53 protein-coding genes (2 of these 53 running past the window's edge) are annotated in these 56,279 nt (G+C 67.2%); 42 read left to right on the plus strand and 11 right to left on the minus strand.

Annotated features, from left to right (window positions below):
• The 7 genes from VQ067_RS06600 to VQ067_RS06630 form a co-directional block, all read left to right on the plus strand.
• Positions 1-175, plus strand: the final stretch of a protein-coding gene (locus VQ067_RS06600; protein ID WP_033991066.1) for a DNA repair ATPase. Its footprint begins 5,066 nt before the window's first position; 175 of the gene's 5,241 nt are visible here — the last part of the coding sequence; its start codon lies beyond the left edge, outside the window; its stop codon occupies positions 173-175.
• Positions 176-193: 18 nt separating this feature from the next.
• Entirely contained in the window at positions 194-886 is a 693-nt protein-coding gene (locus VQ067_RS06605) for a phospholipase D-like domain-containing protein (RefSeq protein WP_003092598.1), read from the plus strand.
• Between the two features lie 106 nt (positions 887-992).
• On the plus strand, positions 993-1,532 hold the full coding sequence (locus tag VQ067_RS06610) for a YaeQ family protein (protein ID WP_003092594.1): 540 nt from the start codon (positions 993-995) through the stop codon (positions 1,530-1,532).
• Positions 1,533-1,575: 43 nt separating this feature from the next.
• Positions 1,576-3,291 carry a single-stranded-DNA-specific exonuclease RecJ gene (gene recJ, locus VQ067_RS06615; RefSeq protein WP_033991067.1) on the plus strand — a complete coding sequence of 572 codons (1,716 nt, stop codon included), beginning with the start codon at positions 1,576-1,578 and terminating at the stop codon, positions 3,289-3,291.
• Positions 3,292-3,577: 286 nt separating this feature from the next.
• Entirely contained in the window at positions 3,578-5,074 is a 1,497-nt protein-coding gene (gene lasB / locus VQ067_RS06620; RefSeq protein ID WP_003092588.1) for a M4 family elastase LasB, read from the plus strand.
• 169 nt (positions 5,075-5,243) lie between these two features.
• On the plus strand, positions 5,244-6,350 hold the full coding sequence (locus VQ067_RS06625) for an NADH:flavin oxidoreductase/NADH oxidase (RefSeq protein WP_023111441.1): 1,107 nt from the start codon (positions 5,244-5,246) through the stop codon (positions 6,348-6,350).
• 188 nt (positions 6,351-6,538) lie between these two features.
• On the plus strand, positions 6,539-6,889 hold the full coding sequence (locus VQ067_RS06630; RefSeq protein ID WP_003137947.1) for a hypothetical protein: 351 nt from the start codon (positions 6,539-6,541) through the stop codon (positions 6,887-6,889).
• A gap of 12 nt (positions 6,890-6,901) precedes the next feature.
• On the opposite strand, the gene nalC is transcribed toward VQ067_RS06630, so the two are convergent.
• Positions 6,902-7,543, minus strand: coding sequence for an efflux system transcriptional repressor NalC (nalC, locus tag VQ067_RS06635; RefSeq protein WP_003109635.1), 642 nt, complete (start codon positions 7,541-7,543; stop codon positions 6,902-6,904).
• A gap of 203 nt (positions 7,544-7,746) precedes the next feature.
• On the opposite strand from nalC, the gene VQ067_RS06640 reads away from it, so the two are divergent.
• The 3 genes from VQ067_RS06640 (at position 7,747) to VQ067_RS06650 (ending at position 9,730) form a co-directional block, all read left to right on the plus strand.
• Complete coding sequence (locus tag VQ067_RS06640; protein WP_003092574.1) at positions 7,747-8,172, plus strand: hypothetical protein; 426 nt, start codon at positions 7,747-7,749, stop codon at positions 8,170-8,172.
• A 7-nt stretch (positions 8,173-8,179) separates the two neighbouring features.
• Positions 8,180-8,341, plus strand: coding sequence for a MexR antirepressor ArmR (gene armR, locus VQ067_RS06645; RefSeq protein WP_019485705.1), 162 nt, complete (start codon positions 8,180-8,182; stop codon positions 8,339-8,341).
• 147 nt (positions 8,342-8,488) lie between these two features.
• A complete protein-coding gene (locus tag VQ067_RS06650; RefSeq protein WP_033954625.1) occupies positions 8,489-9,730 on the plus strand; it encodes an MFS transporter in 1,242 nt (413 codons plus the stop codon).
• A gap of 86 nt (positions 9,731-9,816) precedes the next feature.
• Here the strand turns inward: VQ067_RS06650 and VQ067_RS06655 are convergent, their stop codons facing one another.
• A complete protein-coding gene (locus VQ067_RS06655) occupies positions 9,817-10,158 on the minus strand; it encodes an FKBP-type peptidyl-prolyl cis-trans isomerase (protein ID WP_003092567.1) in 342 nt (113 codons plus the stop codon).
• Between the two features lie 210 nt (positions 10,159-10,368).
• Here VQ067_RS06655 and VQ067_RS06660 point away from each other — a divergent pair, with 210 nt between their 5' ends.
• Positions 10,369-12,075, plus strand: coding sequence for a WG repeat-containing protein (locus VQ067_RS06660; RefSeq protein WP_003137954.1), 1,707 nt, complete (start codon positions 10,369-10,371; stop codon positions 12,073-12,075).
• A 78-nt stretch (positions 12,076-12,153) separates the two neighbouring features.
• Here the strand turns inward: VQ067_RS06660 and VQ067_RS06665 are convergent, their stop codons facing one another.
• From VQ067_RS06665 to VQ067_RS06675, 3 genes are all read right to left on the minus strand, one after another.
• Entirely contained in the window at positions 12,154-12,957 is an 804-nt protein-coding gene (locus tag VQ067_RS06665; RefSeq protein ID WP_016253060.1) for a hypothetical protein, read from the minus strand.
• A gap of 120 nt (positions 12,958-13,077) precedes the next feature.
• On the minus strand, positions 13,078-13,719 hold the full coding sequence (ttsR, locus tag VQ067_RS06670; protein WP_009313512.1) for a two-component system response regulator TtsR: 642 nt from the start codon (positions 13,717-13,719) through the stop codon (positions 13,078-13,080).
• Between the two features lie 323 nt (positions 13,720-14,042).
• Entirely contained in the window at positions 14,043-15,905 is a 1,863-nt protein-coding gene (locus VQ067_RS06675) for a flavin monoamine oxidase family protein (RefSeq protein ID WP_033973643.1), read from the minus strand.
• A gap of 321 nt (positions 15,906-16,226) precedes the next feature.
• Between VQ067_RS06675 and VQ067_RS06680 the strand changes: the two genes are divergently transcribed.
• Complete coding sequence (locus tag VQ067_RS06680) at positions 16,227-16,922, plus strand: tellurite resistance TerB family protein (RefSeq protein ID WP_003137961.1); 696 nt, start codon at positions 16,227-16,229, stop codon at positions 16,920-16,922.
• A gap of 36 nt (positions 16,923-16,958) precedes the next feature.
• On the opposite strand, the gene VQ067_RS06685 is transcribed toward VQ067_RS06680, so the two are convergent.
• Positions 16,959-17,864: a LysR family transcriptional regulator gene (locus VQ067_RS06685; protein ID WP_003092552.1), complete on the minus strand. Its 906-nt coding sequence runs from the start codon at positions 17,862-17,864 to the stop codon at positions 16,959-16,961.
• Between the two features lie 171 nt (positions 17,865-18,035).
• Between VQ067_RS06685 and VQ067_RS06690 the strand changes: the two genes are divergently transcribed.
• From VQ067_RS06690 to VQ067_RS06775, 18 genes are all read left to right on the plus strand, one after another.
• Positions 18,036-19,709, plus strand: a complete 1,674-nt coding sequence (locus tag VQ067_RS06690) for a GMC family oxidoreductase (protein WP_003109627.1) — start codon at positions 18,036-18,038, stop codon at positions 19,707-19,709.
• A 108-nt stretch (positions 19,710-19,817) separates the two neighbouring features.
• A complete protein-coding gene (locus VQ067_RS06695; protein WP_003092547.1) occupies positions 19,818-21,437 on the plus strand; it encodes an MFS transporter in 1,620 nt (539 codons plus the stop codon).
• Between the two features lie 266 nt (positions 21,438-21,703).
• Positions 21,704-23,332, plus strand: a complete 1,629-nt coding sequence (wspA, locus tag VQ067_RS06700; protein ID WP_003092544.1) for a Wsp signal transduction system chemoreceptor WspA — start codon at positions 21,704-21,706, stop codon at positions 23,330-23,332.
• A 4-nt stretch (positions 23,333-23,336) separates the two neighbouring features.
• Positions 23,337-23,852, plus strand: coding sequence for a chemotaxis protein CheW (locus tag VQ067_RS06705; protein ID WP_003129892.1), 516 nt, complete (start codon positions 23,337-23,339; stop codon positions 23,850-23,852).
• On the plus strand, positions 23,849-25,117 hold the full coding sequence (locus VQ067_RS06710; RefSeq protein ID WP_003129894.1) for a CheR family methyltransferase: 1,269 nt from the start codon (positions 23,849-23,851) through the stop codon (positions 25,115-25,117). The genes VQ067_RS06705 and VQ067_RS06710 overlap by 4 nt, the downstream gene beginning before the upstream one ends.
• Positions 25,110-25,799 carry a chemotaxis protein CheW gene (locus tag VQ067_RS06715; protein ID WP_003103738.1) on the plus strand — a complete coding sequence of 230 codons (690 nt, stop codon included), beginning with the start codon at positions 25,110-25,112 and terminating at the stop codon, positions 25,797-25,799. The genes VQ067_RS06710 and VQ067_RS06715 overlap by 8 nt, the downstream gene beginning before the upstream one ends.
• Complete coding sequence (gene wspE, locus VQ067_RS06720; protein WP_003129896.1) at positions 25,796-28,105, plus strand: Wsp signal transduction system sensor histidine kinase WspE; 2,310 nt, start codon at positions 25,796-25,798, stop codon at positions 28,103-28,105. The genes VQ067_RS06715 and wspE overlap by 4 nt, the downstream gene beginning before the upstream one ends.
• Entirely contained in the window at positions 28,102-29,109 is a 1,008-nt protein-coding gene (gene wspF, locus VQ067_RS06725; RefSeq protein ID WP_003092534.1) for a Wsp signal transduction system protein-glutamate methylesterase WspF, read from the plus strand. The genes wspE and wspF overlap by 4 nt, the downstream gene beginning before the upstream one ends.
• A gap of 107 nt (positions 29,110-29,216) precedes the next feature.
• Positions 29,217-30,260: a Wsp signal transduction system regulator diguanylate cyclase WspR gene (wspR, locus tag VQ067_RS06730; RefSeq protein ID WP_003092531.1), complete on the plus strand. Its 1,044-nt coding sequence runs from the start codon at positions 29,217-29,219 to the stop codon at positions 30,258-30,260.
• A 122-nt stretch (positions 30,261-30,382) separates the two neighbouring features.
• A protein-coding gene (prfB, locus tag VQ067_RS06735) for a peptide chain release factor 2 (protein WP_010895661.1) occupies positions 30,383-31,478 on the plus strand; the annotation gives its coding sequence in 2 pieces (ribosomal slippage) (positions 30,383-30,454 and positions 30,456-31,478; 1,095 coding nt in all).
• A 178-nt stretch (positions 31,479-31,656) separates the two neighbouring features.
• The gene (lysS, locus tag VQ067_RS06740; RefSeq protein WP_003092523.1) at positions 31,657-33,162 is read left to right on the plus strand and encodes a lysine--tRNA ligase; all 1,506 of its coding nucleotides are present in this window, start codon (positions 31,657-31,659) and stop codon (positions 33,160-33,162) included.
• Between the two features lie 211 nt (positions 33,163-33,373).
• Complete coding sequence (locus tag VQ067_RS06745; protein WP_003092520.1) at positions 33,374-34,087, plus strand: TetR/AcrR family transcriptional regulator; 714 nt, start codon at positions 33,374-33,376, stop codon at positions 34,085-34,087.
• A gap of 96 nt (positions 34,088-34,183) precedes the next feature.
• On the plus strand, positions 34,184-34,735 hold the full coding sequence (locus VQ067_RS06750; protein WP_021265174.1) for a hypothetical protein: 552 nt from the start codon (positions 34,184-34,186) through the stop codon (positions 34,733-34,735).
• Positions 34,736-34,743: 8 nt separating this feature from the next.
• On the plus strand, positions 34,744-36,039 hold the full coding sequence (locus tag VQ067_RS06755) for a flavohemoglobin expression-modulating QEGLA motif protein (protein WP_003092515.1): 1,296 nt from the start codon (positions 34,744-34,746) through the stop codon (positions 36,037-36,039).
• A 68-nt stretch (positions 36,040-36,107) separates the two neighbouring features.
• A complete protein-coding gene (locus VQ067_RS06760) occupies positions 36,108-36,854 on the plus strand; it encodes a TIGR00266 family protein (protein ID WP_003092512.1) in 747 nt (248 codons plus the stop codon).
• The gene (locus VQ067_RS06765) at positions 36,851-37,756 is read left to right on the plus strand and encodes an alpha/beta hydrolase (RefSeq protein WP_023100860.1); all 906 of its coding nucleotides are present in this window, start codon (positions 36,851-36,853) and stop codon (positions 37,754-37,756) included. The genes VQ067_RS06760 and VQ067_RS06765 overlap by 4 nt, the downstream gene beginning before the upstream one ends.
• Positions 37,753-38,076: a hypothetical protein gene (locus VQ067_RS06770; RefSeq protein WP_034019833.1), complete on the plus strand. Its 324-nt coding sequence runs from the start codon at positions 37,753-37,755 to the stop codon at positions 38,074-38,076. Before VQ067_RS06765 ends, VQ067_RS06770 begins: the two co-directional genes overlap by 4 nt.
• Positions 38,073-38,594, plus strand: coding sequence for an O-acetyl-ADP-ribose deacetylase (locus tag VQ067_RS06775; RefSeq protein ID WP_033991068.1), 522 nt, complete (start codon positions 38,073-38,075; stop codon positions 38,592-38,594). The genes VQ067_RS06770 and VQ067_RS06775 overlap by 4 nt, the downstream gene beginning before the upstream one ends.
• Before the next feature lie 74 nt (positions 38,595-38,668).
• Here the strand turns inward: VQ067_RS06775 and VQ067_RS06780 are convergent, their stop codons facing one another.
• From VQ067_RS06780 to VQ067_RS06790, 3 genes are all read right to left on the minus strand, one after another.
• Positions 38,669-39,454, minus strand: coding sequence for an OmpA family protein (locus VQ067_RS06780; RefSeq protein WP_003092499.1), 786 nt, complete (start codon positions 39,452-39,454; stop codon positions 38,669-38,671).
• A gap of 48 nt (positions 39,455-39,502) precedes the next feature.
• Positions 39,503-39,907 carry a DUF4398 domain-containing protein gene (locus tag VQ067_RS06785; RefSeq protein WP_003092495.1) on the minus strand — a complete coding sequence of 135 codons (405 nt, stop codon included), beginning with the start codon at positions 39,905-39,907 and terminating at the stop codon, positions 39,503-39,505.
• A gap of 380 nt (positions 39,908-40,287) precedes the next feature.
• Positions 40,288-42,504 carry a heavy metal translocating P-type ATPase gene (locus VQ067_RS06790; protein WP_003117471.1) on the minus strand — a complete coding sequence of 739 codons (2,217 nt, stop codon included), beginning with the start codon at positions 42,502-42,504 and terminating at the stop codon, positions 40,288-40,290.
• Between the two features lie 113 nt (positions 42,505-42,617).
• On the opposite strand from VQ067_RS06790, the gene cadR reads away from it, so the two are divergent.
• Complete coding sequence (gene cadR / locus VQ067_RS06795; protein ID WP_003092490.1) at positions 42,618-43,088, plus strand: Cd(II)/Pb(II)-responsive transcriptional regulator; 471 nt, start codon at positions 42,618-42,620, stop codon at positions 43,086-43,088.
• Between the two features lie 8 nt (positions 43,089-43,096).
• On the opposite strand, the gene VQ067_RS06800 is transcribed toward cadR, so the two are convergent.
• Positions 43,097-43,441, minus strand: a complete 345-nt coding sequence (locus tag VQ067_RS06800; protein WP_003092488.1) for a hypothetical protein — start codon at positions 43,439-43,441, stop codon at positions 43,097-43,099.
• A gap of 206 nt (positions 43,442-43,647) precedes the next feature.
• Here VQ067_RS06800 and ppc point away from each other — a divergent pair, with 206 nt between their 5' ends.
• The 9 genes from ppc (at position 43,648) to VQ067_RS06845 (ending at position 52,926) form a co-directional block, all read left to right on the plus strand.
• Positions 43,648-46,284, plus strand: a complete 2,637-nt coding sequence (ppc, locus tag VQ067_RS06805; RefSeq protein WP_033991069.1) for a phosphoenolpyruvate carboxylase — start codon at positions 43,648-43,650, stop codon at positions 46,282-46,284.
• Between the two features lie 160 nt (positions 46,285-46,444).
• Positions 46,445-47,092, plus strand: a complete 648-nt coding sequence (adk, locus tag VQ067_RS06810; protein ID WP_003092485.1) for an adenylate kinase — start codon at positions 46,445-46,447, stop codon at positions 47,090-47,092.
• A gap of 103 nt (positions 47,093-47,195) precedes the next feature.
• Entirely contained in the window at positions 47,196-47,876 is a 681-nt protein-coding gene (gene tsaB, locus VQ067_RS06815) for a tRNA (adenosine(37)-N6)-threonylcarbamoyltransferase complex dimerization subunit type 1 TsaB (protein WP_003110619.1), read from the plus strand.
• Between the two features lie 73 nt (positions 47,877-47,949).
• The gene (locus tag VQ067_RS06820; protein WP_003098661.1) at positions 47,950-48,297 is read left to right on the plus strand and encodes a hypothetical protein; all 348 of its coding nucleotides are present in this window, start codon (positions 47,950-47,952) and stop codon (positions 48,295-48,297) included.
• A gap of 18 nt (positions 48,298-48,315) precedes the next feature.
• Entirely contained in the window at positions 48,316-49,182 is an 867-nt protein-coding gene (locus VQ067_RS06825) for a DUF72 domain-containing protein (RefSeq protein WP_023875006.1), read from the plus strand.
• A gap of 72 nt (positions 49,183-49,254) precedes the next feature.
• Positions 49,255-50,079, plus strand: coding sequence for an isocitrate lyase/PEP mutase family protein (locus VQ067_RS06830; RefSeq protein ID WP_003129903.1), 825 nt, complete (start codon positions 49,255-49,257; stop codon positions 50,077-50,079).
• 4 nt (positions 50,080-50,083) lie between these two features.
• A complete protein-coding gene (locus tag VQ067_RS06835; protein WP_033991070.1) occupies positions 50,084-50,779 on the plus strand; it encodes an extensin-like domain-containing protein in 696 nt (231 codons plus the stop codon).
• 55 nt (positions 50,780-50,834) lie between these two features.
• Positions 50,835-51,620, plus strand: coding sequence for a class I SAM-dependent methyltransferase (locus VQ067_RS06840; protein ID WP_003129905.1), 786 nt, complete (start codon positions 50,835-50,837; stop codon positions 51,618-51,620).
• 28 nt (positions 51,621-51,648) lie between these two features.
• On the plus strand, positions 51,649-52,926 hold the full coding sequence (locus tag VQ067_RS06845) for a cytochrome P450 (RefSeq protein WP_033991071.1): 1,278 nt from the start codon (positions 51,649-51,651) through the stop codon (positions 52,924-52,926).
• Positions 52,927-52,932: 6 nt separating this feature from the next.
• On the opposite strand, the gene mexL is transcribed toward VQ067_RS06845, so the two are convergent.
• Positions 52,933-53,571, minus strand: a complete 639-nt coding sequence (mexL, locus tag VQ067_RS06850) for an efflux system transcriptional repressor MexL (RefSeq protein WP_003098648.1) — start codon at positions 53,569-53,571, stop codon at positions 52,933-52,935.
• 95 nt (positions 53,572-53,666) lie between these two features.
• Between mexL and mexJ the strand changes: the two genes are divergently transcribed.
• Complete coding sequence (gene mexJ, locus VQ067_RS06855; protein WP_003129909.1) at positions 53,667-54,770, plus strand: multidrug efflux RND transporter periplasmic adaptor subunit MexJ; 1,104 nt, start codon at positions 53,667-53,669, stop codon at positions 54,768-54,770.
• 4 nt (positions 54,771-54,774) lie between these two features.
• Positions 54,775-56,279, plus strand: the 5' end (the start) of a protein-coding gene (mexK, locus tag VQ067_RS06860) for a multidrug efflux RND transporter permease subunit MexK (RefSeq protein ID WP_003129911.1). 1,573 nt of this gene lie beyond the right edge of the window; 1,505 of the gene's 3,078 nt are visible here — the first part of the coding sequence; the start codon lies at positions 54,775-54,777; its stop codon lies off the right edge, out of view.

The raw sequence follows: 56,279 nt of genomic DNA on the forward strand, positions 1-56,279 counted from the left end.
GAGCCTTGCCGCCTGCCTGCAGGACAGTTTCCTGCCGCTGATCAAGGTGATGGACCGCAAGATCGACGTCGACCTGCGCACGCACAACCGCATCAACGAGATATCCAGCCGCCTCGACGAACTGGGCCGGTTGCTGGGCGGCGAGCAGAGGCCGCTGGAGAACGATCAACCCTGAGGACACGAGGAGCGGGAAATGGACTTCGACGGATTGGACCGCCAACTGCGCGACAGCCTGGCCGACCTGAAGCTGAGCAACGAGGAACGGGACGAACTACGCCAACTGGGCAGCGAGCTGGCGCCCGACCAGGTGCGTTTCCTGCGCAACCGTGCCTTCGACCTGGTGCGTGAGCTGGTCCTCGTGGAGGAGCAGGGCGAACGGATAGCCGCCCTGAAGTGGCTGGAGCAGGTGGTGCGCACCCTGGAGGTTACCGCGGCGGCGCCGCGCAGCCGCGCCAGCGCCTATTTCAGTCCCGGCGAGGAGTGTCGGCGGAAGATCCGCGAGCTGTGCCGGCAGGCCAGGCAGAGCCTGGACATCTGCGTGTTCACCATCTCCGACGACCAGCTCAGTGCGGAAATCCTGGCCTGCCATCGGCGCGGCGTTCCGGTGCGGATCATCAGCGACGATGACAAGCAGTTCGACGAAGGCAGCGACATCCATGCGCTGCGCGAGGCCGGCGTGCCGCTGCGAATCGACGACAGTCCCTTCCACATGCACCACAAGTTCGCCCTGGTGGATGGCGCCTGGCTGCTCAACGGCAGTTTCAACTGGACCCGCAGCGCCAGCGTCAACAACGAAGAGAACCTGCTGGTAACCGACGACGCCGTGCTGATCGGCGCCTATCGGCGCGAATTCGAGGAACTCTGGGGCCGCTACGCCCCGCGCTGAGCGGCAGGGACGCGAGAAAGGCAGGGCAGGCGGTCGGCCGGCGGACCGCACGCGGGCGGGTTTCAGGTTAGACTTGCGCCCTTTCGCTTCCCTCGCCGGTATTCCCATGGCCCTGCAATCCACGCCCTATAAAGCCGATATTTCCCTCACCGACCTGGACCGCGGGGTCTACGAGACGTTGCGCCTGACCGTGGCCCGGCACCCCTCCGAGACCGAGGAGCGCCTGGCCGTGCGCTTGCTGGCCTACGTGCTGTGGTACGGCGAGCAGATCGCCTTCGGGCGTGGCCTGTCGGACGTGGACGAACCGGCGCTCTGGGAAAAGAGCCTGGACGGCCGGGTCCTGCACTGGATCGAAGTCGGCCAGCCGGACGCCGAGCGCATCACCTGGTGCTCGCGTCGCTGCGAGCGCTTCAGCCTGCTCGCCTATGGCAACCTGCGGGTCTGGCAGACCAAGGTGCTGGACAGCGTGCGCAGCCTGAAGAACATCAACGTCGCGGCAGTGCCCCAGGAACCCCTGGAGAGCCTGTCCCGCGACCTGCCGCGTTCGATCAACTGGACCGTGATGATCAGCGAGGGCACCCTGTTCGTCACCGACGAGAACGGCCAGCACGAGTTGCAGCTGGAATGGCTGCAGGGCGAGCGTTGATCGCCGCCGCCGTTTCCTTCCGTCGAGCCGAACGAGTGACCTGATGCGTATCGAACCCCGCCCCCTGCCCGAAACCCTGCCCGATCTCGGCGACCTTCCGCCATTGCTGGCACGCCTGTACGCAGCTCGTGGCGTGCGTTGCGCCGAGGAGCTGGACAAGGGCCTGGCGCGGCTGATTCCCTTCCAGCGGCTGAAAGGCATCGAGGAGGGCGTGGCGCTGCTGGTGGATGCCCTGGAGGGCGGCCAGCGGATTCTCATCGTCGGCGACTTCGACGCCGACGGCGCCACCGCCAGCAGCGTCGGCGTGCTGGCCCTGCGCATGCTCGGCGCGGCCTGGGTCGATTACCTGGTGCCGAACCGCTTCGAGTACGGCTACGGCCTGACCCCGGAGATCGTCGGCGTGGCCCTGGAGAAGCGTCCCGACCTGCTGGTGACGGTGGACAACGGCATCTCCAGCGTGGACGGCGTCCAGGCGGCGAAAGCCGCGGGGCTCAAGGTGCTGGTCACCGACCACCACCTGCCTGGCCCGGAACTGCCGGCGGCGGATGCGATCATCAACCCCAACCAGCCGGGCTGCGAATTCCCCAGCAAGGCCATGGCCGGGGTCGGGGTGATCTTCTATGTGATGCTGGCGTTGCGGGCGCGCCTGCGCGAGCTGGACTGGTTCGCCCGGCGCGGGCTGAAGGAACCGAACCTCGCCGAGCTGCTCGACCTGGTGGCGCTGGGCAGCGTCGCCGATGTGGTGCCGCTCGATGCCAACAACCGCATCCTGGTCCACCAGGGCCTCGCGCGCATCCGCGCCGGCCGCGCCCGGCCGGGCTTGCGCGCGCTGCTGGAGGTGGCCGGGCGGCCTCCGGTACGGATCACCTCCACCGACCTGGGTTTCATCCTCGGTCCGCGCCTGAACGCGGCGGGTCGGCTCGACGACATGTCCCTCGGCATCGAATGCCTGCTCTGCGACGACGAAGCGCTGGCCCGCGACATGGCGGTGCAGCTCGACCAGTTGAACCAGGACCGCAAGGCCATCGAGCAGGGTATGCAGCGCGAGGCGCTGGCGCAGCTCAAGGAGCTGAGCCTGGAGCAACTGCCGTTCGGCTTGTGCCTGTTCGACGCCGACTGGCACCAGGGCGTGATCGGAATCCTCGCCTCGCGCCTGAAGGAGCGTTACCACCGGCCGACCATCGCCTTCGCCGACGCCGGCGACGGCAGCCTGAAAGGCTCGGCACGGTCGATTCCCGGCTTCCACATCCGCGACGCGCTGGACGCGGTAGCCGCCCGTCATCCCGGGCTGATCAGCAAGTTCGGCGGCCACGCGATGGCTGCCGGACTATCGTTGCCGCAGGAAAACTTCGGCGCTTTCTCCGCCGCCTTCGATGCCGAAGTACGCCGCCAACTGGCCGAGGAGGACCTGGCCGGGCGCCTGCTCTCCGATGGCCAGTTGAGCATCCAGGAGTTCCACCTGGAGCTGGCGCGCGCGTTGCGCCAGGCAGGTCCCTGGGGCCAGCACTTTCCCGAGCCGACGTTCCACGGGGTGTTCCAGCTGGTGCAGCAGCGGATCGTCGGCGAGCGTCACCTGAAGCTGGTGCTGAAAAGCGAATGCGGCTCGCTGCAACTGGATGGCATTGCCTTCAACATCGACCGCGAGCAGTGGCCCAACCCTACCGTGCGCTGGGCCGAGCTGGCCTACAAGCTCGACGTCAACGAATTCCGCGGCCAGGAAAGCGTGCAACTGATGATCGTCCACATGGCCCCTCGCTGAGCGCGTCCCGGGGCTGGGGGCAACCTAGCTGCCACCTGCTTTTCTGCTAGCTATTCCAGCGAAAACATACAGATTTCCGGCGAAATCAAGGCTACCTGCCAGTTCTGGCAGGTTTGGCCGCGGGTTCTTTTTGGTACACGAAAGCACCGTCGAAAACGGGACCGAGCCAGGGGAGTGCAGTTCCTTCTACCCGAAGGACTGATACGGCTGTTCCGATCAGCCCACAAGGCGGCGGTAAGCGTCGGCCGAGTACTTCGGCCTGAAAAAACCAGGAGAACTGAACAAGATGAAGAAGGTTTCTACGCTTGACCTGTTGTTCGTTGCGATCATGGGTGTTTCGCCGGCCGCTTTTGCCGCCGACCTGATCGACGTGTCCAAACTCCCCAGCAAGGCTGCCCAGGGCGCGCCCGGCCCGGTCACCTTGCAAGCCGCGGTCGGCGCCGGCGGTGCCGACGAACTGAAAGCGATCCGCAGCACGACCCTGCCCAACGGCAAGCAGGTCACCCGCTACGAGCAATTCCACAACGGCGTACGGGTGGTCGGCGAAGCCATCACCGAAGTCAAGGGTCCCGGCAAGAGCGTGGCGGCGCGGCGCAGCGGCCATTTCGTCGCCAACATCGCCGCCGACCTGCCGGGCAGCACCACCGCGGCGGTATCCGCCGAGCAGGTGCTGGCCCAGGCCAAGAGCCTGAAGGCCCAGGGCCGCAAGACCGAGAATGACAAAGTGGAACTGGTGATCCGCCTGGGCGAGAACAACATCGCCCAACTGGTCTACAACGTCTCCTACCTGATTCCCGGCGAGGGACTGTCGCGGCCGCATTTCGTCATCGACGCCAAGACCGGTGAAGTGCTCGATCAGTGGGAAGGCCTGGCCCACGCCGAGGCGGGCGGCCCCGGTGGCAACCAGAAGATCGGCAAGTACACCTACGGTAGCGACTACGGTCCGCTGATCGTCAACGACCGCTGCGAGATGGACGACGGCAACGTCATCACCGTCGACATGAACGGCAGCACCAACGACAGCAAGACCACGCCGTTCCGCTTCGCCTGCCCGACCAACACCTACAAGCAGGTCAACGGCGCTTATTCGCCACTGAACGACGCGCATTTCTTCGGCGGCGTGGTGTTCAACCTGTACCGGGACTGGTTCGGCACCAGCCCGCTGACCCACAAGCTGTACATGAAGGTGCACTACGGGCGCAGCGTGGAGAACGCCTACTGGGACGGCACGGCGATGCTCTTCGGCGACGGCGCCACCATGTTCTATCCGCTGGTGTCGCTGGACGTGGCGGCCCACGAGGTCAGCCACGGCTTCACCGAGCAGAACTCCGGGCTGATCTACCGCGGGCAATCCGGCGGAATGAACGAGGCGTTCTCCGACATGGCCGGCGAGGCCGCCGAGTTCTACATGCGCGGCAAGAACGACTTCCTGATCGGCTACGACATCAAGAAGGGCAGCGGTGCGTTGCGCTACATGGACCAGCCCAGCCGCGACGGGCGATCCATCGACAACGCCTCGCAGTACTACAACGGTATCGACGTGCACCACTCCAGCGGCGTGTACAACCGTGCGTTCTACCTGCTGGCCAACTCGCCGGGCTGGGATACCCGCAAGGCCTTCGAGGTGTTCGTCGACGCCAACCGCTACTACTGGACCGCCACCAGCAACTACAACAGCGGTGCCTGTGGAGTGATTAGCTCGGCGCAGAACCGCAACTACTCGGCGGCTGACGTCACCCGGGCGTTCAGCACTGTCGGCGTGACCTGCCCGAGCGCGTTGTAAGCTCGGTGGCCCCGGCCGGCACTCCAGGAAGGAATGCCGGCCGGGGCCGCTCAAGCCGTCTTCCGCCAGGAGGACGGCTGCTTTATGTCGCTTGGGCCGCTGGCCTCCGCGAACCCGGTCTAAAGTTCAGGTGTGAGCATTTATTCCAAGACCGACCGGGAGTCCTGCCATGAGTCTGCTGTTCGAGCCTCTTAGCCTGCGTCAAATCACCTTGCCCAACCGCATCGCCGTATCGCCCATGTGCCAGTATTCGGCGCAGGAGGGCCTGGCCAACGACTGGCATCTCGTGCACCTGGGCAGTCGCGCGGTGGGCGGCGCCGGCCTGGTGATCGTCGAAGCCACCGCGGTGTTGCCCGAGGGGCGCATCACCGCCGACGACCTCGGCATCTGGAGCGACGCGCATGTCGAGCCGTTGCATCGCATCACCCGTTTCATCGAGTCCCAGGGCGCGGTCGCCGGGGTCCAGCTGGCCCACGCCGGGCGCAAGGCGAGTACCTGGCGGCCGTGGCTGGGCAAGCACGGCAGCGTGCCGATAGGCGAGGGCGGCTGGATACCGGTGGCGCCGTCGGCGATCCCGTTCGATCCCCAGCACACGACCCCCGAGGCTCTGAGCGAGGCGCAGATCGAGGCGCTGGTGCAGGCCTTCGTACGCGCCACCGAGCGCTCCCTGGCTGCCGGCTTCAAGGTCGCGGAGGTGCATGCGGCCCACGGCTACCTGTTGCATCAGTTCCTCTCGCCGCTGTCGAACCAGCGTCGCGACCAGTACGGCGGCTGCTTCGAGAACCGCATCCGCCTGCTTCTGCAGGTCACCGCCGCGGTGCGCAAGGCCTGGCCGGAAGAGTTGCCGCTATTCGTGCGGCTATCCGCCACCGACTGGGTGGAGGATGGCTGGAACCCCGACGAGACCGTGGAACTGGCCCGGCGCCTGAAGGACCTGGGCGTGGACCTGATCGACGTGTCTTCCGGCGGTACCGCGGCGAATGCGGAAATCCCGGTAGGACCGGGCTACCAGACCGAGTTCGCCGAACGGGTGAAGAAGGAGGCCGGCATCGCCAGCGGAACGGTGGGCATGATCACCGAGCCGGTGCAGGCCGAGCATATTCTGCGCACCGGCCAGGCTGACCTGATCCTGCTTGCCCGTGAACTGCTGCGCGATCCGTACTGGCCGTTGCACGCTGCCGACGAACTGCGCAACGAGCAGATGCCCTGGCCGCCGCAGTACCTGCGAGCCGCTCATCGCAGCACGCCGCCGCGCAAATCCCTGGAAATGCAGTGAGCGGTCGGGGCCGTCGGCGCGGCGAGGCACCGGCGGCCCACCTGATGGAAACCTTTGCCGCCCTTGGCGGTCTGCCTGGCATCAGGAAATCATCCTGAGCGTTTCGCGGGAGATATTGCGTAATGGCAATATGATGCTATTCTCCCGCGACGTTCGCTCCGGACCGCACTTCGAGAAAGGATGCTCGCATGCACGCTACCGCCGGTTCTCCCCACGCCTCCCTGCCTGACAGCGATGTCGCCCTGCTGGCCAATATCCTGGTCCTGGCGACACGCAACATGAACAACATGACCACCATGCTGGCGCACCTTTCGGTGGAACTCAGCCAGAGCGAAGAGCCACGCCTGCAACGGGTCGGTCATCGGGTCCTGAACGAACTCTCGGAGCTGGGGGCCGCCCTGGAGACCCAGTGGGACCTGATCGGCGCGCTGTCGCGTTTCTCGCCCCTGCTCGATCGCACCCTGCCGCGCCAGGAACCCCTGGTCACCGAGATCCACCTCACCGATCTGCCGGGCCAGGCGCTGCCGCCCTCCGCCTGAACGGCGCGTCGCTCAGCCCTGCGCGGGGCGCTGCGACAGGTGTTCCAGGTAGCAGGCGATGATGTCCACCGACAGCTTGAGGCGGGTTTCCAGCAGCGCCATGGTCGGCTGGAAGTCGGCCACGCTGAGGGCCTTGAGGAACAGGTCGGCCTTGAGCATCTCGAGAAACTGGCAGGCCACCGCGTAGAGCGTTTCCTCGTCCATGTGGGGGGCGACCGCTGCCAGTCGCTCGCTGAGCAGCAGGTAGCTCTGCTGCGGCCCCTGCTCGTAGAAGGACTTGCCGATTGCCGGAAACCTCGGAGATTCCGCCACCACCAGGCGATAGAGGCTCTGGCAGCGGGGATCGAGCAGGCTGGTGAGAAAGCGCCGGCCGAAATGCTCGAGGGTGGCGCTCAGCGTGGCGGCGGGGCGCGGCTGATCGGCGCTGTCGTCGAAGATTTCCTCGATCATGTGGGCGATCACCGCGGCGAACAGGCCTTCCTTGCCGCCGAAGGAGCTGTACAGGGTTCCCCGTGAACCACCGGCCCGTTCAATCACCATGTCCAGGGTGGTGCCTTCGAAACCGTGTTCGAGAAAGGCCTGGGTGGCGGCGTCGAGCATGGCGCGGCGGCGTTGCCTGCCGCGTTCGGTCAGACGGGGGGACGCATCGTTCATGGGCGGTATCGGGCCTCGCGGGGTGGCGGTCGGAAGGTGCGCATGGTGGGCCGTCGGGACGGTCCGTTCAAGTCTCCAGGCGGTTTGCTGAGAGCGTTTCTCGTTAGGGTTGACGCTGGTCATTTAAGAACTGTATCGTACAGTACTGTTTTGGCAAGCACTTCCGCTCATTCCTCCGCCTTGCCTCCCCGCAGGAGTCCCCCATGAATGCCCCCGCTAAGAGCCTGTTGGATATCGATGCCTTTCCCCTGGTCCAGGTCCGCGAGATGCCCCGCGAGCTGGCCGATGTCGAGCGCTGGTTGGAGGAGGTCGAAGCGCTGCTGGCCGTCGAGTGCGATTTCGCCCTGGTCTATCCGCCACTCCCGCAGGAAGAAGCTGAAGGCGACCAGCAAGCGCGCAAGCGCCTGGTGTTGTGGCTCAAGGAAAATCGCCAGCGCTTCGCCGAGCATTGCCGGGGCATCCTGCTCAGTGCCAACGGCCAGCCGGACAACCTCGCCGACCTGCAGCAGCTGGCGCCGGTGCTGCAGGCCGTCTACGGCCCGCCGGTGAGCGTGGCGCCGGACCTGGCGTCCGCCCGCGGCATGGCGAAGGCGCTGCTGAGCGGGCCGGCGACGGGGATGAACTGGTGACGCCGCCATGTCCCTGAACACTCCGCGCAACAAACCGTCCCGCACCGAGACCGAAGCTGTCGCTGCCACCTCGGGACGATCCGCCGTCGGTCGGCGGGATTGCACCGAGCAGCTGCGCCGGGCGGCCCGGCGCAATGCCTGGGACCTCTACGGCGAGCACTTCTACTGAGTGGGCGTGCCGGATTGCCATTGGTGCGGGCGATGGAACACATCGTTTGATTCCTGGGCTCTTTACCTCAAGTTAACTTGAGCTATCAGAATCCGCGCAGAGCGTCTGGCGACCTTGCCGGGCGCCACTCCATGCCCGGAGGCAACGATGGATAGCCCGTCCACTCCCGCTCGTCCGCACCCCCAGGCCAGCCCGCGATGGCTGGCAGTTGCCAATGTGATCTTCGCCGGCATCGCCGCCGCCCTGCATGTCGGCAAGGCGACCATCGCCCTGCCGTCGCTGCAACGGAGCTTCGGCGGCGACCTCGCCGCGCTGAGCTGGATCATGTCCGCCTTTCCGTTCGTCGGCGTATTCGGCGGCATCGCCGCTGGCCTCCTGGTGCGTCGCTGGGGAGATCGCCGGCTGCTGACCGGCGGACTGGCGATTCTCGGCGGAGCGAGCCTGCTCGGTGCGTCGATGCAGGACTTCGCCTGGTTGCTCGCCACTCGCTTCGTCGAGGGGCTCGGTTTCCTCATCGTGGTAGTGGCGGCGCCCGCCGTGTTGCACAGGATCACCAGCGAGACGCGGCGCAGCGTGGTGTTCGGTCTGTGGAGCACCTTCATGGCAGGCGGAATCGCCCTCTCGATGCTGTTCGGGCCGCTGCTCGCGGACTGGCGCGCCGACTGGCAACTGAGCGCACTGCTGGTACTGGTCGCGGCGCTGCTGCTGCCGCTCAGCGTCCCTGCCGACGATGGGCGCAGGGCGGCAGGCGTGAGGCCGGCCGGTCTTGGCACGTTGCTCAAGTCTCCGGCGATCACCCTGCTGGCGCTCGGCTTCACCACCTACAACCTGCAGTTCTTCGCCCTGATGACGTTCCTCCCCGTGTTCCTCATGCAGCGCCTGGGTGTCGCCCTGGAGACTGCGGGACTCATCGGCGCGGCCATCGTCGCGGCGAACGCCCTGGGCAATGTCGCGGCGGGCTTCATCCTTTCCCGCGGCATACGTCCCGGCGCCTTGCTGGCGACCACCGCGATCCTGATGGGAGTCACCGGTGCGGCGTTCTTCCATGCCGCGACGCCGGGGCTCCTGGCGATTGCGCTGGGGTTCGTCTTCTCGGCGGTCGCCGGCATGCTTCCCACCACCGTGCTGGCGACCGCGCCGCTGGCCTCGCCCACGCCTTCGCTGACGCCACTGGCCATCGGCTGGGTAATGCAGGGCAACTACCTGGGGCAGGTGATCGGCCCCTTGCTGAACGGCCTGATCGTCAGCCGTTTCGACTGGTCGGGCGCGATCGGCCTGATGCTGGTCGCGGGCGCGGCGGGGGCCGTCCTGGGGTTCTGCCTGCTGCGTGCGCTGGACGGCCTGCCTCGCGCCATTGCCACGGGTTCCGCGGCTCGCCCCGCGGATTAGAAGAGAAACCGGCTTCGTGCAGGGCGGATAGTCGAGCGACTATTCGTCCTGCGCATGGCGGCCAGAGGCCGCCGCCGTCCCTCGGCTCAGTCGTCGCGGGTGAGCACTTCCAGCAGTTCGATCTCGAACAGCAGGTTGGAGTGGGGCTTGATGTGCGCGCCGACCTGCCGTTCGCCGTAGGCCAGGTGGGAAGGGACGAACAGCCGTCGCTTGCCGCCGACCTTCATGCCCATCAGGCCCTGGTCCCAACCCTTGATCACTCGTCCGGTGCCGATCACGCACTGGAATGGCCGGCCGCGCTCGTAGGAGGAGTCGAACAGCGTGCCGTCTTCCAGGGTGCCCTTGTACTGGGTGGTGATCAGCGCACCCTTCACCACCTCCTTGCCGTCGCCCAGGAGGAGGTCTTCGATTTGCAGTCGGTCGTTCATGGGGCGGTACCTGCGCGGTTTGCGGAAAGCCGCGATTCTGCCAGCAAGCGCGCCGCCTGTCGCCGAGCCGGCGGACCAGGGCATTGCCAGGCGGTCCGCGGCACGGGCATCATGCCCGCGCCTTTCCGCCGGGAAGGCTACCGCGTTCCGCGATGTCGCGCGCATCGCGGCTGGACACATATCTCAGGGATCATACGAGAACATATCCGCATGCAAAGACTGTCGCGTATCGGCCGCAACACCCTCGCCGTCTCCGTTTCCACCTTGCTCCTCAGCGCCTGCAACCAGGGCGACGATGCGCCGAAGCCTGCGGCGGTCGCGCCGCAACCGGCCGCACCGAGCATGGCTGCACTGAGCATCCCGCTATGCCTCAACGGGCAGTGCGCGGTGATCGACCAGGACGCCAAGCTGCTCGTGCCGTTCGACAACGACTACGACAATATCGTCGCCAGCGCCTACCAGGGCACCCTGATGGCGGCGCGCGAGGAGCGCTGGAACCTGATCCAGGCGAAGGACGGCAAGGTGTTGCGCGACGATATCGGCGAAGCCCTGTCGCTGCTCACCCCCGACCTCTATGGCTTCGTCCGCGACGGCAAGTACGGCGTGGTCGACGGCCAGGGCAAGGAAGTCCAGGCGCCGCGTTTCGACGACATCTACCCCAACAGTGCCAACGAATTCATCATCTACGAGATCGATGGCAAGCGCGGCATCCTCGATGCCAAGGGCAAGCAGCTCACCGAGGCGCTCTACGACACCACCCTGGTCAACGGCAGCGTCGCCGAACACGGCGGCTTGATCAGCGCCGAGCGTGGCGAGGAGAAGTGGATCATCAACCTCGCCACCGGCGAACAGAAGGCCGTGGCCTACGAGAGCCTGGGCGACCTCCACGACGGCGTGATGAGCGCCAGCGTCATCGGCAAGGGCTCCCAACTGGTGGATGCCAAGGGCGACGTGGTCGGTGACGGCAAGAGCTACGATTACCTGGGCACCCCGGCCAACGGCCTGGTCGCGTTCCGCGAGAAGTACGACAGCCCCTGTGGCTACCTCGACTACCAGGGCAAGGTGGTGATCGCCGCCCAGTTCGCCGGTTGCGGCGCCTTCGGCAAGCAGGGCGGGCTGGCCCAGCAGCGCATGGAAGATGGCTCGTCGGGCAAGTACGGCCTGATCGATCGCAGCGGCGCCTGGAAGGTGCAGCCGCAGTACGATTCGGCCGACAGCGCCGGCCTCACCGCGCTTGGCTACACCGTCGACGTGCCCGGGCTGGCTGCCGTCGGCGTGAGCACCGGCCTGTTCAGCGCCGACTTCGGCATCTTCAACCTCGACGAAGGCAGCGAGTGGGTGAAGCCGGGTTATGCGCAGATCGGCGCGCTGGGCAACGACCTGTTCGTCGTGGCGAAGAAGGGCGGGCCGCAGAAGACCGTCAGCTTCATGGGTTCGGAAAGCCAGGTGCCGGTGGTGGGCCTGATGGACCGCAGCGGCAAGATGCTGCTGGAGCCGGGCGAACTGATCAGCATCCAGTCTGCGTATGACGGTCGTTTCCTGGAAGCTCTCGACGGTATGGACAACGCTGCCCACACCGTGTTGCTCGATCGCCAGGGACGCACGCTGGTTCCGGCGCTCTGGCAGAAGCTGGAGGTGAATCCGCAGCAGGGTTACATCCTGGGCTACGAAGTCAGCGGCACTGGCGACGAGGCGACGGAAACCTTGCGCGCACTGTACGACCTGAACGGCAAGCCGCGCTTCACCGTGGCCACCACCGATTGCGGCGCCGAACAGTTGCTCGACGGCAATGGCAAGGCGATCTGGCCGCAGGACCCGACGCCGTATTGCCAGTCGGACGACGAGCAGGGCGACGAAGGCGAGCCGGAGCAGGAGCCGGCGCCCGCCGAAGAGAGCGAGGAAACCAGCGAGAGCTGAGTTCCCTGCGCGCGTCCGCCCCTTGCGGCGGGCGCGCGGTTCCGCTGTTTCGCCGTGGCTGGTGGCCACGGCCTTCCCTCACTGGCGGTGCCAGAAGTCCGAATACTCCTCGAACGGGTAGCGCTCGCCGTCGTAGCGCAGCGTGCGCTTCACCGTGCGCAAGGGTTTGCCGTTCTCCGTTTCGCCGTCGCTGACCCGCGAGGTGACGACCAGGTCGGCAAAGCCGTTGGAGCGTCCGCGGCCGAGTTCCAGGGTCAGGTGCGAGACTTCCTGTTCGAACCCGGGCTCGGCGGAGCAGACCGAGCCTTTCAGCGTCCTCCACTGGTCCAGGTAGGTGTTGAGCACCGGCCGCAGCTTGCCTTCGCCGGCCGGCACCACCAGGGTCAGCAGGTTGTCGAAGCCGGCTTCCGGACAACTGGCGCCACGCGCCACGCTATGGAATACCACGCCGAAGGCGCGCACCGTCGGGCTCAGGCGATAGCGTGCGGTGTCCAGCCAGAGGCTGTCGCTGCCGACGGCGACGGACGCGTCTTCTTCGAAGTCGCTGTCGTAGCGTTCGAGCAGCCTGCCGCTGCGGCTGTCGGCCTTGGCCAATAGCAGATGCGGGTGGCGTTCGCCTTCCACGGCGGTGTCGCCCGGATCCAGGTAGGCCATGGCGATCACCGTCTGCGCGGGGTCGTCCGGCCAGGGCTTGCAGGCCACGGCGAGGAACGGACCGGAAGATTCGTACGAAGGGGCTATCCAGCCATCGTGGCCGACCTGCCTGGCTACGGCGTCAAGCAGTCGCGACGCGCAGGGCTGCGGTTCGCGGGCTTCGGCCTGGCTGGCGAGTCCCAGCAGCAGGAGGCAGAGTCGGGCGGAGAGGCGGCGGTTACGGTCCATGTGAAAAGAGTCCTTTGGCGGAGGCGGGCACGGATGACGCCCGGCGCTGCGGGACATTCTAGCTGCTGCGCGGACCTTGCGAAGCGGGCTGGCGGGGCGGACATATCGCGGCCGCGCTGCTCAGGCCAGGCCGTTTTCCCGGATGTAGATAAAGAGTCCGGCATTGCTGTCCAGGCCAAGCTTGCGCATGGCGCTGCTCTTTTGCGCGCTGATGGTCTGCTTGCTGCGGCACAGTCGGATGGCGATTTCCCCGACCGCCAGGCCGCTGCCGTACAGGCGCAGCACTTCCACTTCGCGCGGGGTGAGTTGTTCGAGGCTGGCCAGCGGCTTGCCGTGTTCGGCTTCGCCCACTTCCAGCAGGTGTGCGATGGAGCTCGAGATGAATGGTCGACGGCCGGTGTGGCGGATCGCCTTGGGCAGATCGTCGAGCATGCCGCGTTTGCTCACCAGGCCGTGAATGCCCAGCTTGAGCAGGGATGAAACGAGTGCCGGGTTGCCGAGCATGGTGACGACGATGATCGGCAGGTCCGGATAGCGCCGCCGGACCTTCTGCACCAGGCGCAAGCCGTCGGCCTGCCGGCTGCCGGGCATCATCAGGTCGGTGATCAGCAGGTCGCAGGGGTGCGCTTCGAGCTGCGCCAGCAAGCCGTCGGCGTCCTGGGCCTGGGCGACGATCCGCAGGTCGTCGTACGCACTCAGCAGATAGCGCATGCCGATCAGGGTGAGGGCGTGGTCGTCGACGAGGATGACGCGTGTTTTCATGAAATCGAACCCGATCGAGGTGGAGGTTTCCGCGGCGGCTACCGGCAACGCCGGCAGGCGGATAATCCGCCAGGAGGCAGCTCCGGACGGGCTCGAATTCTAGCGATGGTGTCTGTCGGTTTAATCAGGACTTTTCTGAATGCTAGTAGGAAATTTCCTATGTGTTTTCCCTAGGTTATTTCGAGGGGAGGCCGAGAAACATAGGGTCTTTGAACGGCTTTCGTGGAGTAGGGGTTGAAATCTCTGTCAGTACATTTCTGTCAGTCTTGCTGGACATCGGAAGGGCGCGACGGCAGCGCGGGTTCCGCTGCCGTCGCCGTCCTTCAACCCAGTTCGCGGACTGCCCGCACCGCCTGGTCGATGGCGGCATGGGCGTAGGCATCCCAGGCCGCATCCGAGTTGGCGATGGCGACATTGCCGACCTTGCTTCGCGCCAGTTCCATCAGCGCTTCGCTTTCCGCCTCGTCGTCGTAGAGGGTATTCATGAAGTAGGAGTAGCCGTGCGACCAGCGGTTCACGGTGATGCCGGTGATGTCGCGGCGGTGGTCGAAGCCCGCCGGGCCGAGCATGGCCTGGAGCTGGTCGCGGATGTCCTTTTCCAGTTGCTCGAAGCTCATCGCGTAGAGCTTGCTGCGGCCTACGCGAGCCTGGGTGCGGGCGTCCATGCCGGCGTTCGGGGTGGTCGGCACGTAGACCATGTGCACGCCGATCGGCTGCCGCGGGTCGCGTGGATGCCGGTAGCTGCCGAGGTCGACCGGGAAGTCCAGCTTGATCCGCGAGTAGGGCAGGGTCGGCGCGTAGATCTCGTGGATGCCGAGGGTCTTCCAGGCCTGCCAGTTGCGCAGCAATACCTTGGTGTACACCAGCGGGAACTTGACGTTCTGGCTCAGCGCGTGGGCCTGCTCCTCGGAGAGGTCGCGCAGCAGGTACGGCACCATCATGTTGTAGCAGGCCATCACGCAGTGCTTGCCGCGTACCCGGTGCAGGCGGCCGGCGCGGCTGTAGCCGACATCGACGCCGCCGGCGCGGTTGCGCACGCTGACGGCGGTGCTGTTCAGGCGCAGGCGCACCGGATGCCCGGCGAGGTCCAGCTTCGAGTAGTCGAAGCGGGCCATGACGATGTCCTCCATGCCTCGGCCCGGCGCCACCGCGGGGATCAGGTCGCGCACCATGAGCCGAGCCAGCGAGGCGTTGCCGTCGGGGAAATGGTAGATGTACGGCTCGTCCATTTCCGCCTGGGCCTCCTCGCTGGGTTGCGGCAGGCCGAGGGCGTCGAAGCCGGGGAAGCCGGCGGCGTATGCGTCAGCCGCCGGCAGGGCGTCGGTGCCTAGGGCAGAGAAGTCGTTGCTGCGGCCCTGGAAGTACTTCACCGAGGTTTCCGAGAGCCCGACGTTCTTGAGCAGGTAGTCGCGGTAGCTGGTCTTCGCCAGGTAGGTTTCCTTTTCTTCCACGCTCTTGCCGGCAAGATAGTCGCGAGGTGATTCGTACAGCGCGATGAGCGCCTCCCGGTCTTCGCGGCTCAGCGGGAAATCGCCGATGAAGGCGCGCCAGGAGCGGGCATTGAGACGATCGCGGGGGACCTCGTCGGCAACCATCGGCGTCGGGTCGCCGCTGACCAGCTTGTCCACGCCGAAGCTGGCCTTGTCGAAGAACACCGCGCGGGACAGGCCCAGGCCGGGGTAGAAGTCGGTGTCGAAGGCTGTCTCGAAGCGCTTGAGCTCGACGCCCAGGCGTTTCAGCAGGTGTTTGGCGTCTTCGCTGTAGAGGGCGTTCGGCGATTGCAGCGACTCGCTGCCGCCGTAGCCGAGGATGGTGCGCCCGCCGGCCTGGAATTCGTTGCGCTTGGCATGGCCGCCGAAGTCGTCGTGGTTCTCGATGACGAGGATGCGCGCCGCGGGGTGCCGTTCGCGATAGAACCAGGCGGCGGCGAGGCCGCTGATGCCGCCGCCGACCACCACCAGGTCGTATTCCTCTTCGATCGGCAGGTGGTCGACATCGAAGGTCTTCTTCTCCCAGCCCATCTGGTGTGCGACTTCGAAGGCGCCCGGATGGCTACCGCGCAGGCCGGTGAGCGCGGGCGGATAGTAGCGGCCGCCGGGGGCGGCGCGGAGGATCTCGGCGGGGGTCAGGCCTGCGGCGATGGTCAGGGCTACGCCGTTCAGGAAGTCGCGGCGGGAGATGGTCATGGGAAGTCCTTTGCGAGGCAGTGGGTGGCTCGGGGGAGCCATGTTCACAGTTTGCTGTTGCGAATGCGCGCGGAGCGGCTGGCGTCGGACGCCGACCCGCAGTCGCGGGCGGGCGCGGAGTTTAGAGGGCCATGCCGGCGCGTCGAAGGGCTTTCTGCTGGCACTAGGCCTCTATCTGGAGAAATGTGACATGCGTCGCGCTTTGCCACGGTGTCCGCGGAGGCCGGCAATATCTCGAAGCAAACTCCCGGCGGGCAGCGCGGACGCGAAGGGCTAGAGTCGGTCGAATCCGGTTGTTACCGAACGTCCTGGAGGCTCCTCATGAATACCCGTGGTTTGCTCGACCAATTGCTCAAGTCCGGGCAGGAAATGTTGCAGAACAAGACCGGCGGCAAGCCCGGCGCCAGCGGTGGCGGACAGCTCGGCAGCCTGCTTTCCGGCGCCGGCGGCGGAGCCCTGGCGGCTGGCGCCATCGGCCTGCTGCTGGGAAACAAGAAGGCGCGCAAGTTCGGCGGCAAGGCGATCACCTACGGCGGCCTTGCCGCGCTCGGGGTGATCGCCTACAAGGCCTACAACAACTGGCAGCAGCAACAGAGCGGCGCCGCGCCGCAGGCGCAGCCGCAGACCGTCGACCGCCTGCCGGAAGCCCAGGCCGAAGTGCATAGCCACGCGATCCTCCAGGCCATCGTCGGTGCGGCCAAGGCCGACGGCCACATCGACGAGCGCGAACGGCAGATGATCGAAGGCGAGGTGGCCAAGCTGACCAGCGACCGCGAGGTGCAGGGCTGGCTGGAGCGCGAGCTGAACAAGCCGCTGGATCCGGCCGAGATCGCCCGTGCCGCGAGCACCCCGGAGATCGCCGCGGAGATGTACCTGGCCAGCCTGCTGATGGTCGACGAGGAAAGCTTCATGGAGCGCTCCTACCTCGAGGAGCTGGCGCGGCAGCTGCGCCTGGAGCCGTCGTTCAAGCTGGAGCTGGAGAACCAGGCCAGACAGGCGCTGCAGCGCCTGGCCTGAGACGGCGGAGCGTCGCTCCGCGGATAACCGCCGCCATCATGGCGGCGGCGTCGCCGAAGGGCCGAGCAGAACCTCCCGCTCGCGCTGGCACAGCTCCAGCAGGAAGTCCCAGACCACCCGCAGGCGCACCGAGCGGTGCAGCTCCCGCCGAGTGCTCATCCAGTACTCGCGCTGGATGCTTTCCTCGGGTAGCACCGGTACCAGCAAAGGATCGCGGCTACCCATGAAGTGCGGCAGGATCGCCAGGCCGATGCCGGCCTGTGCCGCCTGCTGCTGGGCGACCACGCTGGTGCTGCGGAACACGACCTGCGGGTGGCGGCAGAAACTGTGGTGGAACATCAGTTCCTGGCTGAACAGCAGGTCGTCGACGTAGCCGATCCACTGGTGCCTGCCGAGGTCGTCGCGGTCGCGTAGCGGCGGCGCCTGTTCCAGGTAGGCGGGGCTGGCGAACAACGCCAGGCGATAGCGGGTCAGCAGGCGGGTGATCACCAGGTCGGCGCTCGGCCGGTCTAGGGAGATGGCGATGTCCGCTTCGCGGTTGGTGATGCTGACGAAGCGCGGCACCGAGACCAGCTCGACCTCCAGGCCCGGGTAGTGGCGCATCAATTGCGCCAGGCGCGGAGCGAGGAAGACGCTGCCGAGGCCTTCGGTGACGCCGATGCGGATCTGCCCCAGCGGCGAGATGCTCTGGCTCATTTCTTCCTGGGCGAGCAGCGCGGTGTTCTCCATCGCCTCGGCGTGCTTGAGCAGCGCCTGGCCGGCCGGAGTCAACTGGTAGCCGCCGGTGTGCTGGGCGAACAGTTGGGTGCCGAGGTCGCGCTCGATGTTCTCGATGTGCCGGGCCACCGTGGCGTGAGTGGTGCCGAGACGCTTGGCGGCGGTCAGCAGGCGACCGCTGCGCTGCAACTCGAGGAAGAAACGCAGGTCATTCCAGTCGAACATGGGGAGCGCCTTCTGCCGGGCCGAGGGGGCGTTGTTAGAAAACGAACAATAGCTGCCCCGAAACGTTTGTTTTTTTATCGCGAATGAACGACTAGCCTCAAGCCGTTCGAGACTTGCCGGTCATCCGCAGGTCCGACGGCCCATCACAAGAACGACAAGACGAGGCTCGCCATGCCCGAGGTACTGGATACCTACGACTACCTCATCGTCGGCGCCGGACCTGCCGGCTGCCTGCTGGCCAACCGGCTTTCCGCCGACCCTGCCAACCGTGTCCTGCTGCTGGAAGCCGGCGGTCCGGACAACTATCCCTGGATCCACATTCCCGTCGGCTACCTCTACTGCATCGGCAACCCGCGTACCGACTGGTGCTTCGACACCGACGAGGTCCCCGGGCTCAACGGTCGTTCCCTGAAGTACCCGCGCGGCAAGGTGCTCGGAGGATGCTCCTCGATCAATGGCATGATCTACATGCGTGGCCAGGCCCGCGACTACGACCAGTGGGTGGCCGAAGGCAATCCGGGCTGGAGCTGGAGAGAGCTGCTGCCGCTGTTCCGCAGGATGGAGGACCATTTCGCCGGGACCAGCGAAATGCACGGCGCCGGCGGCGAATGGCGGGTAGAACGCCAGCGGCTCTCCTGGAAGCTGCTCGATGCCTTCCAGCAGGCGGCGGCGCAGACCGGAATCGCCAGCGTCGAGGATTTCAACGGTGGCGACAACGAAGGCTGCGGCTACTTCCAGGTCAACCAGCGCGGCGGGGTGCGCTGGAATGCCTCGAAAGGCTTCCTGCGCGGCATCGCCCAGCGCGCCAACCTGACGGTTCTGACCCATGCCGAAGTCCAGCGGGTGCTCCTCGAGGACGGCCGCGCCAGGGCCCTGTCGGTCCGTTGGCAGGGCCGCGAGCAGCGCTTCGAGGCGCGCCGCGAGATCGTCCTGAGCGCTGGCGCGATCGGTTCGCCGTGCCTGCTGCAACGCTCCGGGATCGGCCCGCGGGACCTGCTGGAGCGGCTCGGTGCCGGGGTCGTCCACGAGTTGCCCGGGGTCGGTGGCAATCTCCAGGATCACCTGCAGCTGCGCATGATCTACAAGGTCGACGGCGTTCCCACCCTCAACCAGATCGCCGGCAGCCTATGGGGCAAGCTGGGCATGGGCCTGCGCTACCTGGCGAGCCGCAGCGGGCCGTTGTCGATGGCGCCGAGCCAACTGGGCGCCTTCGCCCGCTCCGATCCGCAGCAGCCCTCGGCCAACCTCGAATACCACGTCCAGCCGCTCTCGCTGGATCGCTTCGGCGAGCCGCTGCATGCCTTCCCGGCGTTCACCGCGTCGGTCTGCGACCTGCGTCCGCACAGCCGGGGAACGGTGCGCATCCGCTCGCTCGACCCGGGCGAGGCGCCGTCGATCCAGCCCAACTACCTGAGCGATCCGCGCGACCTCAAGGTCGCCGCCGACGCCATTCGCCTGACCCGCCGCATCGCCGCCGCGCCGGCGCTGGCCGCCTTCCGTCCGCAGGAGTACAAGCCCGGCCCGGAATACCGCAGCGAAGAGGATCTGCAGCGCGCCGCGGCGGAGATCGGCACCACCATCTTCCACCCTGCCGGCACCTGCCGCATGGGGCAGGGGGGGCAGGCAGTGGTGGATGCGCAATTGAGGGTGCACGGAATCCCCGGCCTGCGTATCGCCGATGCCTCGATCATGCCCAGCCTGACCTCCGGCAACACCTGTTCGCCGGTGCTGGTGATCGCCGAGAAGGCGGCGCAGATGATTCTCGCCGAGCGCCGCCGCGAGGCCGCACCGCAGGTCGTCGAAAGCGCCATGGCCGCCGGCGGCAAGGAGGCGGTGGAGGCCTGAGGATCGCTACACCCCGTATCGCGTGGCGCCCGGCGCCGCAGCGGTCGACGCTGAAAACGGAAATGGCAGACAACAATAAGAGCCCCCACAAGGGGCGGGAGAGCCGCAATGACCGAGTACGCAACGACCCCTTCCTACACAGTGCCTGCGACCACGCCCCAGGAGGAGCGCAAGGTGATCTTCGCCTCCTCGCTGGGCACGGTCTTCGAGTGGTACGACTTCTTCCTCTACGGCGCCCTGGCGGCGGTGATCAGCAAGCAGTTCTTCGCCGGCGTCAACGACACCACCGCCTTCATCTTCGCCCTGATGGCCTTCGCCGCCGGCTTCCTGGTGCGGCCCTTCGGCGCGCTGGTGTTCGGCCGCCTGGGCGACATGATCGGGCGCAAGTACACCTTCCTGGTGACCATCCTGCTGATGGGGCTGTCGACCTTCGCCGTCGGCCTGCTGCCCACCTATGCCTCGATCGGTGTCGCCGCGCCGATCATCCTGGTCACCTTGCGCATGCTCCAGGGCCTGGCCCTGGGCGGCGAGTACGGCGGCGCGGCGATCTACGTCGCCGAGCACGCCCCGGCGAACAAGCGCGGTAGCTACACCAGCTGGATCCAGTCCACCGCGACCCTCGGCCTGTTGCTCTCGCTGCTGGTGATCCTGGCTTGCCGCCAGTTGACCGGCGACGAGTTCGAGACCTGGGGCTGGCGCCTGCCATTCCTGCTGTCCATCGTCCTGCTGGGCATCTCCACCTGGATCCGCCTGTCCATGCGCGAGTCGCCGGCGTTCCTCAAGATGAAGGCCGAGGGCAAGGTCAGCAAGGCGCCGCTGCGCGAGTCCTTCACCCAGTGGGGCAACCTGAAGGTGGTGCTGACCGCGCTGTTCAGCATCAATGCCGGCCAGGCGGTGACCTTCTACACGGCGCAGTTCTACGTGCTGTTCTTCCTCACCCAGGTGCTCAAGGTCGATGGCGGCACCGCCAACGGTCTGCTGATCGTCGCCCTGGTGCTTGGCGCGCCGTTCTTCATCGTCGCCGGCTGGCTGTCCGACCGCATCGGCCGCAAGCCGGTGCTGCTGGCCGGCCTGCTGCTCGCCACGCTGTTCTACTTCCCGCTGTTCAAGGGCTTGACCCACTACGCCAATCCGGCCATCGACCAGGCCAGCCGGCAGTCGCCGATCAGCGTGGTGGCCGACCCGGCGACCTGCACCTTCCAGTTCGACCCGGTGGGCAAGGCGACCTTCGACAGCCCCTGCGACAAGGTCAAGACCTTCCTGGTCAAGTCCGGCCTGCCCTACTCGACGGTGGCGGCGCCCGCCGGCAGCGACGTCAGGATACGGGTCGGCGAGACCGAGATCGCCGGCTTCGACGCCGAAGCGATGGCGGCCGCGGTGAAGGCGGCAGGCTACCCGCAGCAGGCCGACGGTAGCCAGGTGAACAAGCCGATGGTGATCGCCATCATCTTCGCCCTGGTACTGATCTCCACCCTCTGCTACGGCCCGCTGGCGGCGCTGATGGTCGAACTGTTCCCGACCCGCATCCGCTATTCCTCGCTGTCGCTGCCGTACCACATCGGCAACGGCTGGTTCGGCGGCTTCCTGCCCACGGTCTCGTTCGCCCTGGTGGTGTACACCGGCGACATCTTCTACGGCCTCTGGTATCCGGTGCTGATCACCGGCGGCAGCCTGGTCTGCGCCTTGCTGTTCCTCCGCGAAACCCGCCATACCGACATCCACCGGTGAAATCGCGCCCCGTTCCCGGCATGGGGACGGGGCGCTCATTCCCTCCGTGATGTGCCTGTCTTCTCAGAAAAGTCTGGCTTGCCAGTTTTCTTTCTTTGTCTTTCTGCCACACTTCTGGCGTCAAAAAACGCCTTTCCAGCGCCTACAATAGCGGGAAAACCCTATGGCGCTGCTTGCCGGTGCCGGGGACGGCCTATACAGTCCGCGCGATTGACGGGCCGTTGTGGCGGCAGGAACGAATCCGGACTCGAGTCTTGGGGAAAAATGTGAAGAACTGGACTGTTCGCCAGCGAATCCTGGCAAGTTTCGCCGTGATCATCGCGATCATGCTGCTGATGGCCGCTACTGCGTACGTGAAGATGTTGACGGTGGAAAAGGGCGCCTACCGTGTCCAGGACGACGCCATGCCGGGGATGTACTTCATCACCCTGGTACGCAGTTCGTGGACCGACAACTACCTGCAGACCCAGGAACTGTTCGGCGTCACCGACGACCACGAGCTGAGCAAGGCCGAGGCTGACAGCATCCTTGCCAGCGAGGAGCGCCTGGACCAGCAGATCGCCTCCTACCAGAAGACCATGAACCCGGACGAGGCCCGCGACCACGAACTGCTCGCCGGCTTCCTGGGTGTGCGCAAGGCCTACCTGGAGCAGCACGACAAGGTGCTCGAGCTGTATCGCGAGAAACGCTTCGAAGAAGCCGGCAAGCTCGTCGCCGGCCCGTTGACCGAGCACTGGCGCGACGGTCGCAAGTACCTCAACGAGCTGATCGAGCTGAACAAGGACATCGCCGATCGCGCCTCGGAGAACATCGTCAACGCGGTGGACGACGCCGAACTGAGCATGCTGGTGACCCTGTTGCTGGCGGTGGTGGTAGCCGGCATCTGCGGGTTCCTGCTGTTGCGGGCGATCACCCAGCCGATCCAGAAGATCGTCCGCAGCCTCGACCTGATGGCCGGTGGCGACCTCACCGCACGCCTGAACCTCGGCCGGCGTGACGAATTCGGCGCCATCGAGACCGGTTTCAACGGCATGGCCGAAGAGCTCAAGGGCCTGGTGTCGCAGGCCCAGCGTTCTTCGGTGCAGGTCACCACCTCGGTCACCGAGATCGCCGCGACCTCCAAGCAGCAGCAGGCCACCGCCACCGAAACCGCTGCGACCACCACGGAGATCGGCGCCACTTCTCGCGAGATCGCCGCCACCTCGCGCGACCTGGTGCGGACCATGAGCGAAGTCTCCGGTGCCGCCGAGCAGACTTCGACCCTGGCCGGTTCCGGCCAGTTGGGCCTGGCGCGCATGGAGGAAACCATGCACCACGTGATGGGTGCGGCCGACCTGGTCAACGCCAAGCTGGCGATCCTCAACGAGAAGGCCGGCAACATCAACCAGGTGGTCACCACCATCGTCAAGGTCGCCGACCAGACCAACCTGCTCTCGCTGAACGCCGCCATCGAGGCGGAGAAAGCCGGCGAGTACGGCCGCGGGTTCGCCGTGGTGGCCACCGAGGTGCGCCGGCTGGCGGACCAGACCGCGGTCGCCACCTACGACATCGAGCAGATGGTGCGCGAGATCCAGTCGGCGGTATCGGCCGGGGTGATGGGCATGGACAAGTTCTCCGAGGAGGTCCGCCGCGGTATCGCCGAGGTCGGCCAGGTCGGCGAGCAATTGTCGCAGATCATCCAGCAGGTGCAGGCGCTGGCGCCGCGGGTGCAGATGGTCAACGAGGGTATGCAGGCCCAGGCTACCGGTGCCGAGCAGATCAACCAGGCGCTGGTGCAACTGGGCGAGGCCACCGGGCAGACCGTGGAGTCGCTGCGCCAGGCCAGCTTCGCCATCGATGAGCTGAACCTGGTGGCGAACGGGCTGCGCAACGGCGTATCCCGCTTCAAAGTCTGAGGCTGTGACCGTGTCCCGCTCCACCGGCGATCATCGACGCACCAGCAAGCTGTTCCTGCTGTTCCGCATGGAAGGCGACCGCTATGCCCTGGATGCCCGCGAAGTGGTCGAAGTGCTGCCGCTGCTGCGCCTGAAGCGCATTCCGGAGGCGCCGGAATGGGTCGCCGGGGTGTTCTCCCATCGCGGCGTCCTGGTCCCGGTGCTCGACCTCTGCGCAATGGCCTTCGGCCGCGCGGCGCTGGCCCGCACCAGCACGCGCATCGTGCTGGTCGAATACCGCGCCCGCCAGGACCGGGAGCCGGTCTGGCTCGGACTGATCCTCGAACAGGCCACCGATACCCTGCGCTGCGAACCGTCGGCGTTCCGCGACTATGGCCTGGACAACGGCGAGGCCCGCTATCTCGGTCCGGTTTATGAAGGTCCGCGGGGACTGGTGCAATGGGTGCGGGTCGAGGCATTGCTGCCTGACGAAGTGCGTGCCCTGCTGTTTCCGCCGGAGTGCGGCGAGGGGGCGGCATGAACGATCGCTTCGAACGCCTGCTCAAGAGCAGGATCGGCCTGGATGCCAGCTCGGTGGGCAGCGCGGTGATCGAGCGCGCGGTACGCCAGCGCATGAGCGGCCTCGCGCTGCACGACGAGGACGAATACTGGATGCGCCTGAACGGCTCGCCGGGCGAGGTGCAGGCGCTGATCGAAGCGGTGGTGGTGCCGGAGACCTGGTTCTTCCGCTACCCGGAGTCGTTCACCACCCTCGCCAGGCTGGCCTTCGAGCGCCTGCCGAGCCTGGGCGGCGGACGCGCGCTAAGGATCCTCAGCCTGCCCTGTTCCACCGGCGAGGAGCCGTATTCCATCGTCATGGCCTTGCTCGATGCCGGGCTCTCCGAGTACCTGTTCGAGGTCGACGCCCTGGACGTCAGCGCTCGGGTGATCGAGCGCGCCAGCCTCGGGGTGTACGGCAGGAATTCCTTCCGCGGCGATGAACTGGGGTTTCGCGACCGCCATTTCAGCGAGGTTGCCGATGGCTACCAGTTGGCCGAGCAGGTTCGCCGCAAGGTGCGCTTCCGTTGCGGCAATTTGCTCGATCCCGGGCTACTGGCGGGCGAGGCACCCTACGATTTCGTGTTCTGCCGCAACCTGCTGATCTATTTCGACCGCCCGACCCAGAGCGAGGTGGTCGAGGTGCTCAAGCGCCTGTTGCGGCCGGACGGCGCGATGTTCATCGGACCAGCCGAGGCGAGCCTGCTCAGCCAGCATGGCATGCAGCCGATCGGCGTGCCGCTGTCTTTCGTGTTCCGCCGGACCAGCGAGGCGCCCCGCGGCGCGCGGCCCAAAGCGGTGAGCGACGGAGCGCGCCCGGTCGTTGCCGCCGCCGCGGAACGTGCGAGTGTTCGGCCTTCGCCGCCGCCACCGGCGAAACCGCGCCAACGCCTGTCCAGCCTGGTTCCGCCAGCCAGCGGCCAGCCCCTCGCCAGTCCCGTCGGCGAGTTCGACGAAATCGCCCGCCTGGCGGATGCCGGCCAGCACCGCGAGGCGCGCGCCGCCTGCGAGCGCCAACTGGCCGCGCGTGGGCCGTCGGCCACGGTCTTCTACTGGCTCGGGCTGCTCAGCGATGTCGCCGGGCAGGAGCAGGAAGCCCAGGATTTCTACCGCAAGGCCCTGTACCTGGAGCCGCAGCACGCCGAGGCGCTGGCGCACCTGGCGGCGCTGCTCGCCGCTCGCGGCGACCATGCCGGCGCCCGGCGCCTGCAGCAACGTGCGGCCCGTGGAGTGAACAAAGATGGTTGAGGCGAGCCTGACCTTGCTCGATACCCAACAGGTGGATGACTGCTGGAACCGCATCGGCGTGCATGGCGACAAGTCCTGCGAACGCCTGGCCGAGCATGTCCATTGCCGCAACTGCGAGGTTTACGCTGCCGCGGCGACCTACTTGCTGGACCGCATCGCCCTGCGCCAGGACCAGCTCGACAGCGCCGAAACGATGGACAGCCAGCGCGAACAGAGCGACCTCGGCGAGACGCGTTCGATCCTGGTGTTCCGCCTGGGCGAAGAGTGGTTCGGCCTGGCCACCGGCAGCCTGGTGGAAGTGGCGCCGATGAACCCTATCCATTCCCTGCCGCACCAGCGCTCGCGCGCCCTGCAAGGGGTGACCAACGTGCGCGGCGCGCTGGTCGCCTGCCTTTCCCTCGGCGAACTGCTGGATCTCGAACCCGGCGCCGCGCCGGTCAGCGAGCGCCGGGTGGTTCCGCGCATGCTGATCATTTCCGCCGCCGGCGGTCCGGTGGTGGCGCCGGTGGAGGAAGTCGACGGCATCCATGCGATTCCGCTGGCGCGGATACTGCCGCCCAACCACGCCGACGGCCAGGCCTCGCGCCGGCACGTGGCCGGCGTGCTGCAATGGCGTGAGCGGAGCATCACCCTGCTCGACGAAGGCCCTCTCCTGCAAGCCGTAGCGCGGAGCCTGGCATGACCCCGGACCAGATGAGAGACGCGTCGCTGCTCGAGCTGTTCCGGCTCGAGGCGGAGGCCCAGACCCAGGTGCTCAACGCCGGCCTGATGGCGCTGGAGCGCAGCCCGACCCAGGCCGACCAACTGGAAGCCTGCATGCGCGCCGCGCACTCGCTGAAAGGCGCGGCGCGGATCGTCGGGCTGGACGCCGGCGTGCGCGTGGCGCACGTCATGGAGGATTGCCTGGTGGAGGCGCAGGACGGGCGCCTGCTCCTGCAATCGGAACATATCGATGCGTTGCTCCAGGGCTGCGACCTGTTGCTGCGTATCGGCACCCCGCCCGCCGGCGACGCAGGCTGGGCCGAAGGCGCCGGGCGGGAAGAGATCGACGGTCTGGTGCAGCGCCTCGAAGGCCTGGTGCGCAGCGGCCTGCCGCTGGCCCGCGCGGAGCTGCCGGCGACGACTCCCGGCCTGCCGGAAGCGGCCCCCGAGGCGCCGCCAGCGGCGTCAGCGGCCGCCAGCGACGACAACGACGAGGAGCCCGCCGGGCAGGCGGGCGGCGAACAGGCCGAGGAGCGCCGCAGCCGGGTCCTGCGGGTCACCGCCGAGCGCCTGGACCGGCTGCTGGATATCTCCAGCAAGTCGCTGGTGGAGTTCCAGCGCATCAAGCCGCTGGCCGATTCCCTGCAACGCCTGCGTCGCCTGCAGTCCAGCGCCAGCCGCGCGCTCGACGTGGTACGCGAGACGGTCCAGGAAACCGCCCTCGACCCGCAGGCCCAGGCCATGCTCGGCGAGGCGCGGCAACTGATCGGCGAATGCCAGCAGATGCTGGTGCAGCACATCGCCGATCTCGACGAGTTCGCCTGGCAGGGCGGCCAGCGCGCCCAGGTGCTCTACGACGCGGCGCTGGCCTCGCGGATGCGACCGTTCGCCGACGTCCTTAGCGGCCAGGCGCGGATGGTTCGCGACCTGGGCCGCTCGCTGGGCAAGCAGGTGCGCCTGCTGGTCGAGGGCGAAAGCACCCAGGTCGACCGGGATGTCCTGGAAAAACTCGAAGCGCCGCTCACCCACCTGCTGCGTAATGCCGTCGATCACGGTATCGAGGCGCCGGAAACCCGCCTCGCCGCCGGCAAGCCGGCCGAGGGCAGGATCACCATCCGCGCCCGCCACCACGCCGGCATGCTGGTCCTGGAACTGAGCGACGACGGCGGCGGCATCGATCTGCAGCGCCTGCGCGAGACCGTGCTCAATCGCCAGTTCGCCACCGCCGAGACCGCGGCGCAATTGAGCGAGGAGGAACTCCTGGCGTTTCTCTTCCTGCCCGGCTTCAGCATGCGCGAGCAGGTCACCGAGGTGTCCGGTCGCGGCGTCGGACTGGACGCCGTGCAGCACATGGTCCGCCAGTTGCGTGGCGGCGTGCGCATGGAGCAACGCCAGGGGCAGGGCACGCTGTTCCACGTCGAGGTGCCGCTGACCCTGTCCGTGGTGCGCAGCCTGGTGGTGGAGATCGGCGAGGAGGCCTACGCCTTTCCGCTGGCGCACATCGAGCGCATGTGCGAGCTGGAGGCGGAGGAGATCGTCCAGCTCGAAGGTCGCCAGCACTTCTGGTACGAGGGGCGCCATGTCGGCCTGGTCTCGGCTGCGCAACTGCTGCAGCGGCCCGAGAGCAGCCGCACCGAAGGGGCCATCCCGGTGGTGGTGGTGCGCGACCGCGATGCAGTCTACGGCGTCGCCGTGGAGCGTTTCGTCGGCGAGCGCACCCTGGTGGTGATGCCCCTAGATCCGCGCCTGGGCAAGGTGCGCGACGTTTCCGCCGGCGCCTTGCTGGACGACGGTTCGCCGGTGCTGATCCTGGACGTCGAGGACCTCCTGCATTCGGTCGGCAAGCTGCTCAGCAGCGGCCGCCTGGAGCGCATCGATCGCAGCCGGCGGCAGGCCGGCGGGGCGCAACGCAAGCGCATCCTGGTGGTCGACGACTCGCTCACGGTGCGTGAGCTGGAACGCAAGCTCCTGCTCGGCCGCGGCTACGACGTGGCAGTGGCGGTGGATGGCATGGACGGCTGGAACGCCCTGCGCTCGGAGCATTTCGACCTGCTCATCACCGATATCGACATGCCGCGCATGGACGGTATCGAACTGGTCACCCTGGTGCGTCGCGACAGCCGCCTGCAGTCGCTGCCGGTGATGGTGGTGTCCTACAAGGATCGTGAGGAGGACCGTCGGCGCGGTCTCGACGCCGGCGCCGACTATTATCTGGCGAAGGCCAGTTTCCACGATGAGGCCTTGCTGGATGCCGTCGTCGTCCTGATCGGAGAAGCACAGGGTTGAGGATCGGAATCGTCAATGACATGCCGTTGGCCGTCGAGGCGCTGCGCCGCGCGCTGGCCTTCGAGCCGCAGCACCAGATCGTCTGGGTCGCCAGCAACGGTGCCGAGGCGGTGACCCAGTGCGCCGCCGATACGCCCGACGTGGTGCTGATGGACCTGCTCATGCCGGTGATGGACGGCGTCGAGGCAACTCGTCGGATCATGGCGGAAAGTCCTTGCGCGATCGTGATTGTTACCGTCGATATCGAGCAGAATGTGCACCGGGTTTTCGAAGCGATGGGATATGGGGCGCTCGATGCGGTGAACACGCCGGCGCTGGGCATCGGCAACCCGCAAACGGCGGCGGCGCCGTTGTTGCGCAAGATTCAGAACGTCGGCTGGCTGATCGGCCAGCGCGATAACCGTGGCAAGGTCCAGGTGGTGCCGCCGAAGGCCGGCGGGGCGCGCCAGCGTCTGGTGGCGATCGGCGCCTCGGCTGGCGGTCCGGCGTCGCTCGCGGTGTTGCTCAAGCAACTGCCGGCCAGTTTCAATGCCGCGGTGGTGCTGGTGCAGCATGTCGACGAGGTCTTCGCCGCCGGCATGGCCGAATGGCTGGCCAGCGAATCGAAGCTGCCGGTGCGCCTGGCGCGCGATGGCGAGCCGCCGATACCGGGGCAGATCCTGCTGGCGGGGACCAACAATCACATCCGCCTGTTGCGCAACGGTTCGCTGGTGTACACCGCCGAACCGCGTTCTTTCGTCTACCGGCCGTCCATCGACGTGTTTTTCGAGAGCGTGGCGAACTACTGGCGTGGCGACGCCGTGGGCGTGCTGCTGACCGGCATGGGCCGCGACGGCGCCCAGGGCCTCAAGCAGATGCGCGAGCGCGGCTTCCTCACCATCGCCCAGGACCAGGCCAGTTGCGCGGTCTACGGGATGCCGAAGGCCGCGGCGGCGATCGATGCCGCGGTGCAGATCCTTTCCCTGGAAAAGATCGCCCCGCGCCTGGCGGAGGTATTCGATTAGCCGGGCGCGAGTCCGGTCAGGCGCCAGGGTAGGCGCCGGCGCCCGCCGTGGCGGTGCGTGGAACAGCATTCAATTTGATACGAGGGGCCCCGGTCCCGGAGAGAAACATGCACAACCCTCATGAGAGCAAGACCGACCTGGGCGCCCCTCTGGACGGCGCGGTCATGGTACTGCTTGTCGATGATCAGGCCATGATCGGAGAGGCTGTGCGTCGCTCGCTGGCGAGCGAGGCGGGCATCGACTTCCACTTCTGTTCCGATCCGCAGCAGGCGGTGGCGGTGGCCAACCAGATCAAGCCGACGGTGATCCTCCAGGACCTGGTGATGCCCGGCGTCGACGGCCTCACGCTGCTCGCCGCCTACCGCGGCAACCCGGCGACCCGCGACATCCCGATCATCGTCCTGTCGACCAAGGAAGAGCCGACGGTGAAGAGCGCGGCGTTCGCCGCCGGCGCCAACGACTACCTGGTCAAGCTGCCGGACGCCATCGAGCTGGTGGCGCGGATCCGCTACCACTCGCGTTCGTACATCGCCCTGCAGCAACGCGACGAGGCCTATCGGGCGCTGCGCGAGAGCCAGCAGCAGTTGCTGGAGACCAACCTGGTGCTGCAGCGGCTGATGAACTCCGACGGCCTGACCGGGCTCTCCAACCGTCGTCACTTCGACGAATACCTGGAGATGGAGTGGCGCCGCTCGCTGCGCGAGCAGTCGCAACTGTCGCTGCTGATGATCGACGTGGACTATTTCAAGAGCTACAACGACACCTTCGGCCACGTCGCCGGCGACGAGGCCCTGCGCCAGGTCGCCGGGGCCATCCGCGAGGGCTGCAGTCGCTCCTCGGACCTGGCGGCGCGCTATGGCGGCGAGGAGTTCGCCATGGTCCTGCCGGGCACCTCGCCGGGCGGCGCGCGGCTGCTGGCGGAAAAGGTCCGGCGTACGGTGGAGAGCCTGCAGATCAGCCACGACCAGCCACGCCCGGGCTCGTACCTGACCGTCAGCATCGGCGTCAGCACCCTGGTGCCGGGCGGCGGCGGACAGACCTTCCGGGTTCTCATCGAGATGGCCGACCAGGCGCTCTACCAGGCCAAGAACAATGGCCGCAACCAGGTTGGCCTGATGGAACAGCCGGTGCCGCCAGCCCCGGCGGGCTGAGCGGCGCGCGGCGGCCATGCGTCGCCGGCCGGCATTAAATAGAGGCCGGCGTACTGCCCGCAGGGCGCAAGTGCAGTATACTTCGCAGCTTTTCGACGTTTTCCCGCGAGTGAGCGCCAGCCATGGAAATCAACCCGATCCTCAACAGCATCAAGGACCTCTCCGAGCGCACCCAGACCATTCGGGGGTATCTTTGACTACGATCAGAAGCATGATCGCCTGGTCGAAGTAAACCGCGAGCTCGAAGACCCCAACGTCTGGAACAACCCCGAATACGCCCAGAACCTCGGCCGCGAGCGCGCCCAGCTGGCGCAGGTGGTGGAAACCCTGGACGACCTGACCAGCGGCCTGGCCGATTCCCGCGACCTGCTGGACATGGCGGTCGAGGAAGACGACGAGGGCGCCGTCGACGACGTTGCCAACGAAGTCGAGCGTCTGCGCGAGATCCTCGAGAAGCTGGAATTCCGCCGCATGTTCAGCGGCGAGATGGACCCGAACAACGCCTACCTGGACATCCAGGCCGGCTCCGGCGGCACCGAGGCCCAGGACTGGGCCAACATGCTGCTGCGCATGTACCTGCGCTGGGCCGACAAGCACGGCTTCGACGCCACTATCATCGAGCTGTCCGAGGGCGAGGTCGCCGGCATCAAGGGCGCCACCGTGCACATCAAGGGCGAGTACGCCTTCGGCTGGCTGCGCACCGAGATCGGCGTGCACCGCCTGGTGCGCAAGAGTCCGTTCGACTCCGGCAACCGTCGCCACACCTCGTTCACCGCGGTGTTCGTATCGCCGGAAATCGACGACAACATCGAGATCGAGATCAACCCGGCCGACCTGCGCATCGATACCTACCGCTCCTCCGGCGCGGGCGGTCAGCACGTGAACACCACCGATTCGGCGGTGCGGATCACCCACGTGCCGACCAATACCGTGGTGGCGTGCCAGAACGAACGCTCCCAGCACGCCAACAAGGACACCGCGATGAAGATGCTGCGGGCCAAGTTGTACGAGCTGGAAATGCAGAAGCGTACCGCCGCGTCCCAGGCCCTGGAGGACTCCAAGTCCGACATCGGCTGGGGCCACCAGATCCGCTCCTACGTGCTCGACCAGTCGCGGATCAAGGACCTGCGTACCGGTATCGAGCGCAGCGACTGCGACAAGGTGCTCGACGGCGATCTAGACGAGTACCTCGAAGCCAGCCTCAAACAGGGGCTGTAAAGCTGCTGCGCCTGGCCAGGCCGCGTTGGAAAATGGTTCGGACTGCTCGTTTTTTACGATCGTGAACTCCGTGTCCTCGCCATTTCCCGCCTTGCCTGGCCGGCGTTCGCTACGCTTTTCGCCCCTGTTGCAATCCGTTTCCACAGGCAAGAGAGCCTAACCAGGAACCACCAAGACCATGAGCGACCAACAACTCGACCAGCACGAACTGCAACAGGAAGAAAACAAGCTGATCGCCCAGCGCAAGGAAAAACTTGCCGCCGTGCGCGAAGCCCGGGCCATCGCCTTCCCCAACGACTTCCGCCGCGACGCCTACTTCGCGGACCTGCAGAAACAGTACGCCGACAAGACCAAGGAAGAGCTGGAAGCCGCAGCGATCCCGGTCAAGGTGGCCGGTCGGATCATGCTCAACCGCGGTTCCTTCATCGTCCTCCAGGACAGCAGCGAGCGCCTGCAGGTCTACGTCAACCGCAAGACCCTGCCGGAAGAAACCCTGGCCGAGATCAAGACCTGGGACCTGGGCGACATCATCGGCGCCGAAGGCGTGCTGGCCCGCTCGGGCAAGGGCGACCTGTACGTCGACATGACCAGCGTGCGCCTGCTGACCAAGTCGCTGCGTCCGCTGCCGGACAAGCACCATGGCCTGACCGACACCGAGCAGCGCTACCGCCAGCGCTACGTCGACCTGATGGTCAACGAGGAAACCCGCCACACCTTCCGCGTGCGTTCCCAGGTCATCGCCCACATCCGCCGTTTCCTCAGCGAGCGCGGTTTCCTCGAAGTGGAGACCCCGATGCTGCAGACCATCCCCGGCGGCGCTGCGGCCAAGCCGTTCGAGACCCATCACAACGCGCTGGACATGGCCATGTTCCTGCGCATCGCCCCGGAGCTGTACCTCAAGCGCCTGGTGGTCGGCGGTTTCGAGAAGGTCTTCGAGATCAACCGCAACTTCCGTAACGAAGGCGTCTCGACCCGGCACAACCCCGAGTTCACCATGCTCGAGTTCTACCAGGCCTACGCCGACTACGAAGACAACATGGACCTGACCGAGGAACTGTTCCGCGAACTGGCCCAGGCGGTACTCGGTACCACCGACGTGCCCTACGGCGACAAGGTCTTCCACTTCGGCGAGCCGTTCGTGCGCCTGTCGGTGTTCGATTCGATCCTCAAGTACAACCCGGAGATCAGCGCTGCCGACCTCAACGACGTCGAGAAGGCGCGGGCCATCGCCAAGAAGGCCGGCGCCAAGGTCCTCGGCCACGAAGGCCTGGGCAAGCTGCAGGTGATGATTTTCGAGGAACTCGTGGAGCACAAGCTGGAGCAGCCGCACTTCATCACCCGCTACCCCTTCGAGGTTTCGCCGCTGGCCCGCCGCAACGACGAAGACCCGAGCGTCACTGACCGCTTCGAGCTGTTCATCGGCGGCCGCGAGATCGCCAATGCCTATTCCGAGCTGAACGACGCCGAGGACCAGGCCGAGCGCTTCATGTTGCAGGTCAAGGAGAAGGACGCCGGCGACGACGAGGCGATGCACTACGACGCCGACTTCATCAATGCCCTGGAATACGGCATGCCGCCGACCGCCGGCGAAGGCATCGGCATCGACCGCCTGGTGATGCTGCTGACCAACTCGCCGTCGATCCGCGACGTGATCCTGTTCCCGCACATGCGCCCGCAGGCCTGAGCGCCGCAACAGTCCATGGAAAAGCCGCCTTCGGGCGGTTTTTTCATGGCCGCGCGGTGTCCCGGCCGCCGGGCCAGGGGTCGATAGCCGCCGATCTGCCGGCTGACCACGGGAGGTGCGGGTGGGATCGGAGCTTCCCCGGTAGCGGCCGATTGATTCCACGCGAAAAAGTCCGAACAATGCTCCATCGTCCGCGAGCGGAGGAAACACCGTGTCCCGAGTAGCTCCCAGAGACAGCGCCGCGCAGGCCGCCAGCGCGGTAGCCGAAAGCGTTCGTTACCAGGGCCGCAAGGCCAGCCGCCAGGGCAGCGAGCAGCGGCGCCAGGCGATTCTCGATGCCGCCATGCGCCTGATCGTCCGCGACGGCGTACGGGCCGTGCGCCACCGCGCGGTGGCCGCCGAGGCCCAGGTGCCGTTGTCGGCCACCACCTACTACTTCAAGGACATCGACGATCTCATCACCGACACCTTCGCCCTCTTCGTCGAGCGCAACGCAGAGGCGCTGTCGGCGTTCTGGAGCAGCGTGGAGGGCGACCTCCAGGAGATGGCCGCGGTGCTGGCCGACGACCCCGGCGCCCGTGGCTCGCTGGTGGAACGGATCGTCGAGCTGGCCGTGCAGTATGTCCAGGTCCAGCTCACCGAGCGCCGCGAGCACCTGCTGGCCGAACAGGCCTTCCGCCAGGAGGCGCTGCTCAACCCGCGCCTGCGCGAACTGGCCGATGCCCACCAGCGGATCCTCTCCCTCGGCGCCGTGCATTTCTTCCAGGTGCTCGGTTCCGGGCAGCCCGAGCAGGACGCCAAGGTGTTGACGTCGATTATTCTGCAGATGGAATATCAGGGCCTCGTGGACGGGGTCGAGCAACTGGCCGTGGACGAAATGCGCGCCATACTCAGACGGTACCTGAATCTGGTCATGGGCCTGTGACCTGAGCGTCAACCCCGCCATGGCGGGGTTTTTCATACCCGAACCTTCCCTCGGCCAGCCGGTCGCAGGTTGCGGAGGGTTCCTAAGGAGCGTGTGATGAAAGCCTGGCGTTGCCTGGTGGTCCTGAGTTTCCTGCTGTTGGGCGGTTGCCTGGTCACCTTCAAGGAGCCGATACCGCCGCGCGAGGCGGCGCCGAGCCACCTGCTCGGGACCTGGAGCCGCGAGAACGAGTGGAAGGAAGAACAATTCCTGGAGATCACCCGTTCCGGCAGCAATGTCTACCGCGCGCTCAGCTACGTGGACAGCAAGGACAATACCGAGAGCCTGGAGGACTACGGCTTCACCGTCTCCCACCAGGGCAAGCGCTGGTACCTGTCGGCCGGCCTGCCGAAGAGCCTGGGCGGCAACTTCGTCATCGCCGGCTTCGAGATCACCGACGGTGACGAGCTGGTGATCTACAACCTCGACGTCGAGCGCATCGTCGAGGACCTCGGCGCCGGCCAGCTCGACGGCGAGACCGTCGACAGCGAGCAGGGCAAGGGCGCGCTGGTGCGCAGCCCGTTGGAGAAGGTCTTCGCCTACCTGAACGATCCCGCCAATTCCGACGTGTTCGTCGAGGCCGCCCGCTTCCAGCGGGTCACCCAATGAGATTGCCGATGAGCCAGCGCAAGGCGCAGAACGACTACCAGAAGATCATCCGCTCCCTGTCCGATCGCATCGTCGAGGCGCAGACGCCGATCCGCGTGCTGGATGCGATCAAATGGGACGACGGGATCCGCCAGGACTTCCTCAAGGGCCGCGGCAAGCATGCGCCGAAGGTCGACCGCGGCTACTACGACAGCCGCCCGCTGGCCTTCGACGCCAGCGCCAAGAAGCAGGAATTCCAGAACATCGAGCGCGACATCACCCGCCAGTTGGGCCAGTTCAACCCGGTCGGGCAGATCATGCGGCGGATGTGCAAGGAATACCGGATGGTCATCCGCATGCTCGAGGCGCGCGGCACCCCGGACCTCGGGCTGATCTCCCAGGAACTCTACGGCTCGGCCTCGGACGCCTTCCATGCCGGTGATCCGACCCTGGCCGACCTCGGCCTGATGCTCTCCGACTACCTGAACAACATCGCCGACCGCGGCGATCTTAAGGACGAACCCAAGACCCTGACCGCCAAGGAGGTCGTGCCGATCCTCCAGGCGCGGCTGAACACCGTGTTCGGCGAGGAGGAGGGCACCATCCGCGTGTTCGAGTCCGACGGCATCGTCGCCGACGCGGCGGCCGGCGCCGACTACATCAAGGTGCGCGCCGACGCCCTGTTCAACGAGCGCGACGTGCGCGCGCTGGAGGTCCACGAGGGCCTGGTGCACGTCGGCACCACCCTGAACGGCCTGAGCCAGCCGATCTGCACCTTCCTCGCCAAGGGGCCGCCGTCCTCCACCGTGACCCAGGAAGGCCTGGCGATCCTGATGGAGGTGATCGCCTTCGCCTCCTACCCGACCCGCCTGCGCAAGCTGACCAATCGCACCCGGGCGATCCACATGGCCGAGGAGGGCGCCGATTTCCTCGACGTATTCCACTTCTACCGCGAGCAGGGCTACAGCCTGGAGGACAGCTACCAGAACGCCAGCCGGGTCTTCCGTGGCTCGACCCCGGATGGCCTGCCGTTCACCAAGGACCTGTCCTACCTGAAGGGCTTCATCCTCATCTATAACTACATCCAGCTCGCCGTGCGCAAGGGCAAGCTCGAACAGATCCCCCTGCTGTTCTGCGGCAAGACCACCCTGGAAGACATGCGCACCCTGCGCCAACTGGTGGACGAGGGCCTGGTGGCGCCGCCGAAATACCTGCCGCCGCAGTTCCGCGACCTCAACGCGCTGTCGGCCTGGATGTGCTTCTCGAACTTCCTCAACCACCTCAGCCTGGACCGCATCGAAGCGGACTACGCGAACATTCTCTGACCGCTCCCCGCCGTGCCGGTCTTTCCCGGTGCGCGCGGGCGGTCGGCCGGCAAGCAAGGAGAACGGCGATGGCCAGCCACGAACTCGACTACCGCATCCTCGGCGAATCCATGCAGACCGTGGAGATCGAACTCGACCCCGGGGAAACCGTGATCGCCGAGGCCGGGGCGATGAACTACATGACCGGCGACATCCGCTTCACCGCGCGGATGGGCGACGGCTCCGACGGCAGCCTGCTGGGCAAGCTGTGGAGCGCCGGCAAGCGCAAGCTCGGTGGCGAGTCGGTGTTCATGACCCACTTCACCAACGAAGGCCAGGGCAAGCAGCACGTGGCCTTTGCCGCGCCCTATCCGGGCAGCGTGGTGGCGGTGGACCTGGACGATGTCGGCGGGCGCCTGTTCTGCCAGAAGGACTCGTTCCTCTGCGCGGCCTATGGCACCCGGGTCGGCATCGCCTTCGCCAAGCGCCTGGGCGCCGGTTTCTTCGGCGGCGAGGGCTTCATCCTGCAGAAGCTCGAGGGCGATGGCCTGGTCTTCGTCCACGCCGGCGGTACGCTGATCCGCCGCCAGTTGAATGGCGAGACGCTGCGGGTCGACACCGGTTGCCTGGTGGCCTTCACCGATGGCATCGACTACGACGTGCAACTGGCCGGCGGCCTGAAGAGCATGCTGTTCGGCGGCGAAGGATTGCTGCTGACCACCCTCAAGGGCAGCGGCACCGTCTGGCTGCAGAGCCTGCCGTTCTCGCGCCTGGCCGGGCGCATCTACGACGCCACCTTTCGCGCCCGCGAAGAGGTAAGGACCAACAACGGATGAAGCGCCTGCTGATCCCGCTGCTGGTACTCGGCGCGCTGTTCCTCGGTGGTTGCAGTTCGCTGCTGTTCTATCCCGAGCCGGTGGTGCAGATCACCCCGGCGCGCGCCGGGCTGGAGTACCGCGACGTCACCCTGACCACCGCCGACGGCGTGCGCCTGCGCGCCTGGTGGCTGCCGGCGAAGAAAGGCGTGCCGGTGAAAGGCACCGTGCTCTACCTGCACGGCAACGGCGGCAACCTGTCCTGGCACCTCGGCGGCACCTGGTGGCTGCCCGCCGAGGGCTACCAGGTGCTGATGCTCGACTATCGCGGCTACGGCCAGTCGGAGGGCGAGCCGGGACTGCCGGAGGTCTACCGCGACATCGACGCGGCGTTCGCCTGGCTCGACCAGGCGCCGGAGGTGAAGGGCACCGAGCGCGTGCTGCTGGGGCAGAGTCTCGGCGGCGCGCTGGCGATCCACTACCTGGTCGAGCATCCGCAGCGCCAGGGCCAGTTCAAGGCGCTGGTGTTCGACGGGGTACCGGCGAGCTACCGCGGCATCGCCCGGCACATGCTGGACGGTTCCTGGCTGACCTGGCCGCTGCAGGTGCCGCTGTCCTGGCTGGTGCCCGACGACGACAGCGCCATCCATTCGGTGGCGCGGCTTTCTGGCGCACCCATGCTGTTCTTTCACAGTATCGACGATACCATTGTGCCCCTCGAGAACGGCATCGCCCTGTACCGCCAGGCGCGGCTGCCGAAGGTCCTGCAACTGACCCGAGGCGGCCACGTGCAGACCTTCGCCGAAGCGACCTGGCAGGAAGTGATGCTGCGCTTCCTCGACGATCCCCATGGCTTCACCGGCCTGCGCCGGCTGGCCGAAATCCCGAACCGCGAATCCGCGAAACCCGAAGGCAATCCATGAGCGACCGTAACGTACTCCCCTGCATCCTGACCGGCATCGGTGCCATCTTCGTCACTGTCGGCGTGCTCTGGTACTACGGCTACCTGCATTTCGCCAAGCCGCAGGACGCCCTGTTGCTGGCCGATTTCACCATGCTGAAGAGCCTGCCCGGCGAAGATGTGAAGCTGTCCCTGGAGCCGGCCAAGCAGGTCGCGCAGTGCATCGATGGCGTCCTGGTGCTGTTCGACACCGAGCAGAAGGGCCTTTCCGGCGTGCTGGTGGACAACAGGAAGCACGCCGTGCGCTGCGCCGGACAGGAAGTCCCGCAGGAAGTGAAATGACCGAGGTCCGCGTCTGGCAGGGGGACATCACCCGTCTTGCGGTGGATGCCATCGTCAACGCGGCGAACTCCTCGCTGCTCGGTGGGGGCGGGGTCGACGGCGCCATCCACCGCGCCGCCGGTGCCGAGCTGGTGGCGGCCTGCCGCCTGCTGCACGGTTGCAAGACCGGCGAGGCGAAGATCACCCGCGGGTTCCGTCTGCCGGCGGCCCACGTGATCCACACCGTCGGCCCGGTCTGGCGCGGCGGCGACAACGGCGAAGCGGAGCTGCTGGCCAGCTGCTACCGGCGCAGCCTGGCCCTGGCCGAGCAGGCCGGGGCGACCAGCGTCGCGTTCCCCGCCATCAGCTGCGGCATCTACGGTTATCCCTTGGAGCAGGCCGCGGCCATCGCCGTCGAAGAGGTCTGCCGGCGACGCCCGGCGCACAGCAGCCTGGAGGAAATCGTCCTGGTTGCCTTCGATAGCTCGATGGCCGAGCGCTACCAGCGCTTGCTCGGCGAGCGGCCTGTGGCCCGCTGATACCTGGAAAGCTCGGGCCACGCCCATGAAAAAGCCCCGCCGGATGGCGGGGCTTTTGGCTTCCGTAGGGCCTATCAGCCGCTGACGGAGGAGCGTGGCGCGACCGGCTTGGCGTCGTTGGAAATGGTGACTTCCACCCGACGGTTCATGGCACGGCCGGAGCTGGTGCCGTTGCTGGCCACCGGATATTCCTTACCGTAGCCACGGGTGGCTACGCGTTCCGGGCTGATGCCGCGGCTGAGCAGGGCCATGCGCACCGAGTCGGCACGACGCTCGGACAGGCGCTGGTTGTAGTTGGCGGAACCGGTGCTATCGGTGTAGCCCTCTACGATCACCTGGCGCTCCGGGTTCTGCTGGAGGAACTCGGCCAGTTGCTGGATGTTGCGCATGGCGCCGGGCTTCAGGTCGGACTTGTCGAGATCGAACAGAACGTCGCCGAAGGTCACCATGGTGCCGCGCGAGGTCTGCTTGGCATTCAGTTGGCTACGCAGCTTGTCCAGTTGCGCGGTGCGCGCGTCGAGGCGGGCCTGGGCGCGCTGGGCGGAGGCGTTCTGCAACTGCGCCTCGGCATTGCGCAGGACGATGGTCTGCTTGGCCAGTTCGATGCGCTGGTTGGTCAGGTAGGCCAATTGGTCCACGTCGCGCTGGTCTTCGCCATCCTGATAGGCCTTGTCGGCCTTGGCCAGCCAGTCGCCGGCGTCCTTGGTTTCCAGGGCCGCGACCTTGGTCGCGTCGGGCTGCGACTGCAGCGCGGAGAAGTTGCTGCGGGCCTGTTCCAGGTTGGCGTTCGGCGGCGTGGAGCAGGCGGCCAGCGCCAGGGCCAGCAGGGATACGGCGGGGAGGGCAATGTACTTACGCATAGGGGTCATCCTTAATCACGAATCGACGAAAGAAGGGCGGAATCCGGCTTAGTGCTGCGTATCGCGCATGCCTTCCTCACGCAGTTCCATGACGCCCTGCTGGGCATCCTTCACGGCTTTCTGCGCCTTGGCGGCCTGGGTCTTGCGCTCGGCGACCCGGGCGTCCCACTCGGCCTGCTGCGCCAGGCGCTTGGCCTGGTCGTATTCCTTGTCGTTCATGGCGATGCGCGCCTGGCTCAGCTTGTCCTGGGCGGACTTCATCTCGACCGGGGCATATTCCGGGCCGCCGGCGCTTACCGCGTTATTCACCGCGGACTCGGTCACGGCGAACTGCTCGGTCGGCGGGTTGCCGGCGCAGCCGGCCAGGACCAGGCTGCTGCCTACGGCCAGCAGGGCCAGCTTGAGGCCACGCAGGGAACCGGTGTGTTGCTTGCTCATCGCTTTTTGCTCCATGGGAAATTTCCTCTGACAGGGATGCTGATTCCTTGGCTTTCATCTCTGGCCATTACCGTGGGCGCGTTTCCGGCCCTCCGGTCTTTTCTTCCTGCTCACTGAGCAAGCCTCTGCCAGGCCTCTGTTTCAGGGGCTTGGCGATTGGCCATGTACTTTTAGTGACTCCCCCGCTGGTTCAGGGGTTCAAAAAAAAATCTGAAATTTTCTGACTGAACAGTCGGCTTCCGGCGTGGTCGCAGAACGCCACCTCTGCTCACTAAAGCCCGTCCTACAGGGCTCTAGTCCACGAAACGCACAACTGCCGCAGCGCTCCAGGACGGAACACTCGGGCAGAAAAAAAGCCCCACCTGAGTGGGGCTGGAGGAGGCCAGTGGGGCCTTTCAGAAACGCTTGCGCAACAGTCGCAGACCGTTGAACACCACCAGCAGGCTGGCGCCCATGTCGGCGAATACCGCCATCCACAGGGTGCCTTCGCCGGCCAGGGTAAGGGCGAGGAACACCGCCTTGATGCCCAGGGCCAGGGTGATGTTCTGGACCAGGATCGCGTGGGTGGTGCGCGACAGCCGGACGAATTGCGGCAACTTGCGCAAGTCGTCGTCCATCAGCGCGACGCCGGCGGTCTCGATGGCCGTGTCGGTGCCCGCCGCGCCCATGGCGAAGCCGATGTCGGCGCGGGCCAGGGCCGGCGCGTCGTTGATCCCGTCGCCGACCATGCCGACCCGCGAGCCGTCGGCCTGGCGCGCTTCCACTTCACGCAGCTTGTCCTCCGGCAGGAGGTTGCCGCGAGCTGCGTCGATGCCTACCTGGGCAGCGATGGCGGCTGCGGTGTGCGGGTTGTCGCCGGTGAGCATCAGGGTCTTCACGTCCAGCGCGTGCAGCTCGCGGATCGCCTCGCGGCTGCTGTCCTTGACCCCGTCGGCGACGGCGAAGAGGGCCCGCACGCGCTGCGGATCGCACAGCGCGATGACCGTCTTGCCCTGGCGCTCCAGGGCGTCCAGGCGCTCTTCCAGGGCCGGCGAGCAGAGGCCCAGTTCCTCCACCAGGCGATGGTTGCCGAGGTGGTAGAGGACGCCGTCGATGCGTCCGCTGACGCCTCGTCCCGGCAGGGCGGCGAGGTCCTCGACCACGCCCAGGGCAAGGCCGTCCTCTTCCGCTGCGTTGGCCACGGCGCGCGATACCGGGTGGTCGGAACGCGCGGCCAGGCTGGCGGCGAGCAGGCGCGCATCCGTCCCGTCAGCCTCCGCGATCGGCAGGTAGTCGGTCTGTTGCGGTTTGCCATGGGTGATGGTGCCGGTCTTGTCGAGGGCGACCCAGGACAGCTTGCGCCCGAGTTCGAGGAACACCCCGCCCTTGATCAGGATGCCCAGGCGCGCCGCGGCGGAAAGGCCGCTGACGATGGTCACCGGGGTGGAGATCACCAGCGCGCAGGGACAGGCGATCACCAGCAGCACCAGGGCGCGGTAGATCCAGTCCAGCCAGGCGCCGCCGAACAGCAGCGGCGGCAGCACCGCGGTGGCGAGGGCGATGAGGAATACCACCGGGGTGTAGACGCGGGCGAAACTGTCGACGAAACGCTGGGTCGGTGCGCGGGAACCCTGGGCTTCCTCCACGGCGTGGATGATCCGGGCCAGGGTGCTGTCGTCGGCGCGGCGGGTGACGCGGTACTCCAGCGCGCCCTCGCCGTTGATGCTGCCGGCGAACACCGGCTCGCCGACCTCCTTCTCCACCGGCAGGCTTTCGCCGGTGATCGGCGCCTGGTTGACGCTGGAGCGGCCGCTGGTCACCTCGCCGTCGAGGGCGATGCGTTCGCCGGGCTTCACGCGCACGGTGGCTTCCAGTTCCACTTGCTTGGCCGGCAGCTCCTTCCATTCGCCGCCGACCAGTACCGTGGCCTGTTCCGGAGCCAGTTGCAGCAGGCCGCGGATGGCGTTGCGCGCGCGATCCAGGGACTTCGCCTCGATCAGCTCGGCGATGGCGAACAGCACGCTGACCATCGCCGCTTCCGGCCACTGGCCGATGAGCACGGCGCCGGTCACGGCGATGCTCATCAGGGCGTTGATGTTCAGGTTGCGGTTCTTCAGGGCGATCCAGCCCTTGCGGTAGGTCGGCAGGCCGGCGCCGAGGATGGCCAGCAGGGCGAGGCCGGCGACCACCCAGTCCGGCGCCAGGCCGAACCATTCGACGATCTCCGAGGCCAGCGCCATCGCGCCGGCCAGGGCCAGCGGCCACCAGGGTTTCGCCGGCGCTTGCGAGGGGCCGTCGGTATTTTCGCCGGCATCCAGCGGCACCGCTTGCATGCCGAGGCCGGCGATCAGCTTCTGCAGCGGCTCGACGCTGTCGAAGCGATGCTGGACGCGCAGCAGGCGCTGCATCAGGTTGAATTCCAGCGACTCCACTGCCGGCTGGCGACCGAGGGCGTCGCGGATCAGGCGTTCCTCGGTCGGGCAGTCCATCGCTTCGATGCGCAGGTCGCTCCAGCGCAACTCGGCGTTGCCGGCCAGGGTTCCGATGGCGGCCACCGCCGGGCGAGGCGCGTGGCGGTGCCCATGATCATGTCCGTGACCGTGACAGCAAGTGTCGGCGTGTTCGTGGCTCATGGAAACAATTCCCGTTTGACGTGTTGGGTGCGATTGCACACCCTGTAGCAACTACAGAGTCAAGCGGTACTGCCAATTCGGGTAGCCGCGTCGGCGATTGGAGGAGGGTTGGCATGAAGATCGGTGAGCTGGCGAAGAGAACCGGTTGCCCGGTGGAGACCATCCGTTACTACGAGCGCGAAGGCCTGTTGCCCGAGCCCGCGCGTAGCGAAGGCAACTATCGGCAATACACCCTGGCGCATGTCGAGCGCCTGTCGTTCATCCGTCACTGCCGCTCGCTGGACATGACCCAGGAGGAAATCCGTACCCTGCTGGCGTTGCGCGACCGTCCCGAGGCGGATTGCGGCACCGCCAACCGGCTGATCGACGAGCACCTGCATCACGTCGAGGTGCGCATCGCCGAACTCCAGGCATTGCGCGAGCAACTGCAGGATCTCGGCTCACGCTGTACGGTCGCCGGCAACAGCCAGGCCTGCGGCATCCTCCGCGAACTGGAGCAGCCCGCGCCGCTGTCGCCTATCCCCGAGGAATGCGCCGAGGCCGGGCACATGCACGTTCCCGGCGTGCACCGCCGGCATGGCTGAAGTCGCGCTCAGTGACTGGAGGTGTCCTGTTGCGCGACCAGTTCGTGCAGGTACTTGCGCGAGAGCGACAGGAAGCGTGGGGTAGGGCCGACATCCTCATAGAGCGGATCGCCCTGTTCGTCGGTGGCCACCACCTGACTCCCCTTCACGTAGGGGAAGCTCGCCTCCAGTTCTTCCAGGGCGGCGCCGACCAGCTCGCCCAGTAGTTCCTCGACGCTGCGCCGCGGATACATCTCGTGCAGCGCGGCGAGGCGCGCGGCGCTTTCGACGTCCAGCGGGATGCTGTAGTGGTTGCGGGCCATGCGGCCCTTGGCGGTGTGTTCCCAATGGCGGACAAGCTCACGGATCTTCATGCTGACCTCTTCAGCCCGGTCGTGGCGGGCGTGCTGGGGTGCCCTCGTGGGGCCGTGCCTCGGTGCGGGCACTTCCTTCAGACTAGACCCGATCGGCGCCGGCAGCCTCGCTTCCGGCCCGGCGGCGCCGTACTGGCACCCTGCGGGCTTGTAAGCGCGGGGGCGCCTGAGCCAAGCTGGTTTCCCACCCGCAGTGGAGACAGGTCATGCCGGAAATCGATGCGCGCCTGCGCGAGGACGTCCACCAACTGGGCGAATTGCTCGGCGACACCATCCGCGAGCAGTACGGCCCGCGGTTCCTCGACAAGATCGAGCTGATCCGCAAGGGCGCCAAGGCTGCCCGCCGCGGTTCCGCGGAGGGCGCCCAGCAGCTCACCGCCACCCTCGACGGGCTCGAGGAAGACGAACTGCTGCCGGTGGCGCGGGCCTTCAACCAGTTCCTCAACCTGGCCAATATCGCCGAGCAATACCACCGTATCCGCCGGCGCCGGCCGAACGAGCCGGAACCCTTCGAGAACCTGGTGCTGGAAGAGCTGCTGGGGCGTCTCAAGGACGCCGGGCATGCCCCCGGGCAACTGGCTCGCCAGCTCGCCGGGCTGGAGATCGAACTGGTGCTGACCGCCCATCCCACCGAGGTGGCGCGGCGCACGCTGATCCAGAAATACGATGCGATCACCGCGCAGCTGGCGGCCAAGGACCATGCCGACCTGCTGCCGGAGGAGCGCAGTCGCATCCAGCAGCGCCTGCAGCGGCTGGTGGCCGAGGCCTGGCATACCGACGAGATCCGCAAGGTCCGGCCGACCCCTGTGGACGAGGCGAAATGGGGCTTCGCGGTGATCGAGCATTCTCTCTGGCAGGCCTTGCCGAACGTCCTTCGGCACGTCGACGAGGTACTCCTGCGCAGCACCGGCGAACGCCTGCCGTTGACCGCCGCGCCGCTGCGCTTCGCGTCCTGGATGGGGGGCGACCGCGACGGCAATCCCAACGTCACCGCCAGCGTGACCCGCGAGGTCCTGCTGCTGGCGCGCTGGATGGCCGCCGACCTGTACCTGCGCGATATCGACCGACTGACCGCCGAGCTGTCCATGCAGCAGGCCTCGCCGCAGTTGCTGGCGCGGGTCGGCGATAGCGCCGAGCCCTATCGCGCCCTGCTCAAGCAATTGCGCGAGCGCCTGCGCGTGACCCGCAACTGGACCCACCAGGCCCTGGCCGGCGAGGTGCCGGCCGCGGAGGGCGTCCTGGAGCACAACCGCGACCTGGTCGAGCCGCTGCAACTGTGCCACGAGTCGCTGCACGCCTGCGGCATGGGCGTGATCGCCGATGGCGCGTTGCTCGACTGCCTGCGCCGCGCCGCCACCTTCGGCCTGTTCCTGGTACGCCTGGACGTGCGCCAGGACTCGGCCCGCCATGCCGCCGCGCTGAGCGAGATCACCGAGTACCTGGAGCTGGGCAGCTACGACGAGTGGGACGAGAAGACCCGCCTGGAATTCCTTCTCGAGGAACTGAACAGCCGCCGCCCCCTGCTGCCGGCGCACTACCAGCCTTCGGCGGATACCGCCGAGGTGCTCGCCACCTGCCGGGCGATCGCCGCCGCGCCACCGGCGTCGCTGGGTTCCTACGTGATCTCGATGGCCGGCCAGCCGTCCGACGTGCTGGCGGTGCAACTGCTGCTCAAGGAAAGCGGCGTCGACTGGCCGATGCGCGTGGTGCCGCTGTTCGAGACCCTCGACGACCTGGACAACGCCGGCCCCTGCATGGAGCGCCTGCTGACGCTGCCGGGCTACCGTTCGCGGCTCTCCGGGGTGCAGGAAGTGATGATCGGCTACTCCGATTCGGCCAAGGACGCCGGTACTCTCACGGCGGCCTGGGCGCAGTACCGGGCGCAGGAGAAACTGGTGGAGATCTGCCGCCAGCATGAGGTCGAGCTGCTGCTCTTCCATGGCCGCGGCGGCACCGTCGGCCGCGGCGGCGGGCCGGCCCACGCGGCTATCCTGTCGCAGCCACCGGGTTCGGTGGCCGGGCGCTTCCGGGTCACCGAACAGGGCGAGATGATCCGCTTCAAGTTCGGCTTGCCGGACATCGCCGAACAGAACCTCAATCTCTACCTCGCCGCAGTGCTGGAGGCGACCCTGATGCCGCCGCCGGCTCCCGAGCCGGCCTGGCGCGCGCAGATGGACCGCCTGGCGAAGGACGCGCTGCTGGCCTACCGCAGGGTGGTGCGCGACGATCCGCAGTTCGTCGAGTATTTCCGCCTGGCCACGCCCGAGCAGGAACTGGGCCGTCTGCCGCTGGGCAGCCGCCCGGCCAAGCGCCGCGAAGGCGGGGTGGAGAGCCTGCGGGCGATTCCCTGGATCTTCGCCTGGACCCAGACGCGCCTGATGCTGCCGGCATGGCTTGGCTGGGAGACCGCCTTGCTGAACGCCATCGAGCGTGGCGAGGGCGCGCTGCTCGGGCAGATGCGCGAGCAATGGCCGTTCTTCACCACCCGCATCGACATGCTGGAAATGGTCCTGGCCAAGGCCGACGCGGATATCGCGCGGCTCTACGACGAACGTCTAGTGCCGCTCGAGCTGCGTCCGCTGGGGCGTCGTTTACGCGACCTATTGTCGCAGGCGGTGCGCGTGGTGCTGGGACTGACCGGGCAGTCGCTGCTGCTCGCCCACGCCAGCGAGACCCGCGAGTCGATCAGCGTGCGCAACAGCTATCTAGACCCGCTGCACCTGCTCCAGGCTGAGCTTCTGGCCCGTTCGCGGCGCTGCCAGGGCGACGCCTGCGGCGGCCTGGAGCAGGCGCTGCTGGTGACGGTCGCGGGGGTCGCCGCCGGACTGCGCAACACCGGATGAGGGAAGGCGGGGGGCAACTTTCGGTGTCTTGTGCGGTGGGGGGGCGCTGTGTATCTTGGACAGCCTTTTCGGCGCCATACAGTGCCGTTTCCTGCAAATACGAGATTGGCCCCACGAGGCGGATCCAGACTTTCGCTTACCAATTCTAAGGAGCATATCGATGCGTGTGATTCTGCTCGGGGCACCCGGTGCCGGCAAAGGCACCCAGGCACGGTTCATCACCGAGAAGTTCGGCATTCCGCAGATCTCCACCGGCGACATGCTGCGCGCCGCAGTCAAGGCCGGCAGCCCGCTCGGCCAGCAGGTGAAAGGCGTGATGGACAGCGGCGGCCTGGTATCCGACGACATCATCATCGCCCTGATCAAGGAACGCATCACCGAGGCCGATTGCGCCAAGGGCTTCCTGTTCGACGGCTTCCCGCGGACCATCCCGCAGGCCGAAGCGCTGAAGGACGCCGGCGTGACCATCGACCATGTGGTCGAGATCGCCGTCGACGACGAGGAGATCGTGTCGCGTATCGCCGGTCGTCGCGTGCATCCGGCCTCCGGCCGCGTGTACCACACCGAGCACAACCCGCCGAAGGTCGCCGGCAAGGACGACGTTACCGGCGAAGAGCTGATCCAGCGCGAGGACGACAAGGAAGAGACCGTGCGTCACCGCCTGTCGGTCTACCATTCGCAGACCAAGCCGCTGGTCGACTTCTACCAGAAGCTGTCGGCCGCCGAAGGCACCCCGAAATACCACAGCATCGCCGGCGTCGGCTCGGTCGAGCAGATCACCGCGAAAGTGCTTTCGGCCCTGAGCTGATCCGCAGCGCTGTAGCACCGACGGCCCGCTTGCGGGCCGTCGGCGTTTCCGGGGCGGAGAAGGCTGGTACAATCGGCGTCTTTTTCACCACGCGGAACCGTCGATGTCCACTCTGTTGGCCCTGGATACCTCCACCGAAGCCTGCTCCGTCGCCCTGCTCCACGAGGGGCGGGCGCTCAGTCACTACGAGGTGATCCCGCGCCTGCACGCCCAGCGCCTGCTGCCGATGGTCCGCGACCTGCTCGACGAGGCCGGCGTCGCCCTGTCCGCGGTGGACGCCATTGCTTTCGGGCGCGGTCCGGGCGCCTTCACCGGCGTGCGCATCGCCATCGGCGTGGTCCAGGGTCTGGCCTTCGCCCTGCAGCGCCCGGTACTGGCGGTCTCCGACCTGGCGATCCTGGCCCAGCGGGCCTACCGCGAGCAGGGTGCGGAGCGGGTCGCCGCGGCCATCGACGCGCGGATGGACGAGGTCTACTGGGGTTGCTACCAGTTGCAACAAGGCGAGATGCGCCTGGCCGGCAGCGAAGCGGTACTGCCGCCCGAGCGGGTCGCCGTACCGTGGGACGCCGCTGCCGCGGATTGGTTCGGCGCCGGCACCGGCTGGGGCTACGTCGAGCGCATGCCGCAGCGCCCGGCCGCGCTGGACGCGAGCCTGCTGCCGCATGCCGAGGACTTGCTCAGCCTGGCCGGCTTCGCCTGGGCGCGCGGCGAAGGCGTGGAGGCGGAACAGGCGCTGCCGGTGTACCTGCGCGACAACGTGGCGACGCCGAAAAAAACGCCCTGAAAATGCCGCGCAGCGGTAATTGCCAAGCCTTTCGGGGCTGGCTAGAGTGTGGAGACTTCCCCGGGTTTTGATCATGCGTATCGACGGACTTTCTTCCTCTTCGTTGCCGCTGGAGCGCAGCGCCCGACCGGGCTCCGCGGTCACGCCGTATCGCGACGTGCAGCGCGAGGTCGAGGCGCGGCGCGAGCAGCCGGCGCCGGTTTCCGGCAGCCAGGGCTTCGAGCAGGCGCCGCAGGCGCGCAAGGTCCAGGCCAGTTCGGCGGGCGGCGACAGCCTGCCGGTGAGCGCCCGCGACCTGCTGGCGTTCCAGCGCCCGGTAAGCAGCCATGCGGCGATGGCCCTGGCCAGCTACAACTCCACCGCCAGCCTCAACATCGACGCCGGCGCCGAGGATGTCCTCGGCCTCGACCTCTACGCCTGAGCGGCTCCGCGCGCTCCCGTGGTTTCCCTTCCTTATTTCCTCGGTTGTCCATCCTGGAACGAGGCGGCCTGGCGCGGCAGCTTCTATCCGCGCGAATTGCGTTCCGCCGACTACCTCGGACACTACGGCGGCATCTTCAACGCGGTCGAGGGCAATACCACCTTCTATGCCCGGCCTTCGGCGGAAACCGTGCGGCGCTGGGCCGAGACGATGCCGGCGGGGTTCCGCTTCTGTGCCAAGTTTCCCCGCGATATCAGTCACGAAGGCGACCTGCGCGAACGGCTCGGGGCCGCCGGCGACTTCCTCGAGCTGCTGGCGCCGCTTGGCGAAAGGGTCAGCCCGCTGTGGCTGCAACTGTCGGCGGCGTTCACCCCGCAGCGCCTGGGCGAACTGCTGTATTTCCTCGATGAGCTGAGTCCGCGACGGATTGCCGTGGAAGTACGCCACCCGGCGTTCTTCGATAAAGGCGAGGACGAGCGCCTGCTCAACCGCCACCTGCGCGAGCGTGGCGTGGAGCGCATCTGCCTGGATTCGCGGGCGCTGTTCAGTTGCCGTTCGGACGATCCGGCGGTGCTCCACGCCCAATCGAAGAAGCCGCGCCTGCCGATCCGTCCGGCGGCCTTCAGCGATACGCCGCAGGTGCGTTTCATCGGCGGTCCCGACCTGCCGGCCAACGAGGTGTTCCTTTTGCCCTGGGTCGACAAGGTGGCCGACTGGATCGAGGCCGGCCTGACTCCATATGTATTCCTGCATACCCCCGACAATCACCTGGCGGCCCAGCAGGCCCAGCGTTTCCATGCGCTGCTGCGCCAGCGCCTGCCAGGCTTGCCGGCGCTACCCGAGCCGATCCCGGTCCCGGAAGTGGAGCAACTGGGCCTGCTCTGAGCGCGGTGCTCGACGCTCCGCCGGCCTGCGCCTAGGCTAGGGAGTCCTTTCCCCGCCACGGAGCCCGCCGCCATGACCAGCCAACGCCAACGCGCCGAACGTTTCCGCGACCTGCACCAGGGGCCCGGTATGCTGGTCCTGCCCAATCCCTGGGATGCCGGTTCGGCGAAGATGCTCGCCAGCCTCGGCTTCGACGCCCTTGCCACTACCAGCGCCGGCTTGGCGTTCTCCCTGGGCCGGCGCGATGCGGAAGGCGCGGTGAGCCGGACCGAGGCGCTGGAAAACGCCCGGGCGATCGTCGCCGCCACCGATCTGCCGGTCGCCGCCGACCTGGAAAACGGCTACGGCGATGCTCCGCAAGACTGCGCCACGACCATCCGCCTGGCCGCCGAGGCCGGCCTGGTCGGTGGTTCCATCGAGGATGCCAGCGGGCGCGCCGGACAGCCCATCTATGAGTTCTCCGCCGCGCTGGAGCGGGTCGCTGCCGCGGTCGAGGCGGCCCGTGCGTTGCCATTCCCATTCACCCTCTGCGCCCGCGCGGAGAATTTCCTGCATGGTCGCGAGGATCTCGACGACACCCTGCGGCGCCTGCGCGCCTATGCCGATGCCGGCGCCGATGTGCTCTACGCGCCTGGCTTGAACCGCCGCGAACAGATCGTCGCGGTGCTCGAAGCGGTGGCACCGAAGCCGGTCAACGTACTGGTCGGTTCGCCGCGCCTGGAGCTGTCGCTGGACGAGCTGGAAGCCCTCGGCGTCAAGCGCGTGAGCCTGGGCTCGAACCTTGCCCGGGTCGCCTTCGGCGCTTTCCATGAGGCGGCGCAGGCGCTGGCGCGGCGCGACCTGGAAGCGACCCGTGCGGCGATGCCTTTCGACCGTATCAACGACCTGTTCCGCTGAACCCGTGCGCCGCCTGGCCTGGTTGCTGCCATTGCTGCTGCTGGCGGGGGCCGTCGGCGCCCTGCGCTACCAGTGGCTCGATCTGCCGGCGCGCTGGAATCCCTGGCTGCCGCTGGACGTGCGCGAACCGCCGAACCTGCTGACCCGCTATAAACTATGGCGGCTGGCCGACGACCGGAGCCTCTGCGACGCCGCCCTGGCCACCTCGCAACTGCGCTACCAGCGGGTCGCCGACGATCCGCCATCGGCTACCTGCCCGTTGAGCAACAGCCTGCGCGTGCGTGGGGCGGCATTGGAGTTGAGCAGCAGCTTCCTCGCCAGTTGCCCGTTGGCAGTGAGCTATGCATTGTTCGAGCGGCACGTGCTGCAACCGGCAGCCCTGGATATCTATGGCCAGCCGGCGACGCGGGTCGAGCATATCGGCAGCTTCGCCTGCCGCAACGTCTACAACCGCGAGAACGGCCGGCGCAGCCAGCATGCTTCGGCCAATGCCCTGGACATCAGCGGTTTCCGCCTGGCCGGCGGGAGGCGAATCCGCCTGGCCACGGACTGGACCGACCAGGGCGCCGACGGGCGCTTCCTGCGCCGCGTGCGGGACGGCGCCTGCGCCAGTTTCAATGCGGTGCTGGGGCCCGACTACAATGCCGCCCACCGGGATCACTTCCACCTCGACATGGGCCTATGGAAGGTCTGCCGGTGAGCGCGCGCGGGCCAACTCTGGCAAAATCCGCGCTTTCCACGACGATTGCCCGACCATGACCGATTCCACCGCTCCTCGCCTGCATGTCCAAGCCCTGTCCGCCGCTTGCGCCGAGGCTGCGCGGCGCTGGGCGGAGCGACTTGGCCTGCCGTTGGCGGCGGACGACGAGGCGGAGTTCGCCGTGCAGGTCGGCGAGCAGGGCTTGCAGGTCTTGCAACTGGGGGCGGACTCCCCCGGTCCGGTGCGGGTCGATTTCGTCGAAGGCGCCAGCGCCCACCGGCGCAAGTTCGGCGGCGGCAGCGGGCAGATGATCGCCAAGGCAGTCGGCGTCCAGCCAGGCATCCGCCCGCGCGTCCTGGATGCCACGGCCGGCCTGGGCCGGGATGGGTTCGTCCTCGCCAGCCTGGGTTGCGAGGTAACCCTGGTCGAGCGCCAGCCGCTGATCGCCGCCCTGCTCGAGGATGGCCTGGAGCGCGCCGGGCGCGATCCCGACGTGGCGCCGATCGCCGCGCGGATGCGTCTGCTCGGCGGCAACTCGGCGGACCTGATGCGCGCCTGGGACGGCGAGGCGCCGCAGGTGGTCTACCTCGACCCGATGTTTCCCCATCGCGACAAGAGCGCATTGGTGAAGAAGGAAATGCGTCTGTTCCGGCCGCTGGTCGGCGACGATCTCGACGCTCCGGCGCTGTTGCAGGCGGCCCTGGCCCTGGCCAGCCACCGGGTGGTGGTGAAGCGCCCGCGCAAGGCGCCGATCATCGAAGGGCCCAAGCCCGGCTATAGCCTGGAAGGCAAGTCCAGCCGCTACGACATCTACCCGAAGAAGGCCCTGGGCAAGGGCTGAGTGTCGACACCGCAGGGAGGCGGCGAGCATGCAGCAGACCATCGATTGTCCGATTCGCCGGCGCCTGGCGCACCTGCCCTGGGCCAACGACGGGCGTGCCGGCGCCCGCCACTGGCTGGAGATGCAGCGCGATCCGCTGGCCTGGTTGCAGAAGATGCACGTCGCGCAGCCGGACCTCGCGGTCGCCCGCATGGGCCCGCAGCGCCTCTGGTGCCTGTTCCATCCGCAGGGGGTGCAGGAATTGATGGTCGATTGCCGCGATGACCTGCAACGCTGGCAGCCGGCGCTGTGCATGCTGAAACAGTGGAACGGGCGCAGCTTCATGATGCGCGAGGGCGCCCCCGCCCAGGCCCGGCGCAAGGAGGTACGGCCGCACCTGGCGCCGCCGCCGGCCAGCGAGGTTCGCCGCCTGGCCGCGGAGTGGGGCGAGCGGGTGGAGGAGGGGCGAGAATACGACCTCGACCTGGAAATGGCTGCGTTCAGCGTCACCCTCAGCGGTCACGCGCTGTTCGACGTCGACCTGCAACCGTCGGCCTATCGGATCGCCAAGGCGGTGCGCCTGCTGTCGCGGGTGGCATTGCTGGAAATGAGCACCGGCCTGCCGCTGGGCCACTGGTTTCCGAGCAAACTGTGTCCGCGCAAGCGCTGGGCGCTGGGCCAGTTGCGCGAGGCGGTGGGCGAGGTGGCGGAGCGCTCGCCGCGGCCGCTGGCGGACCTACGCGATGAACTCTGCACCCTGCTCATGGCGTCCCACCAGTCCACCGGCGTGACCCTGACCTGGAGCCTGTTGCTGCTGGCCCAGCGTCCCGAGTTGCTCGCGCGGCTACGCGCCGAGCTGGCGGGAGTGAATTGGACGGCGATCCGCTCGGTCGCCGACCTGCGCGATTGCGCGCTGCTCAGGGCGGTCCTGCAGGAGTGCCTGCGCCTGTACCCGCCGGCCTACGGCCTGGCGCCGCGGCAGGTGACGGCGGACATCGAGGTGTTCGGCCAGCGGCTGAAGCGCGGCGACGTGACCATGGTCTCCAGCTGGATCACCCAGCGCGATCCCCGTTGGTTCGAGGCGCCGCTGGAGTTCCGTCCCGAGCGCTTCCTCGAACCGGCGCGCTGGCCGCGCGGCGCCTACTTCCCCTTCGGCCTCGGCGACCGCGCCTGCCCCGGCACCGCGATGGCGATGATCGATCTGGCGGCGGCGCTGGCCTACTGGGTCGAGCACTGGGACATCATGCACGACGGCGACCTGGCGCCGCGCGGCTGGTTTTCCCTGCGTCCGCAGCGAGCGCGGGTGCGTTTCCGCCGTCGCGCCTGAGCCGCGTCAGCCGCCCGCGGCGAAGGCGCGCAGGAACAGCGCCACCACTTCTTCCACGTGCCGCTCGCCTTCGGCCTCGTCCAGCGGTTCGGCGCAGCCGATCAACAGGCGGTAATTGGCGCAGCCCTTGACCAGCATGAAGAAGTGTTCGGCGGCGTGGCGCGCGTCCGGGAACGCCAGCTTGCCGCTGCGGCGGGCCTGCTCGAGGAGGCGTTCCATTTCGTCGATCACCTGCTTCGGCCCGGCCTCGAAGAACAGCTCGGAAAGCTTGGGGTTCTGCCCGGCCTGCGCGGCCATCAGGCGGGTCAGGGCGATCGCCTCGTGGCTGTTGATCAGCCGGTGGAAGCCGCGGGCGATATTCAGCAGGACCTTTTCCAGCGGCGCGCCTTCGGCCAGCTGGAAGTACAGGGCGGGAAGCTGCTCGGCGCACTTGGCCTTCACCGCTTCGCTGAACAGGGTTTCCTTGTCGGTGAAGTGGCTGTAGACGGTGAGCTTGGAAACGCCGGCTTCCGAGGCGATGGCTTCCATGCTGCTGCCGTCGTAGCCGTTGCAGAGGAACAGGCGCTTGGCCGCCTCGAGAATGGCTTCCCGTTTGGCCGGGTCCTTGGGCCGGCCGGGACCGACGGAGGAGGTGGGTTCTGACATGCGCTTATACAATTGAAATACTGGACTGATGGGTTCTGTATTTTTACTATACCGCCCAGTATAAGAACTCGAACGCAGTTTGCGGAAGGTGTCACATGTACCGCCATATCCCGCTCGTCGCCCTGTCCCTGCTTTCCTCCCTGTTCCTCGCCGCCTGCGGCAACGGCACGCCGCCGCCAGCCGCGGCGCGTCCGGCGATCGTCGTCCAGCCCCAGCCGGCGGGGGAGGTGAGCCAGGCCTTTCCCGGCGAGATCCGCGCCCGCCACGAGCCTGAGCTGGCCTTCCGCATCGGCGGCAAGGTCATCCGCCGGCTGGTGGAAGTCGGCGAGCGGGTGAAGAAGGACCAGCCCCTGGCCGAACTCGATCCCCAGGACGTGCGCCTGCAACTGGAGGCGGCGCGGGCCCAGGTCAGTGCCGCCGAGGCCAACCTGCAGACCGTGCGCGCCGAGTACCGGCGCTACCGCACCTTGCTCGACCGCAACCTGGTCAGCCATTCCCAGTTCGAGAACATCCAGAACAGCTACCGCGCCGGCGAGGCGCGATTGAAGCAGATCCGCGCCGAATTCAACGTCGCCGACAACCAGGCCGGCTACGCCGTGCTGCGCTCGCCCCAGGATGGCGTGATCGCCAGCCGGCGCGTCGAGGTGGGCCAGGTGGTGGCGGCCGGGCAGACGGTCTTCAGCCTGGCCGCCGACGGCGAGCGCGAGGTGCTGATCGGCCTGCCGGAACACAGCTTCGAACGTTTCCGCATCGGCCAGCCGGTGTCGGTCGAACTCTGGTCGCAACGCGACAGACGCTTTGCCGGGCATATCCGCGAACTCTCGCCCGCGGCCGATCCGCAATCGCGTACCTTCGCCGCCCGGGTGGCCTTCGACGACCGCGCGACTCCGGCCGAACTGGGCCAGAGCGCGCGGGTCTACGTTGCCGCCGCCGAGGCGGTGCCGTTATCGGTTCCCTTGTCGGCGCTGACCGCAGAGGCCGGTCAGGCGTTCGTCTGGGTGGTCGAACCGGGCAGCTCGACCCTGCGCCGGCAGCCGGTGCGCACCGGTCCCTATGCCGAGGACCGGGTGCCGGTGCTCGAAGGCCTGAAGGCTGGCGACTGGGTGGTGGCCACCGGGGTCCAGGTGCTTCGCGAAGGGCAGCAGGTGCGTCCGATCGACCGGGCCAACCGCACGGTGAAACTGGCGGCCAAGGAGTAGTCGCATGTCCTTCAACCTTTCCGCCTGGGCGTTGCAGAATCGCCAGATCGTCCTGTACCTGATGATCCTGCTTGGCGCGGTTGGCGCGCTGTCCTACAGCAAGCTGGGGCAGAGCGAAGACCCGCCGTTCACCTTCAAGGCCATGGTGGTGCAGACCAACTGGCCGGGTGCCAGCGCCGAAGAGGTGGCCCGGCAGGTCACCGAGCGTATCGAGAAGAAGCTGATGGAAACCGGCGACTACGATCGCATCGTGTCCTTCTCCCGCCCCGGCGTCTCGCAGGTGACCTTCATGGCCCGCGAGGACATCCATTCCAGCGAGATCCCCGAACTCTGGTACCAGATCCGCAAGAAGATCAGCGACATTCGCGCCACCTTGCCGCAAAGCATCCAGGGCCCGTTCTTCAACGACGAGTTCGGCACCACCTACGGCAACATCTATGCGCTCACCGGCAAGGGCTTCGACTATGCGGTGATGAAGGACTATGCCGACCGCCTGCAACTGCAATTGCAGCGGATCAGGAACGTCGGCAAGGTCGAACTGATCGGCCTGCAGGACGAGAAGATCTGGATCGACCTGTCCAACACCAAGCTGGCCACCCTCGGCCTGCCCCTGGCGGCGGTGCAGAAGGCGCTGGAGGAACAGAACGCGGTGGCCTCCTCCGGGTTCTTCGAGACCGCCAGCGACCGCGTGCAATTGCGCGTTTCCGGGCGTTTCGATTCGGTGGAGGAGATCCGCGACTTCCCCATCCGCGTCGGCGACCGCACCTTCCGCATCGGCGACGTGGCCGAGGTTCGCCGCGGCTTCAACGATCCGCCGGCGCCGCGCATGCGCTTCATGGGCGAGGACGCCATCGGTCTTGCGGTAGCGATGAAGCCGGGCGGCGACATCCTGGTGCTGGGCAAGGCCCTGGAAACCGAGTTCGCCCGCCTGCAGCAGTCGCTGCCGGCCGGACTGGAACTGCGCAAGGTGTCCGACCAGCCGGCGGCGGTACGTACCGGGGTCGGCGAGTTCATCCGGGTGCTGGCCGAGGCGCTGGTGATCGTCCTGCTGGTGAGCTTCTTCTCCCTCGGCCTGCGCACCGGCCTGGTGGTGGCGCTGTCGATCCCGCTGGTGCTGGCGATGACCTTCGCCGCCATGCATTACTTCGGCATCGGCCTGCACAAGATTTCCCTCGGTGCCCTGGTGCTGGCGCTGGGATTGCTGGTGGACGACGCGATCATCGCGGTGGAGATGATGGCGGTGAAGATGGAGCAGGGCTACGACCGCCTCAAGGCGGCCAGCTTCGCCTGGACCAGCACCGCCTTCCCGATGCTCACCGGCACCCTGATCACCGCCGCCGGCTTCCTGCCGATCGCCACCGCGCAGTCCGGCACCGGCGAATACACCCGCTCGCTGTTCCAGGTGGTGACCATCGCCCTGGTGGTCTCCTGGTTCGCCGCGGTGGTCTTCGTTCCCTACCTGGGGGCCAAGCTGCTGCCGGACCTGGCCAGGCTGCACGCGCAGAAGCA

It is taken from the genome of Pseudomonas sp. KBN12P06040, assembly GCF_037574965.1.
Lineage (GTDB): Bacteria > Pseudomonadota > Gammaproteobacteria > Pseudomonadales > Pseudomonadaceae > Pseudomonas > Pseudomonas aeruginosa.

What these genes read in the sequence shown, in the direction of transcription:
- VQ067_RS06605 (WP_003092598.1), top strand. Translation starts at nt 194, where the DNA reads ATGGACTTCGACGGATTGGACCGCCAACTGCGCGACAGCCTGGCCGAC.
- VQ067_RS06610 (WP_003092594.1), top strand. Translation starts at nt 993, where the DNA reads ATGGCCCTGCAATCCACGCCCTATAAAGCCGATATTTCCCTCACCGAC.
- recJ (WP_033991067.1), top strand. Translation starts at nt 1,576, where the DNA reads ATGCGTATCGAACCCCGCCCCCTGCCCGAAACCCTGCCCGATCTCGGC.
- lasB (WP_003092588.1), top strand. Translation starts at nt 3,578, where the DNA reads ATGAAGAAGGTTTCTACGCTTGACCTGTTGTTCGTTGCGATCATGGGT.
- VQ067_RS06625 (WP_023111441.1), top strand. Translation starts at nt 5,244, where the DNA reads ATGAGTCTGCTGTTCGAGCCTCTTAGCCTGCGTCAAATCACCTTGCCC.
- VQ067_RS06630 (WP_003137947.1), top strand. Translation starts at nt 6,539, where the DNA reads ATGCACGCTACCGCCGGTTCTCCCCACGCCTCCCTGCCTGACAGCGAT.
- nalC (WP_003109635.1), bottom strand. Translation starts at nt 7,543, where the DNA reads ATGAACGATGCGTCCCCCCGTCTGACCGAACGCGGCAGGCAACGCCGC.
- VQ067_RS06640 (WP_003092574.1), top strand. Translation starts at nt 7,747, where the DNA reads ATGAATGCCCCCGCTAAGAGCCTGTTGGATATCGATGCCTTTCCCCTG.
- armR (WP_019485705.1), top strand. Translation starts at nt 8,180, where the DNA reads ATGTCCCTGAACACTCCGCGCAACAAACCGTCCCGCACCGAGACCGAA.
- VQ067_RS06650 (WP_033954625.1), top strand. Translation starts at nt 8,489, where the DNA reads ATGGATAGCCCGTCCACTCCCGCTCGTCCGCACCCCCAGGCCAGCCCG.
- VQ067_RS06655 (WP_003092567.1), bottom strand. Translation starts at nt 10,158, where the DNA reads ATGAACGACCGACTGCAAATCGAAGACCTCCTCCTGGGCGACGGCAAG.
- VQ067_RS06660 (WP_003137954.1), top strand. Translation starts at nt 10,369, where the DNA reads ATGCAAAGACTGTCGCGTATCGGCCGCAACACCCTCGCCGTCTCCGTT.
- VQ067_RS06665 (WP_016253060.1), bottom strand. Translation starts at nt 12,957, where the DNA reads ATGGACCGTAACCGCCGCCTCTCCGCCCGACTCTGCCTCCTGCTGCTG.
- ttsR (WP_009313512.1), bottom strand. Translation starts at nt 13,719, where the DNA reads ATGAAAACACGCGTCATCCTCGTCGACGACCACGCCCTCACCCTGATC.
- VQ067_RS06675 (WP_033973643.1), bottom strand. Translation starts at nt 15,905, where the DNA reads ATGACCATCTCCCGCCGCGACTTCCTGAACGGCGTAGCCCTGACCATC.
- VQ067_RS06680 (WP_003137961.1), top strand. Translation starts at nt 16,227, where the DNA reads ATGAATACCCGTGGTTTGCTCGACCAATTGCTCAAGTCCGGGCAGGAA.
- VQ067_RS06685 (WP_003092552.1), bottom strand. Translation starts at nt 17,864, where the DNA reads ATGTTCGACTGGAATGACCTGCGTTTCTTCCTCGAGTTGCAGCGCAGC.
- VQ067_RS06690 (WP_003109627.1), top strand. Translation starts at nt 18,036, where the DNA reads ATGCCCGAGGTACTGGATACCTACGACTACCTCATCGTCGGCGCCGGA.
- VQ067_RS06695 (WP_003092547.1), top strand. Translation starts at nt 19,818, where the DNA reads ATGACCGAGTACGCAACGACCCCTTCCTACACAGTGCCTGCGACCACG.
- VQ067_RS06710 (WP_003129894.1), top strand. Translation starts at nt 23,849, where the DNA reads ATGAACGATCGCTTCGAACGCCTGCTCAAGAGCAGGATCGGCCTGGAT.
- VQ067_RS06715 (WP_003103738.1), top strand. Translation starts at nt 25,110, where the DNA reads ATGGTTGAGGCGAGCCTGACCTTGCTCGATACCCAACAGGTGGATGAC.
- wspE (WP_003129896.1), top strand. Translation starts at nt 25,796, where the DNA reads ATGACCCCGGACCAGATGAGAGACGCGTCGCTGCTCGAGCTGTTCCGG.
- wspR (WP_003092531.1), top strand. Translation starts at nt 29,217, where the DNA reads ATGCACAACCCTCATGAGAGCAAGACCGACCTGGGCGCCCCTCTGGAC.
- lysS (WP_003092523.1), top strand. Translation starts at nt 31,657, where the DNA reads ATGAGCGACCAACAACTCGACCAGCACGAACTGCAACAGGAAGAAAAC.
- VQ067_RS06750 (WP_021265174.1), top strand. Translation starts at nt 34,184, where the DNA reads ATGAAAGCCTGGCGTTGCCTGGTGGTCCTGAGTTTCCTGCTGTTGGGC.
- VQ067_RS06755 (WP_003092515.1), top strand. Translation starts at nt 34,744, where the DNA reads ATGAGCCAGCGCAAGGCGCAGAACGACTACCAGAAGATCATCCGCTCC.
- VQ067_RS06760 (WP_003092512.1), top strand. Translation starts at nt 36,108, where the DNA reads ATGGCCAGCCACGAACTCGACTACCGCATCCTCGGCGAATCCATGCAG.
- VQ067_RS06765 (WP_023100860.1), top strand. Translation starts at nt 36,851, where the DNA reads ATGAAGCGCCTGCTGATCCCGCTGCTGGTACTCGGCGCGCTGTTCCTC.
- VQ067_RS06770 (WP_034019833.1), top strand. Translation starts at nt 37,753, where the DNA reads ATGAGCGACCGTAACGTACTCCCCTGCATCCTGACCGGCATCGGTGCC.
- VQ067_RS06775 (WP_033991068.1), top strand. Translation starts at nt 38,073, where the DNA reads ATGACCGAGGTCCGCGTCTGGCAGGGGGACATCACCCGTCTTGCGGTG.
- VQ067_RS06780 (WP_003092499.1), bottom strand. Translation starts at nt 39,454, where the DNA reads ATGCGTAAGTACATTGCCCTCCCCGCCGTATCCCTGCTGGCCCTGGCG.
- VQ067_RS06785 (WP_003092495.1), bottom strand. Translation starts at nt 39,907, where the DNA reads ATGGAGCAAAAAGCGATGAGCAAGCAACACACCGGTTCCCTGCGTGGC.
- VQ067_RS06790 (WP_003117471.1), bottom strand. Translation starts at nt 42,504, where the DNA reads ATGAGCCACGAACACGCCGACACTTGCTGTCACGGTCACGGACATGAT.
- cadR (WP_003092490.1), top strand. Translation starts at nt 42,618, where the DNA reads ATGAAGATCGGTGAGCTGGCGAAGAGAACCGGTTGCCCGGTGGAGACC.
- VQ067_RS06800 (WP_003092488.1), bottom strand. Translation starts at nt 43,441, where the DNA reads ATGAAGATCCGTGAGCTTGTCCGCCATTGGGAACACACCGCCAAGGGC.
- ppc (WP_033991069.1), top strand. Translation starts at nt 43,648, where the DNA reads ATGCCGGAAATCGATGCGCGCCTGCGCGAGGACGTCCACCAACTGGGC.
- adk (WP_003092485.1), top strand. Translation starts at nt 46,445, where the DNA reads ATGCGTGTGATTCTGCTCGGGGCACCCGGTGCCGGCAAAGGCACCCAG.
- tsaB (WP_003110619.1), top strand. Translation starts at nt 47,196, where the DNA reads ATGTCCACTCTGTTGGCCCTGGATACCTCCACCGAAGCCTGCTCCGTC.
- VQ067_RS06820 (WP_003098661.1), top strand. Translation starts at nt 47,950, where the DNA reads ATGCGTATCGACGGACTTTCTTCCTCTTCGTTGCCGCTGGAGCGCAGC.
- VQ067_RS06830 (WP_003129903.1), top strand. Translation starts at nt 49,255, where the DNA reads ATGACCAGCCAACGCCAACGCGCCGAACGTTTCCGCGACCTGCACCAG.
- VQ067_RS06840 (WP_003129905.1), top strand. Translation starts at nt 50,835, where the DNA reads ATGACCGATTCCACCGCTCCTCGCCTGCATGTCCAAGCCCTGTCCGCC.
- VQ067_RS06845 (WP_033991071.1), top strand. Translation starts at nt 51,649, where the DNA reads ATGCAGCAGACCATCGATTGTCCGATTCGCCGGCGCCTGGCGCACCTG.
- mexL (WP_003098648.1), bottom strand. Translation starts at nt 53,571, where the DNA reads ATGTCAGAACCCACCTCCTCCGTCGGTCCCGGCCGGCCCAAGGACCCG.
- mexJ (WP_003129909.1), top strand. Translation starts at nt 53,667, where the DNA reads ATGTACCGCCATATCCCGCTCGTCGCCCTGTCCCTGCTTTCCTCCCTG.